Raw genomic sequence first — 57,671 nt, forward strand, 5'->3', positions numbered from 1 at the left:
CATCGGCGTCGTCTTCCCCGGCCGCATGTGAGGCAGAATCCCTGCCTGGAGCAAAGCGCGATTCGTTGAACCGCACTTTCTCTCTATCTTTTGCTTCGGCGCGTTTTCTTCGTCGAAAAGTCCATCGACTTTTCTGGAGACGCTTTATTCGACCATCGGCAGGGACATGTGCCGCGGCATCGCCGCCGCCGGATCGGCGATTGCAGCGACCGACGTAGGATGGGCCGAGCCTTTGGCATGGGGATCCGGTCCGACGAGCAGGCTCACGGCGATGATCATCGGAATCGAGGCGATGACGAGGATATCGAAAAGCGTCCCGCCCGCGCGGCGATAGGCGATGGCGGCAGGGCCGTCCAGTTTCTCATAGGCCGGATCTCCGACGAAAGGCACCTCATCGTCGACGACCTTCGATCGCGTGGAAAAATCTGCAAAGGATGTCACGGTCTTGCCTCCAGTTGCATGGCACGACCGTAAGCACCCTTTGTCGCGGGACTTCGCCGGCTGGGTCGAAATTTGTCGAAAAGCTTGTACCCGCGCGCCCTGTGACATTTGGATACCGTGGTTCGGCATTGTCCGCCCGGAGCTGTCGCAGCCGGCATTCGTTTGCAGGATCCGCGGAAAGCCGGAGTAGTTCTGCCTGCTCCGGCTTCGATGGAGACCTGCGACACTTTCTTACAAAACAACCCGCTTCCCGACAAACTTGTGAGGCAATTGCCGATTATTAACAAAACAACGGCAATAGAAACGTGTCACCCGATCGGTGTTGATCGATTATAGATCGGACTTGCAATTCCTTTAATGGAAACAGGAAATATCACGTTCGGCGTTGCCGAATTACTCTCTAACTCGCTTTTCTTCATTGCTAAAATCCATAATTTTGGAAGGAGCGAAAGCAAAATGGCGAGGCAAAATGAGCGACCAGATACTCACTGTTATACTTCCAGCCGCAAAATACATTTATATTGTTTCTGTAATATCCTTTCTCACGGTCCAGGCTTTAATCACCTATCGCTATTATAATGGTTGAATAAAGCATTATTCTCATCTTCTGGTATATTTGAGCGGAAGACGTTTCTCGGCCCGTATCAATGATGCGGGCCGAGCGCGTTTTTTTGCGCCTTCCATGGCAGGATCGTCTCTCCATCGCCGGCATGAGCGCTGCAAAGGCTTAGGCGGGCGCCCCTCGGAAATGGCGGATTGCCCCCTTGTCGACAATGAAGGATATAGCGCTGAGGCCGCGCAGATTACCATCTTCGTCGAAGGTCACCGAGCCATAGGGCGTGTTCCAGCTGCGCGCTCGCATGGCTTTCCCGAGCTCGGCTCCGTTCAGTTCAGGAAAAAGCGCGATTGCCTGCAGGGCGACCGTCAAGGCAATGACGGATGTCGGCAGATACCCCTGGACGGGCGCATCGCCATTCTCACTCAGCAGGGCCGAGAGGATCTGCGTCGAGATGCGGCATCCTTCGGCTGCTTCGACCGCCCGTTCGACGAAACTGGGTGTATAGCAATCGTCACCGACGGATATTGTGCAGTCGAGTCCCTGTTTTCGCACACCTCTCGCGACATCGGCGCAGAATTCATGAATTCCTGCGATATAGAGCGTGGAAACCGTGGACGGCAACGCTGCAAGACCGGTATCGTCGGCAATTTCGACCACGGCCGGAGCGTGACCCGCCGCTTCGAGGCGTTGCCGCAGCTCCGCTGCAAGCGCCTGGCTATAGGCCTGACGCTCAAAGCAGATCGCGGGGTGCTCTCCGGGGGGAGCGATGGTCACCATGGACCGCGCCGTCCGGCCATCCGTGCCGAAAGCCCGCAAGACCCCGGGCCAACCCCGTGGATTCAGATGGGGGTGGCTGGTGGCCGGAGCGATGAAAGCCATGTTGCGGGCGGCATAGACGGGGACGGCGGCAACGGCAGCCGCCGCGCTGAGATGTCCGACGACGATGGGAACGCCGCTGTCGGCCAGGCGTCGGGCCGCCTGAACCGCCGCCTTTGGGTCGCGTTCGTCGTTCTCCCAGACATAGGAGGCTTCGACGCCGAGCCAGGCCTTGGCCACCACGAAGGCCTCGAGCAGTTCCTGCGTGTGAGCGCCCCCGTCATTGGCAGCCAGGCCGATGCGCAGATGCTTGTTCAAGAATGAAGCCCTCCGAATGGCAGGAAGCCGGCCATCATGCAGCCTTGACGGGAGCGGCGGCCAAGAGGCGCGCCTGCGCCGCCATAGTTCATGCAGCACCTGCAAGCAGTTCGGTTCTGGACTCGCTCAAGGCCGTGCAGCGGGCGATGATCTCGATCCCTTCCTCCAGAAGGGCCTCGGGCGTTGTCAGGGGCGGCAGTAGTTTGAGCGTGTTGCCATGCGGCCCGCAGGTTTCGACGATGAGTCCTTGTTCGAAGCAGGCCCTGGACACCGCGTCGGCGCGGCCCTCGGTGGAAAAGCGCAGGCCCAGCATCATGCCCCGGCCCACGACGCTCACGCCGCGATGGCGCGAGGCGATTTCGTTGAGCCCCGAGCGCACGATGACGGCATTGGCGCGGACCTCGCCGATGAAATCGCCGGTGAGCCAGTAATGCCGGATGGCGGCGGTCGCGGTCACGAAGGAAAGGTTCGAGCCGCGGAACGTGCCATTGTGTTCGCCGGGCGCCCATTGGTCGTGCTCGCTGCGTATCAGCAACAGCGACATCGGCAGCCCAAAGCCGCTGATCGACTTGGAGACGCAGATGAGATCCGGCTTGATGCCGCTGGCCTCGAAGGCGAAGAAGTCACCGGTGCGCCCGCAGCCCGTCTGGATTTCATCGATGATCAGCAGCGATCCCAGCCGGCTCGCCAGGGCAGCCAGTCGCTGCAGCCAGCCAGGCGAGGCGGTTTCGAGGCCTCCCTCGCCCTGGACCACCTCGACCACGAAAGCCGCCGGCGCCTCCCAGCCCGAATTCGGGTCATCGAGAAACTTCTCGATGATGGCGATCGTGTCGACCTTCTGGCCGAAATAGCCTTCGAACGGCGCCCTGAGGACATTGTTGAGGGGCTGGCCCGCCGCCCGGCGTTTGCCGTTCTCGGCGCTGGCCGCGAGGGCGCCCAGTGATACACCGTGAAAGCCACGCGTGAAGGCGACGATCTGGTGTCGGCCGGTGACCTTGCGGGCGAGCTTGAAGGCCGCCTCGACGGCGTTGGTGCCCGTCGGGCCGACGAATTGAAGGCGGTAGTCGGCCAGGTTTCGCGGTGCCAGGATGTGATCGAAGAAGGCCTCCATGAAGTCGGCTTTGGCAGTGGTATAGAGGTCGAGCGACTGGCAGATGCCATTCTCGTTGAGATGGCCGATCAGGGCCTCGCGCAGATATGGATTGTTGTGTCCATAATTGAGCGAGCCGGCTCCCGCCAGAAAATCGAGATATCGTCGCCCCTGGGAATCGAAGACATGGCTTCCTTCCGCCCGCTTGAAGAGTGCGGGAAAATGGCGGCAATAGGTGCGAACCTGCGACTCGTGTCGTTCGATGACTTCAATGGACATCTCAATCTCCCTGAAGAACGATTTGCCGGGCGCTCTGGAACAAGCGCGTGCGCGGCTGGAGGCTTGTTTTCTCCAATTCTTTATTTCGACGTGTCCTTGCGGCTGGCGGTCGCCTCGAGCCGCAAGGCGCCTCAGGCGGCGCTCATCTGCTTTTTCTCGTCGCCGTGCTGGTCGACCGGATGCGGCAGGCTGGCCTGCAGGTGCGATCGAATGCCCTCGAAGATCTTCTCAGCCTTGTAGGCAATCAGACTGAAGGACTGGGTATCGGCAATGCCGTGTGTGTGCTCGCAATGGCCGTTCATCCAGATGGGAGCGCTCACCCGGCCGGACGTCTTGAGCCTGTAGTCCGGCGTGATGGCGAGGAGGCCGTCATATTCACGCTCCACCTCGCCCTCGATGCCCGAGAGCAGGCGATCGGGCGCGGTATCGCGATATCCGGTGGCGAGGATGACGAAATCCGCCTCGAGCGGGGCAGCAGGAGCCTCCGTCATGATGTCGCGAAGCCGAAGGCTGAGTTGCTCGCCGATCTGCTGAACGGCCTCGATCTCGTGGCGGTCTATGATCGTGGCGTTCGACAGGCCCATCAGGCGCCGTTCATAGAGGAAGTTCCATTCCTGTGCCGAGCATTCGGCGTCGACTCCGGAGAAGTTGGTCGCCCAGGATTTTTCGAAGATCCGGCGCCGGGCGGCCGGAGTTGCCGCCGAAAAACGAACGGCCTCGGGCGGCATGTAGATCTGGTTCGAGAACTGGGACATGTCATATTGCCGGAATGGCAGGCCCCGGTGAAGGGACGTGACATGGATGCGCTCCGGTTCATAGCGCGTCAAAAGATCGTGCATGATTTCCGCCGCACTGAGGCCTGAGCCGACAATGGCGACGTGGAGGGGCCTGCCGGCCGCGGCACGAACGCGCTCGTCCAATTCCTTGCGATAATAGAGATAGGTGCCGGCGTGACGGGCGAGGTGATTGGGAGCCGCCTCGAACTGGTCGGGCAGGAAGGGTTCCATGCCGCAGGCCAGCATCACTTGGCGGGCACGATAGCGCCCCTTGCCGGTCGTAACCGCCAGGGTGCGGCGCTCGCCGTCCGAAGCGGGGCCGATCGCCTCCACCGCCTCGCCATAGCGCACATACTGGCCGAGTTGCCGCGCAGCCCAGCCGACATAGTCGGACCACTCGATCCGGCTTACGGCTCCGCTCCAGGCGCCGTGTTCGAACAGCCTGCCTTGGGTCTTGAGATAGCGCGCGAACGTGAAGGCGCTGCCTGGATCTCTCGGCGTCGCCAGATCCCGGTAGTGGTTGTGATTGATGTTGGTCCCCGGCAGGAGAAGGCCGCCTTGCCAGGCGGTACTCGATTGCTTTTCCAGGAAAACGACCTTGTGGCGCATGTCGGGCGGCAGCGAACCGGCGCGGACATTGTCCTCGATAGCGGCTGCCACGGCAATTGCCGCCGGGCCGAAGCCGATGCAGACCAGTTCGTGCGTGTTGTCAATGGAACCTGTCATCTTGGCATTCTCCACACTGGACATGGTTGGCGGACCGCGATCCGAACCATCTCGAACAAGGGCAGGCTTGGTTGGCTGGAAAGCCCGGTCAGGCGCGCAAGGCCGTCGCCAGCTTCGGCGGAGGGCGTATCGGCGCCCGTCGATCGAGACGCTGGGCGACGGATGTCGCGATATCCCGTGCTCGGATCGAAAGAAGGGAGAAGGAACCCGCATCGCCAAAGCCGTGGGAACTCTCGCACAGGCCGTTGAGATAAACGGGCGGCGCATCCGGTCCCACCAGGCTATAGTCTCTCGCGACCGCAAGGCCTTGGACCGGGTGGAATTCGTATTCGTTGCACAACTCGGTGAGGAGCGGATGAAGCAGCTCGCGCTGGCCGCCACTTCCCAAATCCAGGAACCCGGTGGCGAGGACCACCGCATCCGCCGCCAGTTCGCGTATGGTCTGCGTGTAACGGTCCTGGATGGTGAGCCTGGTTTTCCCGCCAGCCGAGATGCAGCGCCGGATATCGGCGTTGTTGATGATGTCGAGATGGCCCGGCCGTCCCTCCAGACGCGATTCATAGCGTCGCAGATAGAGCTGATTGATCACGTCGGCATCGGCCGCCGAGTAGTTGGTCGATCTCAGCTCCCGGGAGAGCGCCATCCGCCCGTCCCAGGATGCAGCATGGAAGTAGTCGGTAAACTGCGGGAAGTAGATCTCACCGGTGAAGGGGCTGGTATCCTTGAGCCTGTAACCGTAGCCGCGCATGAGGCCATGGATCTCGGCCTGCGGAAAGCGGCCATCGAGATCAAGCATGATTTCGACGGCGCTCTGGCTGGCGCCGACGACGACGATCTTTTCGGGCTGGGACAACTGCGTGATCTTGGGCAGATAGTCCGAGAGGTGGAAAATCGTCTCGCCCAGGAGACCGGTGAAAGGCTCCGGGATATTGGCACTGCGCCCCGGTCCTATCACGGCAGCGCGGGCCAGATAGCGCGTGCCGTCGGCGCAGTCGACCTGGAGCAGGCGATCCGCGCCGGCACCGTGAACCACCTGTAGACCGGTCACGGTGTGGCCATAGGAGACCAGATGCGAGAAATGCTCGGACACCCATTCGACGTAATGCGCAAATTCACGGCGCAGCGGATAGGCGCTGCCGAGATTGAGATAGTCGAAGAAGCGGCCCGATTGATGCAAATAGTTCACGAAGCCGAAGCGGCTCCGGGGATTGACGGGGGTAATCAGATCCCGCAGCGGGTTGTGCTGGATGTCGCTGCCGCGAAGCAGCATGGTAGGCTGCCAGGCGAATGCCGGGCGTGCCTCGATGAAGTGGACGGAGCCTGAAAAGCCCGCTTCGTCCAGCGCCACGGCGAGGGCGAGATTGGCCGGGCCGAAGCCGATACCGATGAGGTCGATGATGGGAGGCTTCACGACGCTCTCCTCAGGGCTGGCTGCTGGTCGACCCAGGCGGCGAGTGCCTGGTCATAGGTCGCTGCCTCGATCTGGCACTCCTGGCCGGCCAGGCTGGCAGGCCAGGTGTCGGTGGCAGTCCTGGCGAAAGCCTCGCCAAGGCGGTCGCTGAAGGCCGGCATCAGGGGGCGGGTTACGAGCGGCAGAACCAGTTGGAAAAGGCCAGCCAGATAGCGGACCTCCTCGATCGCCTCGGCCCGGGCGAGACGGGGCGAAAGGGCGTGTCGGCTCCCGGCGGCAATGCGCACCAGCAACTGGCTCAGATGTTCGGCGATACGCTGGGGGCTGAAGGTCTCGATTTCGTGGAAACGGGCGAAGCGAGCCAGCACGCCGCCGAGGCGCGCCGCGGTCTGTTCGTCGATGCGCCAGCGCTGGCCCGACAATCCCAGCGCCGCGGCCGCTTCCAGGATGCCGCTCGCCGCCTCCCTGTAGGGTCGGGACAGGCGAACCTCGACCAGTTCGTCCATGGCGCTTTGGGTGAAATTCATCTTCTGATATTCGGGATTTGCCAGGGCCAGATAGAAGCGGACGGCATTGACGTCCCGTTCGCGCAGAAGGTCGCGCGCCCAGATCAGGTGCCCCTTCGATGTCGAGAATTTGAAGTTCTCGAGTTCGAAGAATTCGTTGGTCAGAATGGTGTCGACGATCCTGCAGTCGCCATGGGCCCAGGCCAGGGCCGGATGCACGAAGGTGAAGAAGAAGCTGTTGTCATAGCCGAGGAACTCGACGAGTTCGGCCTGCCGGCGCGGGCTCCAGAGGCCGGTCTCGCTGCCGTCGCCGGTGGCCTTTTCGCCCTCGGCAATCCGCGTAGAGTTCACCAGGCCCGGCAGCATTTCCGCCCAGACATTCACGACCTGACCCTCAAGGCCGGTGAAAGGGGCGGGAATGCCCCAGTCCGAAGGGTAGGTGAGAGGATAGTCCGGCAGCGGTCTGGACAGCATCTCGAAGGCAAATTCGACGACATGAGGCCGCCAGATGCCGCGCTTGCTTTCGTAGAAGGCCGTGAACTCGCTTCGGAACCGCTCCAGTTCCAGCACGGCGATCTCGACCTCGCGATAGTCGATGTCGCCGGCGGACCGGCTGGAGGAAACCAATTCGAGGGTGCGCGTGTCGTTGGGATGGCCGCAAGCCTCGCAGATCGCGCCCGCCGTCGGCGACCAGCAGACCGGGCAGTGGCCGGAGACGAAAGATTCGAACAAATAGCGATCCTCAGCCACCGAATAGGGGAAACGCCATGGCTTACGCACGGCGTGGCCATTGGCCTCCACCTTCGCCAGGAAGGACTGGACGAAGGCGACGTGCTCACCATCCACCATGTTGAAGGCGTCCATGCGGATGTCGGCCGCCTCGAGTGTCTGGCGCATCTCGCCATGGCAGGCGGTGGCCAGGCGATCCGGATTCTTGCCCAGGCGCTCGGCCGTGGTCACGACATAGCTCTGGTTGCGGTCGGCGGAACAGACATAGCGGACGCGGTTGCCGCACATGCGCTGGTAGCGCGCGAAGATGTCGGCGCCGAGATAGGGGCCCGAAAGATGCCCGACGTGAAAATCCCCGTTCGGCGTGGGGGGCGTGGCGGTGACGATAAAGGTGCGGGTCATCGGGTCAGGCTCCCTTCGCATCCGCTTCCGGGGCACCCCACCACACGCACAGGAATGCAAGCTCCTCTTCCTGGGAGGTGTTGTTGACGAAATGCCGGGAGAAACGGGGCAGATAGACGACGTCGCCGCCTGCTACGGGACTGGTTTCTCCGTCGACCGTTATCGTGCCGCTTCCCGAGATGAAGATGAACGTCTCCTCTTCGTCGTGATCATGCGGAATCGATTGCTGGCCCGGCATGACCTTCATGAAGGCACCACCCCATGGCGGCGCCGCCACGCCTTTCCAGGGATAAAGCCGGCGAAAGGCTCCGCCATATTCGTCAGTCCAACCGTCAGCTCGTTCCGTCCTGATATGCATGGTGCCCACCTCTGTTTGGGACGGTGGCTGATGCCACCAGTTAGGTGTGGAACACGGGCAGGAACATCCACAACGCTACGCCGATCAGGCAGATCGAGAAGAAGATATTGACACCTCGACCTGACGTTCCTCCGCTAAACAGGCGCGCGATAGCAGCTCCAGCCAACGTCCACACGGCAAAAGCAATCAAGTTGTTGACAGTAAATATTGTAGCTATGCTGAATACATGGCCGACCTTGTCTTCATAATTCCCCATGAATTGAGTAAATATGAGTCCAATGATCAGGTATGCCTTCGGATTGAGCAGGAGTATTATCGCTCCATCGACAAAGCTCGCACGCCCCTCGGTTGTTGAGCCCAGTTCGCTTTGTGGGCTGGCAAATGCCGCCTGGGCAAATTTGATGCCTAGCCACAACACGTAGAGCGCTCCGGCCACATTCAGGATCTTTGCCACATGGGGTTCCGATAAGAGCGTCAGACCCACCCCTAATCCGATCAGCAATGTCACGATGAATGTCGCCACGTGATAGCCCACAAGGGCTGGCACGGCTGCCCGGAAGCCACCGCTGGCTCCGAGCGTTGCGAAGAACGTGTTGCCCGGTCCCGGGCTGTAGGCGAGTGGAAAGAGGAAAATGACGAACGCGACCAGGGCCTCTCCGTTCATGGCAAATACCTCCGGATGACGGTCATAGACGATTTAGATACCTAAGGGGTGATATCCACTATTTCTGGGGGAGCGTCCATTTACATCATCGGGACAGGACAGAGATTAGGTGTGCTCTCGCAGATTTGTGGAGGACAAATTGACCTCATTTTCTGCCAAGACGTCGCCGAGATCTCCGAGAGAAGTCGTAATCCTGGTTACGGAGGACGCGATTACGCTAGATGCTGCAGGGCCGATCCAGGCATTTCATGAGGTTGGCTTGAGGTATAAAGATAGGGCGTACCAAATTACTGTTGCTTCACCATATGGTGGAGTAATCCCCCTCGATAGCGGCATAAGACTGGAGTCAAATTGTATATTTGACTTGAGTGCCGAAAAAATTGATACATTGTTGGTCGTTAGTTCATACAAATTCTTGAATTATACAGACGATTCTGCACTCATAGGATGGTTAAGAAAAATAAAGACAAGAATTAGACGTATTGGATCGCTGTCGATGGGAACGTTTTTGCTGGCAGAGGCGGGACTTTTGGATGGCGTGGATGTCGTGACCCATTGGAAGTGGCGCGCGCCGATGACTAAGCACTTTTCGTCCATGACGGTATTATCAAACTGTCTTTATCTGCGTAGCGGCAATATCTGGACGTCCGCTGGCATGACGTCCGGAATCGATATGGCTCTGGCAATGATCGAGGAGGATCACGGCAGGGCTCTTGCCCTCGACGTAGCCCGAACCTTGCTGGTCTTCATGCACAGGCCGGGCGGCCAAGCGCAAATCAGCATTCCGCTGGCTGCGCAGAGCAGGGACATCGATAGCCGCTTCGGCGCGCTTCACGACTGGATCATTACAAATCTGTCGCGCAGGCTCGATATCGAGGTGCTCTCCGACTGGATGGGAATGAGCCCGCGGACCTTCGCCCGCCAGTACAAGGAGGCCGTTGGAGACACGCCCGCCAAGGTGATCCGCCGCATGCGCATCGAGGTAGCGAGGAGCCTGCTGGAAAAGACGAGCAACAGCATTTCTTCCATCGCGATCCAGTGCGGTTTCTCGGATGTCGAGAACATGCGACGGGCCTTCTTGAAAGATGGTCAGCTCGGCCCTGCCGAATATAGGGAGCGGTTTGCCGGATCGATGCGGGCCGACTAGCGCCTCAAGGCGGTTACCCCGGGAGAACGGCTAGAGCCTCGCCGGGTTCGGCGAGAACGTCGACGTGACCGGAGGAAGGGCAAAAAGCGCATTGGAGACGCAGAACAGATCGCCTTCGGTGACGATGTAGTCGTTATAGGATGCGATGAAGCGATAGCCATGCGGCCGCAGGAGCGAGTCGATCGAGATCAGGTCTCCCCCCATGGCATTCTCCTTGGGCTGCAAGTCGTTGAACTCCACATAGATGAACCTGATGGCCCGCCGTTCGAGCATGCCCCGGCCGCCTTCGAGAACGATGCGGTCGAAACCCTCGGTGTCGAGCTTGAGAACGTCGACCGTCTCGAAGCCGTTGCGCTCGCAATAGGCGTCGAGCGTCGTCGACTGCACGCTGATGCGGTCGGCTTCCTGCGGGTAGCGCAGCGCATATTGCGCCCGGTCGCTGAGACTGTTGATCTTCGAAGAGGGGTATTCGAACATGTCGACGGTGCCGTCCTGCACGCCCAGCGCCGCATTGACGCCGGCAAACCGCCGCTCCCCGCCGAGCCGCCGCATCAGAAAGGCGAATGTCTCCGGGTGCGGTTCGAAGCTGACGATTCGCGCCACTGGGAATTTGTGCAGGGCGAGGGCCGCCGTCTCGCCATCATTGGCTCCGACATCGAAAACGGTCGCGATGGGATAGTGCCAGGCTTCGGCGAGACGGCGAATGTCCGCCCAGGGATCGTGGCCGAATTTGGCTCCGGCCCTGATCAGGAGCAGCCCGTGCCGGGCCAGCATCCCCTTTACCAGCCTGGAGATTTGCGCGCGGAGAACGCCCATCGCCGTGTTGCACTCCAAGCTCGCCCGCTTTGACCGCCGGGCGGGCATGATCGATGACGGCTTATTACGGCATTTTCCCGGGCATGGCAGCCCCGTGCGCGCCATGGCAAGGTCGGTTCGGGGCGAAAGGGCGGAAGGGCAAGGCAGGCCCGGCGACGGCGCGTGGTTTGCCGCCGGATTTGACGACTCCCGAAAAATCGATAGTTTTCTTGGTCATGACAGTCTTGAAACACAGCGTCACGCTCGCCGGAGCAACAGGAATGCGGCTGTGACCGGCGTCTTGGTGGCGGGTGGCGCTGGATTTCTCGGCTCGCATCTGTGCGAGCGCCTATTGAGAGACAATAAAGAAGTTCTTTGCGTTGACAATTTCTTTACCGGCTCACGGCGCAACGTGGACCAACTTATCGGAAACCCCGCTTTTAAGCTGCTGAACCACGATATTACGACGCCTTTGCGCGTCGAAGCCGGCGAGATCTACAATCTGGCCTGCCCGGCTTCGCCGAAACACTACCAGTTCGATCCGGTCCAGACGACCAAGACGAATGTGCTGGGTGCCATCAATGTGCTGGATCTGGCGCGGCTCCTGAAGGTGAAGGTCCTGCAGGCCTCCACCTCCGAGGTCTATGGCGACCCGCATACCCATCCCCAGGCGGAGGATTATTGGGGGAACGTCAATCCAATCGGGGCGCGCTCCTGCTATGACGAGGGCAAGCGCTGTGCCGAAACCTTGTTCTTCGACTATATCCGGCAATATGACGTCCCGGCCAAAGTCGTGCGGATTTTCAACACCTACGGCCCGCGCATGCAGCCAGACGATGGGCGGGTGGTGTCGAATTTCATCGTCCAGGCGCTGTGCAACCAGGACATCACGATCTATGGGGATGGCGGGCAGACGCGCTCCTTCTGCTATGTCGACGACCTGATCGAAGCCCTGGTTCGCATGATGGCGACGCCGGCCGACATTCACGGGCCGGTCAATATCGGCAATCCCGTGGAGATCACCGTTCGTCACCTTGCCGAGCTGATCATCGAGCTGACGGGTTCGTCGTCCCGGCTCGAATTCCGGCCCTTGCCGACGGATGATCCGCGCCAGCGCCAGCCCGATATCGCCAAGGCGCGCGCGCTTCTGGGGTGGGGCCCGTCCATCGGCCTTCGCGACGGCCTCGCCAGGACCATCGCCTATTTCGAGGATCTGCTGAGATCGGACGAATATGGGGCGCTGCGCAGTCTGAGCCCGGCCCAATGAGGTCTCGCGGCCGCCCCCCGGGGTCGGCCGCGCTCTCAATGCGATTGTTGATCGGCGGGGCTTGGTCTAACTTGCGAGGCTAACCTGACGGGACTGGCGCCGGGAGAGGGGCATGAAATTTCTGCTCAAGGCATGGGGGCCGTTGCTTCTGACATTCGCCCTTGCTGTTTCGCCAATTCTGCTCGCACAGGCCCGCGCCCAGATCATCACCAACGGCGGCTTCGAAACGACGACGGGGTGGACTTACAGCGGAGGGTCTACGCGGACCCAAGAAGGCACGATATTTCTCAACCCGCCGGCACATAGCGGGAGTTTTTATGGCACGATTGCCACAGGCGGCGGCACGATTTCACAATCCATCACTATTCCGACCGCTGGTACCTATCAACTGAGCTTTTATCTCGCTCCGCAGATTTCTCTTTCTATTGGATTTTTGAATTTTAGTGTGCAGATAGGTGGAGTCACCTATAATTTGACTTATGGAGTTACGATTGTTGGTTTGGGTGGATATAATCTTTACACCCTTACAGTAAATTTACCTGCTGGTGTAACAAATCTCGTCTTCACCAACTTGCCGGGCTTGCTGACAGCGCCCCTGCGTCTGGACGACGTATCCCTCGTGCAGATCCCGGGGCCCGTGCCGGGTACGAGTACGATTTCCTATTTGGCGGTGGCGTTGCTGATCCTGATAATGGGACGAAAGAAAATGAGGGACTGGCTGCGGTGGTTCAGGAGCCTGTCAGCGGCGGGCGGTTCGTAATTGTGGCTTGTTAGCCGCGCTCCATTTCCAGGTCACGCGTCAGGGCAACAATCGAAATGCCGTCTCCGTCCATCGAGGTTTCACTGATCATTTTCGTGATCCTGATGGCGATCGGTATCGCTGGCTTCTTTGCCTCGTCGCGCCCCTATAATATTTTTGCCGAAAGCTGGCGGCAGGCAGGCATGACGATCATACGCCAGCCGGTTCTCTTCCTTGCGGCCTGGCTGATTTTCGCCGTTCAGGAACTGGTGCCGCCCATGTCCTTCCTGGTGGCGTGGCCCTCGGGTCTGGTCCAGGTCGGCCTGCTCATCGCCTTCCATGCCATGACGACCTATCTCCTGGCGCGCATTGCGCTGCGCCTGCACCGCGGCCTCATCCATGACGAATGGCGCCCTGTATTTCCCACCGGCGGGCGGGCGCGGCGCATGGGTTTCTATGTGCTCGTGTGCTGGGCCGTCATAGGCCTGCTCAAGCATCCGCCCTTGCCGGGCGCGCCCGTCGCGCACGAACAGCTGGTGCGGGGGGCGATCCTGCTCTCCTATGCGCTCGGCTTCATGGCAACAGCGGGCTTGGCCTTGGTGGGGCCTGCCGCGTCCCTCGACGAGCGTCGGCCGATCCGGACCTCCCTGAGAACGGCGCTGCGCGAACCGATCACCCTGTTGGTCATCATCATCGGCATCAGCCTGCAGATCGGCCTCGTGATGGAGGCAGCCAATCTGGCCCTCAGCCGCTATCCGCAAATCGGCGGTTTTCGCCTGTTGGCTGCGCCGGTCGTCTGGGCGTTCATGGCGCTCGTCCTGTTCATGTCGGAATTCGCGCTGGTGATATTCCTTACGCGCGTGTGGGAGGATCGCTATGAAGAGGACACACGCAACGCGGCGCACAACTTCAACTGGACCTGAGCGCAGAATTCAGGATTCGCTGAGCAGGGATGACCAGTCGGGGCCGCCGCCCCGGCATTTACGGGGCGAGAAGATGGCGAGGCCGATGGAGTCCCAGGGGTTCGACCGGTAAAGGCCGAGCATGACGCCGAGCTTGCGTTGCAGCCAGGGCCAGGCGATGTCTCGAAGATGCAGGCTGGGCACGGCCGCACCGCCATAGACCGTGATCACTTCTTCATCGGTCCCCGCCATGCCGGCAAGGATCTGCATGGCATCGCGATGGATCGTTTCCGTCAACACCGCTCGCATCGGTATGGCGCAATCGGACCGCGTGAAGGAGAGCTCCGGGCCGAGCAGGGTCCGGCGCTGGGTCGCGAGCGAAAAGCCGGCTTTGGCAAAAACCGATACGATCTGGGCTTCCGGGGCAGGCTGGAGGGGAAGGCGAGCCTGCCGGATAGCCAAGGCAAGGGACCATACCACCAGCGCCGCAGCCAGGATGTGGAACAGGCGGATCACGCGGAGGGCTGCATCTGCCGGGGCCTGGCCCGGTAATAAGCGAGGACGAGGATCAGAACGGCATAGAACGCTGCCAGGATATTCGCGCCCGTGCCTTCATGCCAGGTGAGATATCCATCCTTCGAGGCGCAGATCAGCACCAGGCGCAGCCAATTCAAGGCAAGGGTGGCGCCGGTGACGAGCAGAAATGCCGTGGAGTCGGAACGACGGAGCGGCCCCCCGAGACCGACGGCGATGATGGCGTAGGCCGTGAGGTTCTGGACCAGGGTGGTCGAGCTGGCACAGCCCCACATCACGTCGAAGCCGATCGCGTCGGCGGGACGGAGGATGTAGGTGCCGTGGCCCGATACATCCTGTCCCGCCGTCTGCAGCGCGGTTCGCACGATCGCGGCATCGAGCAGGCCGACGACGTTGTGAAGGACGAGAAAGGGCCAGCCCAGAAGCACGAATTGGGCAGTGAAGGCCAGCAGTGCGACGGACGAGGCGCGGCAGGACGGGCGTTTACGCAGGCGCCACGCCGCAAGAAGGGCGAGCGCCAGCGCGGCGGCGAGCGGCACCTGGCGCAGTACGAGGACGCAGAAAGCCATCGCCGCGAGGGTCAGGGCGGCCTCGCTCGCCTGGAAGGGAGCGTCGCGCCGCTCGCGTCCGATCAGGCGAACGATCATTGCGATCTCGATCACTTCGAGGACGGAGATCACATGGGGCAGGTCGCCGATCTGGCGCAAGGGCTGCTGGCCCAGCCGATAATACAGCCACTCCAGGCAGGCGAGGACGAGGCACCAGCCATACACGGCATGGCAGGAGATCGCGCGCGAGGGCGCCGCGGCTTCAGGGGCCGGGGAGGGGGCCATCGGCGGCGTGCTGGCTGTCGGGCATGGCGGCCGGCCCGGTGGTCTGCCGGCGCTGGATCAGCACCTGCCCGAGCACGAGAATGTCCATGCGCGTGCGCAGGAAGCAGTCGAGCGCCTCGCGCGGCGTGCAGACGATCGGTTCGTTCTCGTTGAAGGAGGTGTTGAGCACCATGGGCACGCCGGTCGACGTGAAAAAGGCGGAAATTAGGGCATGATAGGCTGGGTTGGCCTGCCGCTGCACCGTCTGCGGTCGCCCGGAGCCGTCCACATGAGTGATGGCGGGCACGAGGGCACGCTTGTCGGGCCGGACCGGCAGGACCTCGGTCATGAATGGCACCGCATCGATATCCTCGAACCAGTCGGCGGCATGCTCGGCGAGAATGGATGGCGCGAACGGCCGGAATGACTCACGCCGCTTTATCTTGTGGTTGAGAAGCTGCTTGATGTCCGCCCTACGGGGATCGCACAGGATGGAGCGGCTGCCGAGCGCGCGCGGCCCCCATTCCATGCGCCCCTCGAACCAGCCGATCACCTTGCCGGCGGCGATGGCGGTTGCCGTCACCTGGCAAAGCTCGGCTTCATCCTCAAAATGCCGGATGTCGCAGTCCATGGCGGCGAGCTTGACAGTTTCGGCTGCCAGAAGCCGATTGATCTCATCGGGACCATAGGCCGGACCCCAATAGGCGTGGTCCATCGGGGTTGAGCGGTGGCCCCGGAACTGGTGCCAGACAGCCAGGGCGGCACCGAGCGATCCGCCGGCGTCGCCGGCCGCAGGCTGCACATAGAGGTGCCGGAAGGCCGAAGTTCGTCTGATCTTGCCATTGGCCACTGAATTGAGGGCGCAGCCGCCGGCAAAAGCGAGGTTTGGCAGGCGATATTTGTCCCAGACGGCCTGCAGGATATGGTCGAGGACTTCCTCAAAGAGGGCCTGGGCCGACGATGCGATATCGTGATGGCGTTCGGTCAGTGCCTCATTCGGCGCTCTCGCGGGGCCGAGCAGTCCCTCCAATGCATCCGAGTAGAGCGGGGCGAAGACCGGGGCTCCGCCCTGCCAGTCGAACGCGATCTTCTCGCGATGGTGCCGGAAATAGCTGAGGTCGAGCGCGAACGTTCCCCAAGCCTCGAGCCTTACGAGGCGCCGCAGCCTGTCGAGGAAGACCGGCTTGCCATAGGGCGCCAGGCCCATGACCTTGTATTCGTCGCCATAGTGCGGAAAGCCGAGATATTGGGTGAGCGCCTGATAGAACAGGCCGATGGAATGGGGAAACAGCACCCGTTTTTCGACGGTGACCGCGCCGGCGTGCCCGCTGCCCCACGCCGTGGAGGAAAAGTCGCCGAAGCCGTCGAGGGAGAGGACGGCCGCTTCCTGGAAGGGGGAGGCGAAGAAGGCCGATGCCAGATGGGCCAGGTGATGCTCGACCCGGTGCACCGTGCCCTTGAAACGCTGCCCGGCAAAGGCGGCGGCGAGTTCATCGGCAATGGAGAGGCGCTTGCGGCGGTTGCGGAAGCGGTCGAGGACAAGAGAAAGATCGGGCCGGTGACGCAACAAATGAGCCAGGCGCTCGAGGCGATGCACCCTGGGATCGCTGTTGACGGCGACATGGTCGACATCCCCGAGCCCGATACCTGCCTCCCGCAGGCAATAGGCGACGGCCTGGCTGGGAAAGCCCGCCCAGTGCTTGATACGGCGAAAGCGCTCCTCCTCCGCGGCCGCAACGATCTGCCCGTCCCTGAGAAGGCAGGCGGCGGCATCGGCGTGGTAGGCGTTGAGGCCGAGGATGATCAAGCCGGAACCCTTCCTGTCATTTCGCCAGGCGCCGATCGATCAGGGCCAGCGCGATCAGGCATTCGGCGATCACGCGCTGCAGGGTGTAGTACCAACCCGCCCAGCCATCGAGGACGGCGCCTTTCCGAAACAAGGTATAGAAGAACACCAGGAGCGGTGCCGGCCATGCCTGCAGCCTGAGGCGGTCGACCCGGCTCAAGTCCTCCTTCGGGCTGGCGAGCAGGTGGTCCGCCTCGATCTGCGCATAGCGCTTCTGTGAATCGACCCATCTGAGAAGGGGCTTGCGGTCGTCGTGATAGAGGGGGGCCGCCAGGGTGCCGACCTCGCCCGCCACGGTGACGCGATGGCCATGGCCCTCGTCGCGGTAGCGCGCGGCCTGCCGGCGATAGAGCACCGTGCGGGGCGGATAGAGGGTTCCGCGCAGGGGCCTGCCATGGATGCGGTAGATGAAGGCCGCCGAATAGCCCTGCGCCGTCCCCTCACGGAGGGACTGGATTTCGCGGGCAAGATCCTCGCTCAATTCATAATCGGCGTCGAGCGAGAGCACCCAGGGCGTATCGACGAGGCCGAGCCCGAAATTGCACTGGCCGGCGAAGCTGTCGAAGGGGCGATGCACCACCTCGACATTGGCGTATCGGCCGGCAATCTCGAGCGTCTCGTCCGTACTGCCGCTGTCCACCAGCAGGATACGCGGCGCCCAGCCGAGCCGATCGAGGCAGCGCGCCAGGTTGGGAGCCTCGTTGAAGCTCAGGACCAGGACCGTCGTCCGCGGTGCGATCAAGTCAGACATGCACGGCTCTTTCGGCGGGAGCAGCTTCTCCCGCCTGGGCGAGGATGGCCTCCTGGTAGACATCGATCATGGCAGCCGCAATGCCGGGCCAGGAGAATTGCTCGCGAGCCGTCTTCTCGCCGGCCTGTCCCAGCCGGGCGGCAAAGTCAGCGTCTGCCAGGAGGGAGGAGAGCGCCGCGCCAAGCGCCGCAGGGGAGCCTTCGACGACAAGGCCGCAGCCGGCGTCGGCGACCACATCGGCAAGCCCCACTTCGGGGGTGACGACGACAGGGCGGGCGCAGGCCATCGCCTCCAAGACGGCGTTGCCGAAGTTCTCCGAATGGGAGGCCAGTGCGAAGGCGGCACAGTTGCGCAGCAGGTACCATTTCTCCTCGCCATGAACGGGGCCGACGAAGCGGATGCGGGCGTTAACCCCCAATGCTGCGGCGCGTGCCCTCAGCCGGGCGGTTTCGCCCTCGTCGTCATTGCCGGCGATGACGAGATCGGCATCGGCGACGACCTGCATGGCGTCGATCAAGCGCTCGATGCCCTTCTTCCAGCTGATCCGCCCCAGAAAGAGGACATAGGGCCGGGCATGATCCCGCGAGAGGAGACCGGCATTGACGGGCGGCGTGTCGATGCCATTGGGCACCAGGGCGAAAGCCCGGGCCGGCAATGCCAGTTTCTCGATGTCGAGGCGTTCGGATCGGCTGGTCACGTGAATGGCGGCGGCCCCGCCGAGGTTGGCGCGGTCGAAGGCCCGGATCCAGGCCGATTTCAGCAAGCGGCTTTTGCGCCGGATCAGCGGGCCAACCAGCATTCCCCTGGGCGCCAGCAGATAGGGAATGCCGTTTCGCCGTGCGAATCGTGCCGCAGCGGTGGTCGGCCACAGGAAGACGGAATGGAGATGCACGATATCGAAGGAGGCGATGTTCTGCGCCAGCTCGCGGCCCATCGCCGGGGAGCGATAGAGGCGACGTCCGAGCCCGGCCGGAAAATAGTGGACGTTCACGCCGTCGAGTTGCACCGGCCGATCGGTCGGGACCGGCAGGACACCGTTACCGTCGACATTGGTGGTGTAGACCTGAACGTCGCAGCCGCGGCCTGCCAAGGCGCGGCACAGGCCGTGGACGGCGTGAATAGGCCCGCCATAGCGCAGCGCCGGCAGATAGGTCGGCACCACGTGGAGGCAGCGCAGCCTCAAGGCGTCAGACCTGCGGTGGTGCGGATCCGCATCTTGACCCGATGTGCCAGCGAATAGCCTTCGCGCCAGCCCAGCGCCTTCCAGGCGCGGCCGGCCATCGCCCGGCCGCCGGCCTCGTGAGGAAGCGCAACCAGCGTGACGAGCAGGCGATCGAGGAAGATCTCCGGTGCGAAATGCGCCGCGAAGACCTGGCGCGCGCGTTCGCCCATGGAAGCGGCCTTCCCGCGAGCCTCCTCCAGGATTTGCGGTATGCGCATGATGTCCTTTTCGGCCACGAAGAGGCTGAACTCCCGCCAGTCGATATCAGGGGGCGGCAGCCAGGCATCGGCGATGATCACCGGTGCACAGCCGAGGGCCATCGCTTCGAAAAGGCGGATGCTGGAGGCGCCGAAGCCGCGGGGGCAAAGGGCGAATTGCGAGCGGAGCAGCAACTCGCGATAGGTCCTGCGATAGTCGAAATCGGCGAAACGAGCCGGCGCTGCCACCAGATCGAGGCACGGCGTATCCGGGCTGTCGAGAGCCAGGAGGCGCTCTCGTATCGGATGGGTACTGGCCCGGCCGAGAAAGGAGAAGAGATGGGCCGGTTCCTTCCGCGGCAGGAAGGCAGCAGCGGCGGGGTGGTCGGGGTCGGGCAGGTAGCTCCAGCTCCGCGCCCAGGGAAGGGCCTTGGTGAGGGATGGATAGGCCCCCGGCAATATGGCGTAGGGCCAGTCGGATTCCGAGAACAGGAAGTGCCGGGCCGTCGGGTGCTTCGTGACCTGTCGCCGCAATTGCAGCAGGTCCGCAAGGCCGATATAGCCGCTGTCGAGATGCAACACGATGTCGGGGGCCTCGTCGTCGGCGGCGATCCGGAAGGCCGAGGGTGGATGCAGCGCCGCCAGTCTGCGGGCTTTCGCGAGAGCGGGGTTTTCCCGCAAGGCCGTCAGGAGAACGCAGGGGCGCATGGGGTTGCGTCGATCATCTTGTCAGCGCCCGACCGGCCGGGTTTCCAGCCAGGAGCGCAGGCGTGGCGCCGCCAGCCGAACGAACAGGGCGGTGAGGAGGACCGAAACCATCACGCCGCCGACCAGTTTGGCCAGGCTGACTTCCAACAGGGCGGCCTGGGCCAGGATGGCGCAGGCCGAGGTAAAGCCGAGCAGCGGTCCGGCTCGCGGAGAATGCACCAGCCAGCGGTAGATGCGGCCATAGAGCCAGCCGAACAGCAGGATGACGGCCATCATCGGTAGGGGACCGAAATCGATATAGAGTTCGGCCATATAACCCAGGCTGATCGAGGTGCCGCGATAGGTGCCCGACAGGCCGCCCGTGTAGTAATTGGTGCGGCGGGTGTCGTCGACCTGGCTCTTGTCGGCAAACAGGATGCGCGGCATGAAGGGCCGGCTCGTCGCATCCAGGAGGAGCGCGCCCTTCTCATGGGGAATGGTCTGCGGCACGCGGGCGAGAACCACGGCGAACAATTCGACATAGGAGACGCGGTGGAGCATCTTCCCGGTCGCCTCCGATATCGAGGCGCCGTCCAGCCTGCCGAGGAGCTGGGCTATGGTGCCCAGCCGGTCGCCGAGGTCGAGCGTGACGGCCTGTGAGGCCGAGCCGCCGGAGGCCGCGTTGCGATAATCTTCCTTGATGGCCGTCCACAGGATCCCGCTGACGACGATCAGGCAGACCAGGATCGCTCCGCCGATGACGTGAAGCCCGCGCAGGCGCGTTCCGGCCATGGCCGTTGCAAACAGCGTGAAGAACATCACCGTCTTGAAATCGGAGAAATACCCGCCCGTGCTCATGGCCAGTTCGGCAAGAAAGGCACAGGAAAACAAGGGGTTGCCCAGCTGGTTTCGCACGAAGGATGCATAGGCGAACATCATGAAGAACGCCCATTTCAACCCGGCCAGAGCGAGGAGCGGCTGCGCCAGCCCGGGACTGAGCGCGGCGGCCTGGAGGGCGCCGACAGCGACGATCGAAGCCACGAGATACAGGGAAAACCAGGTGGCAAGCGGCCGGGCCAGTACCGCTTCCCGCGCCTGCCGGCTCGCGGCCCTGTCGGGCGGGCCGCTGCCGAGCCGCATGCCCAACGCCAGGAAGAGCAGGCCGGCCAGGGTCAGCAGGATCGCCGACTTGTTGTCCCCGCCATAGATCGTATAGGCGCCGACGTCGATGCCGAGCCAATTGGCATGAAAGGCCGATATCGATGCCTGCAGCCATTGATAGGCGAAAATGAACAGCCCGATCGGCGGCTCGCCAGGCCGCCACAGCAGGGCGACGCCGGCGACGAGAACGACCAGGCTGAAGGTGGTGAGCAGGGCGTTCTCGGCCGGCAGGTTCAGAATGGCGAGCAGCACCGCGCCGACGATCACGACCCCTGGCAACGGGGCCGACGAGCGCGGAGAGGTGGCTGACATCGGCATCAGGTCAGCACCTCTGATGTCCGGCGATGGTCGGCGGTTCTCTTTGAGCAAGAAGCCAAGCCAGCCTCGATGCCGTCGGCGGCCGCACCGACGCCATAGCGGCAAGCGAGCGCGGCAAGGGCGCTCCTCGTGGCAGTGCCCGTCGGCAAATCGGCGAGGGCCGCGGCGAGCGCCCCGACATTGCCGGTTTCGAAGATGCGACCGGTGTCACGGTCCGCGGCGAGGTCGGGAGCGCAGCCGCACTGGTCCGATACGATGACGGGTCGCCCGCAGGCCTGTGCCTCATTGGCCACGAGGCCCCAGGTTTCCTGCCCCGAGGAGGGCAGCGCCAGGCCATCGCAGGCCGCATAGACGGCCGGCATTTCGCTCTGGTTGCGAAAGCCGAGGAAATGCAGCCGCACCCCGAGCTGCGCAGCACGTGCCTGCACCGCCTCGCGCAGCGGGCCGTCGCCGGCAATCACCACCTCGATCTCGCGCCCCCCGGCACCGCACAGGGCGGCGGCCTCGATGAGGTCGAGGGGGTGCTTGCGCTCGACGAGTTTGCCCGCGAACGCGATGGCCAGGCTTGCCTCGCCGATGGACAGGCTGGCACGCAGGGCCTGGCGCGCCTGCGTCGTCGCCCGTGCGGCAAACCAGTCCGTGTCGACGCAATGCGGTGAAAAATGCAGCCGCTCCGGCGGATAGCCATAGTGGCGGTAATAGGCTCGGGAGTTCTGCCCGACATAGAGCGCGGCATCGAAGAAGCGCAGCAGGCGGGGATAGACTGCCCGCTTGGTCCAGGCCTTCAGCCGCCGGCGCGGTGTCAGCAGGTGGCTGTCCCCCCTCACCAGGACGGGCATGGCGAGGCGCCGGGCGGCGGCAATGGCCTGCAGATAGGATTTGAGCGCCCAGCCGCAGACGAGCAGGGCATCGAAACCACCCTCCCGCAACGCCTGGGCGATGGCCGGCGTGTCGCAGCCGAAGAAATTGTCCACGCCCGGATTCCTGGCCTTGTTGGCGAGGAAGCGGTTGGGATAGCCGGCGAGGAGGTCGATATCCCAGTCGAATGCAACCCCGAAGCCGGCATCGGCCTGCTGCCGGGGTGTGGGGCGGTGTGCGAAGAAGACTTCGAGATCCATGCGCCTCGCAAGTTCCCGGAAGATCGGCGCCTGGTACTGGATGGGATGGGAGGTAAGGATCGCCAGGCGCATGGTCAGCGCAGCCCATCGAAAATCGCGGCGTAGCTGCCGGCGATCGCCCTGGCCGAGAAGGGTTCCAGGTGATCCTGCCGGGGCTGACCGAGGCTGGCGGGGTCGAGGGCCAGGCGCTCCAATCCGGCGGCGATGTCCTGCGGCAGTCCGGCCAGGCCGTTCGCGTCGGTGAAGGAGAAATGGATGCCGCCGCCGGCTGCCGCCAAAAGGGCATGGGCGCTGGACAGGCGGTGAAACAGCGAAAGATAGGGGCGCTTTGTGAGCAAGGCGGGATAGATCTTGGACGCGGTGTAGTGGGCTTCGTCCGAGCCGACCAGCAGCAGGCCGTGCGACCTGGCCATCAGCCCCAGCGCTTCGGCATAGGCCAGGCGCCGAGGGATCTCGGCGACGAGATCGGCGACCCCTTCCGCTTCGGCGAGCGGAAGAATGGAGAACGTTTCGCTGTCATTGGCCTGGTTGCTGGTGCCGATGAAATGCAGACGAAGGCGCGCGGCAAGACCCGGCTGGCGTGCCCTCATTTCGGCAAGACCTTTGAAAAGGACCCGGAAAAGCCCGTGGGATCGCGGCAAGGCCGTGCCGACATAGCTCAGATTGATCATCGCCGGATCGAGCCGGCTCCGGCGGATGTCCGGCATGGCCCGAAGGAGGTCGAGATCGCCGGGATCCCCGCCGATGGGCAGCGCCGCCATGCGCGAAGCGTCGAGCCAGGAATGGCGCGCGGCCAATTCCTCGTTCTGGCGTGTTGAGACCGATGTCACGAAGCGGGCCTTGCGCAAAGCCGGCCCCTCCAGGCGAAGCGCGAGCTGGTGGGATAGCCCGGCCTTGCTCAATGGTTTTTGGTCTGCGCCCCAGGCCGATACCCAGGGGTCCTGGAAATCGAGCACCACCGGCACGCCGAATTTCGGCTCGATCCAGCGCGACATCAGCATGGGGTAGAAGGGCGATCCCGTGATCAGCACGGCGTCGATCCGCCTGGCCGAGAGCAGGTCGGCCGCTCGGCTGGAAAGGGCCGACCAGGCCCGCAGGCTGAGATCCCCGATGCCGAAACGGCGCGTCATGCGGGCATGCAGGGCGGGAACCCTGACGATCTCCAGCTCCGGCGAGACCAGGCTGCCGAGCAGGGGATCGGGGTCCTGCTCGTAGAAGCGGTCGTCCACGCAGAGGATGATGGGCGTCCAGCCCGCGGCCGGCAGATGATTGGCCAGATGCCGGGCCCGATGCACGCAGGCCAGGTTGGACGGCGGGAAATAGGGGGAGACGATCAGAACGGTGCGCGGCACGGTCAAGCCCGCCTCCGCGACGAACCGTCCAGGGATTGACGCACCAGATCGACCACGATCGTGCTTTCCCGCTTCCAATTATAGGTTTGCTGCGCGAGATCGAAGGCATTCGCACGCGCCTGCGCCAAGCGTGCCGGATCCTGCAGCAGGCTGTCGAGGCTCGCAGCCAGGCTCACGGCGTCCTCGGCGGTGAAAAGCGCGGTGGCAAGCGGATGCGAACCGGCGAATGCCTTTTGAGCCGGCGTATCGGAGAGAACCGCAGGGATCCCGGCCATGAGATAGGTGAACAGCTTGTTGGAGAGGGCGAACGCATTGTTGGGCGTGTGCCCCGGTTCGGCGCATAGGCCGAGATCATGGCTGGCGGCCAGGCGGACGAGCTCGCCGGGGAGCGCGGAGGGCAGGAAATGCAGGCGTTCCGGCACGCCCTCCTGTTGCGCGAGGCTTCGCAATTGGCCGGCATATTGCTCGCTTACATGGCCGCGCAGATAGAGATGAGGTCTGGCTGCGGCCTTCGCTATAGCCTTGATCGCGCATTCCAGGCCGCGATCGGGGCCGGTCACCTGCGAGAACCAGTAGAGCGAGGGACCCGGGGCCGCCGTGCCCCTGACGGTCGCGGCCTCCGGGGCCTGCGACAGCGGAAAGCTGTTCAGCACGACGTACGGGCGGGGCATTCCATAGGCCTGCGCATAGGCGCAAGCAATCTCGGGAGACGCGGCGGTGATATAGCGGCACCCTGGCAGGGCGGCCGCCTCCATGGCGCGCAGATGCGAGCGGTTCGCCTCGGCTGCCGGGCCCTCGCGCCATTCGCCGAGATGGAAATCCTCGGCGTCATAGGCATAACCCGCGCCGAAGCGCTGGGCCGCGGCCCTGGCCGCCGGCAGGGCCGGCGGATAATGGGCGATGTAGAGATCCGCCGTGATGCGGCTGGCCGCGGCCATCAGGGGAGGCGTGAACACGCTGAACGCCCGGGAACCGAAAAGGCGCCTGCCGCTCGCGGCGTGCGCCGCCCCCGCGAGTTCCTGGCCGAGCCGGCGTAGGCGCCAGCCCGCCCGCGAGCGCAGGTCGAGGCGCTCGATCCGGAACGGTGCCTCGCGCAGGATGGATTGGTCGCGCGGCTCCACGCCCTCCAGCATGCGGGTGGCGACAACGGTGACGGTAAAGCCCGCCTCGTGCAGGGCATGGGCCTCCTTGACCACGCGGGGATTGGATCCGAGCTGGCCCGGCGTGAGGATGCAGATATGCGCCCCTGGGCGGCGGCCCGTCATGTCCGCTCCATCTGCGGTGCGGAGGCACCCTGACCGGGGCTGCCCAGGCGCTGCCCGAGCCCGCCGGCCAGGGCGGCGCGATAGGCCGGCCATTGATGAAGGCGGGCCGCCTCGAGCGCGGCGGTGCGCATGGCCTGCAGGCGCTCCCGATTGTCGAGGCACCAGGCAAGGGTCTGGGTCAAAGCTTCTGTATCGGCCGAGGGAATGACCAGCCCGTTCTCGGGCGTGACGAGATCGGCCGCCCCTGCCATATCCGTGACGATCACCGGCAGGCCATGGGCCATCGCCTCGGCGACGACCATGCCGAAGCCGTCGGCAAGGCTTGGAAACACCAGGATATCGGCCTGTTCGAAGGCCCGGAACAGTTCAGCGCGTGGCCGGGCTCCATGAAAGCGGATCGCGTCATCCGCCGGGGCGAGAAGGTCGGCAGGCAGCCCGATCCAGCCATAGATGTCCAGCCTGGCATGGGCGGCGGCCGGCAATCGGCGCCAGGCTTCGAGCAGATAGGGCACACCCTTGCCCAGGGTGACGTTGCCCGCATAGACCACCCTTAAAGGGCCCGTTGCCTTACCGTCCGGAGGCTGGGCGCGATCGAGCACGGGGGGAGCGCCGAGTGGCACGACCAGCATTTTCGCCGGATCCGCGCCCCCGGCGATATGCGAGCGGGCGGTGAGGGCGGAATTGGTGACGATGAGATCGGCGAGCCCGATCTCCGCATCGCGCCGCGCCTGCCGTCGGGCAAAACGATCCGAAAAATAGGCGGCGTTGGCGTCGTCGAGCTGCTTCCACCGCGCCAGTTCGCGCCGGCGGATGCTCTCGAAGTGCCGGCTGCTGAGCGAGGGCAGGTGCAGGATCCGCGCCGCCCCCTCCTGAGCGGCGCGCTGGAAGCTCGCCAGCGCCGTATATTCGAAGGCATGGATGGCGTCCGCGCCGGGCACATGGCGGCTGGCGACGGCGGCATCGAAGCGGTGGCTCGTCAAGTCCCAGAGGCGATCGACGATCAGCGGTCCGGCACCGCCCCTGGCCGCGATGCTGCGCAGGATCTCCCAGGCCGGATAGGCCTGCACGAGGCTGTGCGGAACCGTCTCGATCGAACGGCGCAGCAATTGCTCCCTCAGCGCCGCCGCCTGGCTTGATGGCAGGGCGCGCAGCAGACGATCGCCCCAACCTTGCGCAGAGTAATGGAAACCGGTCACGAAGGTCTTCAGGCAGCCCTGTTCATGCAACGCCAGGGCGATTTGCTGGGCGTGCGGCATGGTGCCGGGATAGCTCAGCACCGATTTCATGCAGGAGCCCTCGGAGCCCGCCCTGCGATCATGGCCTCGTAGATCTCAAGATAGCGGTCGGTGACCGCATCCTCACTATAGAGTGTCTCGACCCGCTGCCGGCACGCGGCTCGCTCGATCATATCGAGCTTGGCGATGGCCGCCGCCATCGCCTCGACGGTGTCGACGACATAGCCGGTGCGGCCATGCTCGACCACTTCGGGAACGGCGCCGCGCCCGAAGCCGATGACCGGCGTGCCGCATGCCATCGCCTCGGCCATCACGATGCCGAACGGCTCTTCCCACAGGATCGGCATCAGCAGTGCGGCCGCACCGCCGAGCAGCTCGTCCTTTTGCCGGTCGTCGACTGGCCCGACATAGTCGATATCGCCGTCGCGCAGATGCGGAGCGACATGGGTCTCGAACCAGGCCCGATGTTCCCCGGCCAGATTGCCGGCGATGACCAGCCGCCGGCCGGCCAACCGCGCCGCCGTGATGGCCAGATGCGGTCCCTTGATTTCCTCCACGCGCCCCAGGAACACCAGTGGCGCGTCGTCCGGGACCTGCCTGCGGAAACTGTAGGTCTCGCTCGGCACGCCATTGGGAACGATGTGCCAGGTGCCGATATGCCTGACATGGCGCAGCATATGCTCGCTGATGGCCGAGAATTGCAGCGTGCCCCGCGATAGGCGCTGCGCCAGCCCGGTGGTGCGCGGGCTGATCTCGCGCTGGTAGGTCATCAGCTTGGGGATCGTGCGCGGCAGGAGCGGTGCCAGATAGGCCAATCGGGAGAAGCTGTGGATGATGTCGAAACGCTGGCCGGCGATCGCCCTTGCCAGTTCGCCGGCATTCCTGAGCGTATCGAAACGCGAAAGACTGCTCGCGCCGGGCCAGGCCCGTTTTGGCACCGGGCATTGCGAGGAAGGATGCGCGAACAGGGTCAATTCATGGCCGCGTGCCACGAGGCGGCGCGCCAGCATGTCGACCACGCGTTCGATGCCGCCATAGAATTGCGGCGGCACCGGCAGCTCGGGATCGCAGGTCAGGGCTATCCTCATGGCGCGAGCCGTATGAGCCGGTCTTCCGGGGTGAGGGCGGGCGGCAGCGATCGGTAGAGGCGGATCATGTCGTCTGCAACATCGGCCTGGCTGCGCAGATGGTCCCGGAATTTCGGCAGGGGGGCTTGGGATTTGCGAGCGACGAGCCGCGCGATTGCCTTGGCCCAGTCCGGCACGGCGCCCGGCCGGAGCAATTCGCCGGCATTCGTCCCCGCCAGGAGTTCGGCGATGCCGCCGAGATCCGATCCCAGCACGTAGAGGCCGGCTGCCTGCGCTTCCAGCACGACCAGCGGACCGGTTTCCAGCCAGAGCGAAGGCACGACAAGAACATCGTGCGCGGCCAGGGTCTCGGCGATCTCCGCATGAGGCCGCGGCGGGTGGAACCGGATGCGCGGATCGCCCGCGGCCAGGGCCCGCACTTCGGCCTCATAGCCATCGTCCTCAGCGGTGCCGATGGCGTGGATGGCGAGTTCGACGGGTGTTTCCGTCGGCAGGCTGCGGAGTGCGGCGACCGCGACATGAATGCCCTTGGCCCGATCCCATCGTCCGAGATAGAGGAGCCGCAGCCCGGTACCCTCGGATCTCTTTCGAGCTGACACCTGCTGGACCTCCGCCAGATAGGAGGCGGCAAGGCCGTGGCGGCTGAGCGCGAGTTTGTCGGGTGGTGCGCCATTGCGCGCCAGCGTGTCGGCAAGCCACCGGCAGACGGCGACAAGCTGGTCACTCAGCTCGAAGGCTTCGTCCAGCTCCTGCCCCTTCCCGATGGCGAGCGCCCTTGCCGAAAGCGCTGTGGCAAGGCGCGTGCGACCCTGCCAGGCCCTGGCGGCAAGGGCGCGGGGCAGCCGGCCGACCGCCCAGGCAGCAACGCGAGGTGCGCCGCGGCTCTCGGCCCAGCAGGCGCCGCAGCGGATCTCCTCGACAAGGCCGTCGCAAGGCGCCTCTCCAAAGCGCAGCAAGGTACCGCGCAGGCACACGGTTCCGGCGACGTGAAAGGTCAGGACGGTTCTCAGCCCCTGTGCGCGGGCGGCGCGCAGGTGGTCGAGACCGCATCCGGTCGTCCAGGAATGCTGGTGATAGATGGCGCGCGGGTTCTGCCTCAGCAGGGCTTCGAAACGATCGAACTGGCCATGTCTGCGCATCACCCCCGCCGGCTGTCTCGTCTCGGGCAGCTCGACCGGATAGGTCCACACCGTCGTGCCCAGGTGCTCGTAGCAGTCCGGTGCGCCCGGCGCCCGCGGCACGAGCACGGCGCATTTCAGGCCCCTGCGCGAGAGTTCCTGCACCAGCCCTTCCAGATAGACTTCCGTGCCGCCGAGATTGTAGGGAGGATACCAGCCGGTCGCCATGACGATATCGGCTGCCGTCTCGTTCATGGCCGTCCCATCATCGACAGCAGGCCATGCGCGGCGCGCAGCCCCAGCAGGCGGGCAAGCGGCGTCGCAATACGCGCATGCCGCGATTGGCGCAGACCGAGCATGCGGCCTGCGGCGCTCGCTTCGAAAAAGCCCTGGTCCCGGCAGCGCAGCAGCCCCCGCCCGGCATTGTCGTAGAGGTCGCACAACGTGGCGATGCGATCCGGAGTCAGGGTGCCGCGCTCGCGCCACAGCGCCTCGATCTGCCGCCCATTGCGGAGCACGTCGCGCCAGAACCGCACCGGCTCGCGCCGCGACAGGCTCTGTGCCGTGATCCGATAGCGGGCGCCAATATGGGGGCTGGGCACGAAACGTGCTCCGTGAAAGGCCGCATCGAACATGAAGCGAGCGTCCTGGATCACCGGCAGATCGGGGCGAAAGCCGCCGATCGCCTCGACCAGTCGGCGGCGATAGAGCAGGGCGCCGGTGGTGACCCAGACGTGGCTGGCGATCGCTCTTTCCGCGTCCTGGCGCAGCGCCGGCCAGTCGATGCCGCGGGCCTGCGAGGGCATGGCAGCGCCGTGCTCGTCCGTGCCGAATTCCTGATAGTCGCAGGCGACCACATCGGCTTCCCCGGCGACGGCAAGACGCCGAGCGATCGTGCCGGGTGTGAGCAGATCATCCGCATCCAGGAACAGCAGCCATTCCGAGAAGGTTTCGGCGATGCCGCGATTGCGCGCCGCCGAGACGCCGCGATTGGGACCCTCGATGACGCGATCGGCAGGCAGATAGCGCCGGGCGATCCCGGCCGAGCTGTCGCTCGAGCCGTCGTCGACGACGACGAGTTCGGCGAGGCCGGGCTGGCCGATGGCGCTTTCGAGCGTCTGCGCCAAGGTGCGGCCGGCATTGTAGCAGGGGATGACGACGGCGACGCCTGGCGGGGGCGGCATGTCAGCCCGCTCTTCCGCTGGAGGATGGCGCATGAGCGAGGAGAGGGGAGCGCGCTGCGTAGATCAGCGCCGCAGGAAGCGACACGCCCAGGGCCGCGGCCCTCGTCAGGTTCGTGCCGCCGCGCAGATAACCGGGCCGGCGCGTCTCGCTGACGATCACGCGCAACAAGGCGAGAAGCACATCCGGCCAGCCGCGCCCGGTCTTGCGGCGGAAATACGCCGTCTGCCGCATCAGGCGCGCGGCCGCTTCCATCAGCGAACGGGAATACCAGGTGCCGTTTTCCTGCCGGTCGTGGTGTTGAGCCTGCAGATCAGGATGACGGACGAGGCGCAGCCCCTGTTGCTTGAGGCGATGGGAGAATTCGGCGTCCTCGAAGTTACGGTCGAGCCGCTCGTCGAACCCGCCTGCCGCCAGGAAATCCCGCCTGTGCATGGCCAGTGCGCAGGTGGGCAGGAAAATCAAAGGGTCATCACCACGCCCGGCCAACGGCCCGCCATCCGCCCGGCCTATCACGCCCTGACCGGGCCAAACCGCGCCAAATACATCCAGGGGCATCTCGCGCATCAGCGAGAGCACACGCGGAATGTAGGATCTTTCAAGTTCCATGTCGTCATCGAGGAACAGCAGGATGTCGCAGGACGCTGCTTTTGCGCCGATATTCCGAGCCCTGGAGACATTGGCCTGAGCGAGGCTGATGAACCGCAGGCAAGCGAAATGCTCCGAAAAGCCCTGCAGCGTCGAAAGGTCGGCTCCCGGCGTCTGGTCGATGATGATTACATCGAGATCGCAGGCCTGGTCGATCACCGACAGTCTTGCGAGCAGGGTGGGCAGCCGCTCGACACGGCGGAAGGTCGGCACCACCACGGAGACGAGCGCCGGCCAGGACATCCGCTTCAAGCCGATATCCGCCGCGCCCAAAGGTTCTCCTCCGGCACGTCCTGCTCGGGCGTGTAGGCAATACCGTCGATCGTCAGCAGTTCGTAGCCGAAATCAGAAAAATACGCTGTGAGGTGGCTGGCCGCGATCGCATAGTCAAAGCGGGAAGGAAGGTACTCGAACAGGATATGCCGCGGCCGAAGGACGGAATTGCGGAACATGTCGTCGATGATGGCAAGATCATAGCCCTCGATATCGATCTTCATCACGGCGGCGGTCGCGATATCCAAGCGGTCGGCGAGTTCAGCGATCGTGACAGCCATGGTGAGGAGGCGCCGCGTTTCATCCGGTCTTCTCGGCCTCATGGTGCCAAGCGCTCCTGCTTCCGGAAGGCCGAACTCGATGAAGCCGGTCGCATCGGCGAGCGGGGAGGTTACCGGCAAGACCCGATCCTCGACCTTGCTCAGCCGGATATTGTCGAGAAGCCGGAAGCAAACCCCGGGGTGGGGCTCGATGGCGATCACACGTCCGGCCGGTCCCACCATGCGTGCGGCGGCAATACTGTATTGGCCCACATTGGCGCCGAGGTCGATCACCGTTTCCCCGCTCCCGATGAGGGATTGAAACAGAGCCAGGCTTTTGGGTTCGTAGGAGCCGTGCAGGAACATGGCATGCTGCACATAGTCGACGAGATCCAGCTTGAACGTTCCGAAGGCAAAGCGGGCGACGACATGGCGAAAGGGCCGGCTGGCGCGCAGCCAGTCGTAAAGCCGAAGCTTCATCGGATGGTCCGGCATGTGCCAGTAGCGGCGCAGAAGCCGGGCGTGCAGCGGTAGGGATGATGCCGCGGTCATTCCTGCCTTTCAAAGGTGATCGGGACGGCGACGCATCCGCGTTCATAGGATTGCTGAAAATCGAAGCCCGCCCCGCCTGGATCGGATTGCACGACATCGAAGCATAGGGGCACGGACAGGCGATGAAATTCTTCGACCCAGGGCTTGGACAGCCACAGGTGAAGCTCATAGCTTCCCCGCGCCAACGGCAAGGCCCCAATCCCCAGCATCAAGCGATTGGTGCCGGGATAGATGTCGAATTCCTGGCCGTGCATAGGGGCCGTCGATGAATAGATCAGCTTGCGCCCCAGTCCGTCGTGGATTTCGACCTCGATCGCGGCGCGCCGTCGATCCGGGGACTGGATCATGCAGGTCACGGCAAGCTTCTCGCCGAACAGGATCTGGTTGGTGGCCAAGGTTGCGCTGGCAATATGCGGTCCCGAGGGAGGCTTGTCTTCGACCACCACACCATCGTCGCCCCGGAAAAGACCGGAATAATGCGCGATGGTGTCCGCGGCGGCGCCGTGGTGGAGAATGCGTCCGCCGTCCAGCAGGATGGCATTCTGGCACAAGGCGCCGATCGCGCTGAGATTGTGGCTGACCAGCAAGACGGTTCGGCCCTGGCCGGCGATCTCGTTCATCTTGCCCAGGCACTTCTTCTGGAATTCCGCATCGCCGACGGCAAGGACCTCGTCCACGATCAGGATTTCCGGCTCGAGATGGGCCGCGACGGCGAAGGCCAGGCGCGTATACATCCCGCTGGAATAGTGTTTGATCGGCGTATCGATGAATTTCTCTACCTCCGAAAAGGCGACGATTCGATCGAATTTGCGGGCCACCTCGCTGCTCGTCATGCCGATGATGGCCCCGTTCAGCCGGATGTTCTCCCGCCCCGTCAACTCAGGATGAAAGCCGGTGCCAACCTCCAGGAGGCTGGCAATCCGGCCTCTCACTTCGATACGGCCCGCCGTCGGCGCCGTGATGCGCGAGAGAATCTTGAGGAGCGTGGATTTTCCGGCCCCGTTCCGTCCGATGATCCCCATCACTTCGCCGGGATGGACGTCGAACGAGACGTCGGAGAGCGCGAGGAAGCGATCGTCCCTGGGGGCGGGCCTTGCCGAGGGGCGAAAACGCCCGGTGACGGCGCCGGCCAGTGCCTCGCGAAAGGTACGCAGGGACGGATTGTGGCCGCCTCTGACATATTCCTTGCTGACCCCGAGGGCCCGGATGCTCGGCGCGCTCACCGCGGGCGGACTCCCCGTTCGTCCTCAGAGGATATCCGCAAAGCGCCTCTCCACCCGTTCAAAATACCACACGCCGAGGACAAACAGCCCGGCCGACAGGAGCAGCGAAAGGCTGATCGACAGCCAATCGAAGGGGTGCCCGAGAAACGCCGAGCGAAAACCTTCCACCAGCCCGGCCATGGGGTTGAGGAACAAGAGCCAGCGCCAGGGTTCGGGCACCAGGCTGGCCGGATAGACAACCGGGGTAGCGAACATCCAGAACTGCAGCAGGAAGGGCACGACAAAGCGGAAATCGCGATAGGTTGCCGTGAGGGCTGAAAGCCCGATGCCGACGCCGAGCGCGCAAAGGATGGTCCCGGCCATCAGCAGAGGGGCCGCGAGAAGATTGATGCTCCAGCCCACGCCATAGACCAGCATCATCACCAGCAATATGGCGGTCGTGACCAGGAAGTCGACCAGGCCTGCTCCCGTGGACGCGAGCGGGATGATCAGGCGCGGGAAATAGACCTTGCTGATGAGGTTGACGGAACCGATCAGCGATCCGGCTGCCGCGGCGAGGGCATTGGAGAAGAAGACCCAGGGCAGAAGGCCGGCATAGACGAAAATCGGATAGGGCGAGCCATCGGTAGGGATATTGGCGAGATGGCCGAACAGCACCGAGAAGATCAGCATCAGCAAAACGGGCTGGATGATCGCCCAGGCGAAGCCCAGCACGGTCTGCTTGTAGCGGACCTTGATATCGCGCTCCGTCAGCACCCACGCGAGGTCACGATAGCGCCAGATCTCGTAAAGGTCGGCAAAGCCCCACAGCCGGTCCGGGCCGATGATCGTGACCGCCGGCGGCGGCTCCGGCCGGGGCCGGTCGGCTCCGACTGGATCAGAATCGGCTCGAAACAAGATGGTCGACCTGTGCGGCGAAATGGGAGAAGGCAAAGCGGCTGGCGCGCTCCGGCGTGGGCCTGCCTCGATCGAGGCTGGCGATGATCGCTTCGGCGAGGGCATGGGGTGCGTCGGGGTCGATGAGGGTGCCCAGTTTTCCGTCCGCCAGGGCATCGGTGCTGCCGTCCCCTCTGGCCGCGACGACCGGCAGTCCCGTGGCGGCCGCCTCCAGAAAGACGATACCGAACCCCTCTCCGGTGCTGGGCATGGCGAAGACATCGGCCAGGCGATAGATATCCGGCAGTTGGGCCTGTGAAACCGGCCCGGTGAAGCGGATGAGGTCCGATACCCCCAGCCGCTGCCCGACCCGGGCGAGGCGGTCGCGGTCATCACCGTCGCCGGCGATGAGGTAGAGTATCTCCGGATAACGGCTTCTGATCCGAGGCAGGGCCTCGATGACGCGGTCATGGCCCTTGTAGCGTTCCTGCGAGGACAGGCGGCCCACGGTGAGGATCACCCTGCGCCCCTGTGTACCCAGGCGATCGGCAAGTGCGGCAGGCGGCGTGCCGGGCGAGAAGCGCTCGTCGACGGTGTTCGGCAGGACCCGCACGCACTCGGCTTCGCAGTCGAGCCAGGCCAAGGCGCGGCTTCGGGTCGCCCGGCTGACGGCGGTGATCAGACGGGCCCGCCGCGCAGCCTGCCGGATGGCGAGGTTCGGCCGGGCCCAGCTCTCAATGCCGTGCAGCTGCAGCCAGAGCGGCATGCGAGCCAGCCTGGAAAGCGCGGCCGCAAGCGGCGCCATGAAGAGGTGGCCGCAGAAGATCAGATCGTAGCGACGTGAAAGCGCCTGCTTGCAGGCAGCTACGCTGTAGCTGCCTCGGTCGGGGTGCGGCGCCAGCTGAACGAGACGGGCGGGCAGTCCTGCGGCGGCGTCATTGGCCCACCGGGGCAGCACCACGACATCCCCGACCGTGACGCTTCCGGCCAGAGCGGTGAGAAAATCCTGATTGTAGCGGGCAATGCCGCCGGCCATGCCCCAGCCGTCGGTCAACAGGACCAATATCCTCAGAGGCCGCGAAGCCATGTCAGGCGAACTGGCGGTGGACAAGGCGGCTCCAGTCTCGGGCCCAGCCGTGCCGGTGGGGCTTGCGCGGGGCGGGCGCTGAACCAAAGGAGGGCACCGGCATCCACTCGGCGATCGGCAGGGCGAAACCGGTCTTGGGACGGTCGAGAACGGCCTGCGGCAGGGGCTGTGCCGGCGACCGGGCGAGAGCCGTTTTGCCGGCGATGCCCCGCAGATCGAGCCGGGCCGAACGCTCGAGCACTTCGCTGTCGACCAGGGGCGTCCTGATCTCGACCGAATGCGCCATGCCGGCCCAATCGGCGTCGCGGAGCAATTGGTTGCGCAGATAGAGGCTCGACTCCAGTGTGGCGATACGGGCGAAGGGCTCCCTCGGGCGTCCGTGCAGCTGGGCCTTGATCAGCTTCAAGGGCTGGAGGCGGCGCAGGCCCGCCTCGATGGTGTCGCGGTCGAGGACCTCGCCGAGCTCCCAGGGCAAATAAAGCCCGCGCTTGAGGAGATAGGCACCCGCATAGGATCCGCCATATTCGGGCAGGCCGGCGAGCTTGGGATGAAGGCGCAACCGCTCGGAGAGGGGTTTGCCGAGCCGGCGCAGGCCTTTGCCGAGCAGCGGGATGCGCGAAGGCAGCTGCAAGGTTCTCACCCAGCGGGGAATGTCCCGGAAGGACGGGTAGCCGCCGAGAAGCTCGTCGCCGCCCAGTCCCGACAACACCGCCTTCAGGCCGAGCTCACGGGCCGTCTTGGCGGCAAACCAGGTATTGAGGCCATCGATGCTGGGCTGGTCCATGGCCTCGAAGAAATGCGGCAGATCGGCCTCGAATTCGCTTCTGGTGATCATGCGCGTGACGTGGCGCGTACCATAGAAGCGGGCGATCTGCGCGGCCGCAGACGTTTCGTCCGCCGGCGTGTCGGCGAATTCCTCGAATCCGATGGTGATCGTTTTGATCTGCCGGGCACCGGCATCGCGCATGAGGCCGACAAGGGCAGCGGAATCGACACCGGCCGACAGGAAGGCGCCGACCTCGACATCCCCGGCCAGATGGTGCCGCACCGAGTCCAGGGCAATATCGGCAAAGGCTGCGGGACCGTCGCGCCTCTTGCGCGGATCGCGCGCCGCCGTGTCATAGACGGACGCCACCCGATGATAGCCGCGCGGCACCCGTGCGCCGGCACGATCGACCAGCATTGTCGAGCCCGCCGGCAGGGCCCGAACCTCGCGGAAGCAGGTAAAGGGTTCGGGCACGCTGCCGAACAAATAGAAGCCGACATCGCCGGCCGGATCCCGGTCGCGGGAGACTCCGCCTCCAGAAATCAGGGTCTTGACCTGGCTGGCGAAGCGGAACACCCAGCCGTCATCGCTGTAATAGAGCGGCTTGATGCCGTAGGGATCGCGCGCCAGAAACAAGGTATGGGCGAGCGTATCGTAGATGGCGAAGGCGAACATGCCGCGCAGCCGTGTGACCATCGCCCCGCCGCAGCGGGCGTAGAGCTGCAGCAGCACTTCGGTGTCGGACCGGGTCCTAAATTCGGCGCCTTCTTTCAGCAGGGCTTCGCGCAAGGCGAGGTGATTGTAGATCTCCCCGTTGAAGACGATGACGTGGCGGCCATCGGCGCTCGCCATCGGCTGCAAGGCGCGATCCGCGAGGTCGATGATCGCCAGGCGGCGATGGGCCAGACCCAGGCGCTCCGAGGGATCGAACCATTCGCCGCTGGCGTCGGGTCCGCGCCGTGCCATGTGACGGCTCATCGCGCTCAGCTCAGGGCGGCTGATGGCGTTGGCCGCATAATGATAGGCGAAGATGCCTGCCACGCCGCACATCAGGCAGGCAACCATGGGCTGGTGTGGGCGGCAGCGTTCATCATGGAGCCGACCCCTCGGGCTGGGCCGGGCCGGCCGGGCCAAGACCGAGATCGTCGAGCCTTGCCTGGTCCATGCCGTCTGCCTGGCGCAGCAGCGGTGCGAGTTCGCTGCGCATGGCGGGGGCTGTCGACAGCGTCAGGCGCATGACCAGCTTGTCCGAAGTCTCCAGGCGCTCCCAGCCGCCGGCGATGTCCTGCGCTGTGCGACGGCGAAGGTCGCCGGGAAGCGCGGTCCACAGCGGCAGAGCGAAGAGGGCGCGGCTCGCCATCAGGACAGATTCATTCGGTCCCGTCAGGGCCGACATGCGCAGGGCCTTGACGACCTCTACCATGCCTTCTCCGGCGGCGAGCCGGGCAGCGGCCAGGTCGAGCCAGGCGCTGCTCGACAAGGGCCGGCGCGTCAGCAGCCGGATATCGGCCTTGATCGTGTCCGAGGATTGGCCCTGCGCGATGGCGGATTGCAGGCTTGCCTCCGCCAGGGCGCCCGTTTCCAGTATCGCGGCAAAGGGTCTGAGAGGAGTTATGTCGCCACTTTCTCCAGCCTCGCGCTCGGCGAGCGCAAAGCCGAGCACCGGCACCGAGCGCCAGACGGCAAAGCCGGCCACGGCCATGCAGAGGACAGCCGTGCCGATCCGCGCAAGCCGAGCGCTCATTTTTCGTAATATTTCCGGTAGTAGCGGCTGCCATAATAGTAGCCATAGGCAAAGCGGCCATATTTCTTGGCCTTGTCGTCCATGATGTGATTGAAAACGATGCCGGCCACCTTCTTCTGGCCGGCAATCTGGCGTAGCGATTGCTGCACCATTTCGCGGGCCGTCGCGGCCCAGCGCACGATATAGATCACCTTGTCGACGAGGTTGGACACGATCACCGGGTCGATCACCGGTCCCATCGGCGGCGTATCCACGATTACCACGTCAAACCGGCTGCGCACCTTTGCCATCAGCGCCTTCATGCGCTCGGAGGCCAGGAGATCGGGCTGGTTCTTGCTCTCACCGCCCGCACATAGCGCCCAGATCCGGAACTTCTCGCTGTAGAAGAGCGCCTGTTCGAGTTCGATCTCGCCCAGCAGGCATTCGATCAGACCGGGCCCCCGCTCGGTTCTCAGCTGCGCGGAGGCCGAGGGGTGGCGCAGGTCGCAATCGATGAAGAGCACATTCTGACCGGACTGGGCCGCAGAGGTCGCCATCATCAGGGCGATCGTGGTCTTGCCTTCGCCCGGCAGGGTCGACGTTACCTGCACCACCTTGGGCGGGCTGTCGACGTCGCTCATCTGCACGGCGCTGCGCAGGGAACGGATGGCCTCCGAGCTGCGCGCCAGAGGCATTCGCAGGGGATATTCGGGCAGGCTGAGGAGGCGGCCGTTTTCGTCCTTGGTGCGCGGCGAGAAGCGGGAGATCGAGGCGAGCAGCGGCATTTCAAGCAATGTCTCGATCTCGCGCGGCGTGGTGAAGCCGGCATTCAGCGCCTCCTTCAGATAGGCCGCGCCGATGCCGACGATCAGCCCGAGAATGAGCGAGGTCAGGATGATCTGCGTGCGCTTCGGGGAAGAGGGAACGCCGGGCGCCACGGCGGGCGTGATGATCCGCGCATCGCGTGCCTCGAAGGTCGACTGCTCCTGTGTGAGGCGTGCGCGCTGCAGGAAATCCTCGAACAGGCTCTTGTTGACGGCGGCGGTGCGCTCGAGCTCGCGCAGGCTGATCGTCTTGGAGGCGTCGAGGTCGGATTGGCCGGAGGCCTCCTTCAAGGCCTGCTCGGCCGCCTCCTGGCGGGCCAGGGCCAGATTGTAGTTGTTCCTGACATCGCTGGCGATCTGGCGCAGGGTGTTGGCGATGCTGCGGCGGACATCCGACAATTGCGCCCTGACATTGACGACCTGGGGATGGGCCCCGGTGTAGCGGGCCAGGAGATCCGCCTCCTGGCGGGACAGGTCGTTTTCCTGCCGCCGAAGATCCGCCAGCACGCCGGAACTGGCCGCCTCGGGCAAGGCGTCGAGCTTGCCGCGTTCGGCCTGGATCTTGTTCAGGAGATCCAGATGCGACTTTCTCTCGGCCGTATCGGCGCGTGCCGCCACCAGCCGGCCGTTCAATTGCGTGAGCTGCTCCTGGTTGAGCGTCGCGCCGGGCACGGCCTGCGCGAGGTTGTTGTCGGCCCGGAACTTGGTCACCGCTTCCTCGGAAAGGCGCAATTGCTGGCGTAGCTCCACCAGCCGGTCGTTCAGCCAGTTCGAAGCGCGCTTGGCCGCCTCGAAGCGGGCGTCGAGTTTGTCGACGACATAGGCATCGGCAATCGCATTGGCCAGTTGCATGGCCTTGGCCGGGCTATCGGAGGTGTAGGAAACGTTGATTACATAGGCCTGGCCGGCCCGCGAAATCGTCACCGCATTCTTGAGGTCTTCCACCGCGGCGACCATGGCCGGCGACATGGCGTCGTCGGCATCCCCGGCAGGAGCCGGTGATGGCAATGGCGGGGAGCCGGCACTGTCCCGGGACGATCGGGCGGCCTCGCCGCTGCCATTGAGCAGGCCCTCCTTGAGTACCACGCGCTTGAGCAGGACCGTGGAGCGCATCACGGCGATCTCGCTCTCGACCACGGAGAGATCGAGGGCGGTGTCTGTATAGATGGAATCCGGACCGGCGGCCTTTTCCTTGCGGGGATCGAGCAGCAACTGGGTGGTGGCTGTGTAGAGGGGCGTCTGCCTGGCGATGTAGATCGCCCCCAGCAGCGCAGCCAGGATGGTCCAGGCCAGGATGAAGGCCCATTGGCGCCAGACGAAGTTGACGGTGTCGCGGATATCGAAACCGCCGCCCTGGGCTTCGCCGTCGTCCAATCCGCGCAACCTCGTGTCGAGACGGTTCAACATCTGGCGCAGCTCCGATCGTGATCAGGGATCCATCTGCAGGTCATGGCAGCGCTAATCCGACAGGTTCACGCCGGAACTGGCCCATTGGGACACGCCGGCTCCGAGCAAGGCCATGAAGGTCAGGGAGATCGCCTGGATCTGCAGGCTGAAATCGACGAGCGCATGCACGCCCAGCAATATGCCGGCACCGATGGCGCAGACCAGCGGAGCCCTATGCCGGCGCCTGCGCAAAGTGCCGGTCACGCACAGTCCGAGCAGCCATGCCACCAAGGCTATCAACATGGTTCCGAATGCCAAGCCAAGCCCTTGTAAAGCCTCGAGATAAGTATTGTGGGCCTTGTCCCATGCACCGGTCGTCGATATGGATTGATCGCGATAGACCGGAAAAATGTCGGTGAAGGTGCCGTAACCGAAACCCGTCAGGGGAGCATCCCATAGGGAACGGACCATGATGCCGTTGACGGCCGCTCGGCTCGTATCGGTCAGGCCGGAAGCCGCGATGCGCCCGAAAACGATGTCGCCCATGAAGGCGACCGCGGCCCCAAGAGCCAGCAGGGGCAGGAGGAGCATAGAAATCCGCTGGAGGACGGATCCGTCAAATCGCGCGAACGACAGGGCCAGCACGCAGGCAAGACCGGCCGCCGTGGCGATGACACCGCCGCGCGAACCGCTCGCCATGAGCGCGCCGAGCGCAAGCAATCCCGCGCCGATCTCCGCCCAATGGAACCGGGCGGGCAGGCCGAGGAAACGGTCCGGCCGGTGAGCGCCGGGCGTGGACGCAGCCCCGGCCCTCAGCGCCCTCAGCCACAGGGTCACTGCGATGATGACGCCGATGCCGGCATAGGCTGCCAGGCTGTTGCGGTTGATGAAGGTCGATCGCACCAGGCCGGGCGCGGGACCGTCGAGATAGGGAATTCTCGAAGCCTCGAAACCCGCAAGGTAGAGCCCCAACCCTGCATAGGCTGCGATGATGGCCATGATCGCATAGAGCAGCAGATGCGCTCGGGGAGCGGAGCGGCAAAGCTGGAGCGCCAGCCAGAACACGCTGGCATCCGTGATCAGGCGCAGGAGCCCGAGCGCGCTCGCACCGGGAACGACGCTGATCGTGCCGGGAACGGGTTCGCCCAACGCCTGCGACGCCAAAGGCCAGATGGGATGAACCAATATTGGCGGCATCCAGGGGGAAATCTGCAGCAGGATCCAGCCGGCAACACATGTGAAGAGACCTATGGGCACGAGGAGGTGGCGTGCGGCGATTTGATGCGGCCGGTTCAGGACGATCCGGCTGAGTTCGTAAGCGATGACCAGCCCGGGGAACAGGATGCCGTTTACCCCCCAGGCCAGCATCCGGTTACTGCCGAGCCAGGCCGGAACCCAGGCAAGGCCGAGGATGAGAGCCGCCAGGAGAAGTCGCTCGATCAAGCCTGCCGCCGTTCTCGCGCCGGCAGGAGAGGTCGGGCGTTCATCTGCAAGCGTGCCGCTCGCCAATTCCGCCTGCCCCGATCTCGACATTGTCCGTTCTTGCCATGCTACCGCCGTTAGGGTGAAACGGCGTCTCACCCTTTTTCCGACATCTGATGGCCGGCATGAGCCGGCCAGCGTCAAACCGCCTCCAGCGCTCGCCTGGGCAGAGTGATCTCTACGGCCCGGCCCATGATCTCCAGCAGCACGCGGGCACGTTCATTGGGATCGAGGCGCATCAACGGGCCGATGCTTTCGGTAAACGGACCCAGCGTCACGCGAACGGTCTGCCCTTGGGCAAGATCGCGATCGAGCCGCGCAATGCCCTCGGCATCGACATAGGTCAGGATGGATTCGACCACGCCATCGGGTACCGGGAGCGGCAGGCTGGAGCCCATCACCACCTGCACCACGCCGATGGTGCCGTTGATCGAGCGCCAGCGTTCGCGTTCCAGATCGAGACGCACGAACAGATAGCCGGGAAAGAGAGCGTTCATCGCGGTCCGGCGCCTGCGCGCATGCAGGACGGTGCGAAGCGTGCGAGGCAGGAAGACCTCGAATCCCTGGGCTTCCAGATTGAAGCGCGCGGTTTCCTCCGAGCGGGCGCGTGTCTGCACGACATACCAGCGCTGCCCGTTTGCATTGACCCGGCGCAAGCAGGACTGGGACCGCCTCACCATGGCGTTCGGCTCAGGAGAGTGTTCGGAACCGGGGCCGCGATCGGGGCGCCGGGAATAGCAAGCGCGTCGGTGACGAGCGCATGGTTGTTGGACAACATGACCTCAAGCTCGCGGAAAAGAAGGGGGCTGGCAACCATCAATTTCGACTTATCGGCAGGTTGGAGGGGGCGGAAAGGGTCCAGCCCGCAGCGTTGTGAGGGCTTTGATAGACGGGCGCAAAACAGCCTCTGGGACGGCCCGAGGGCGTGGCAAGTGTTGCGAATTGCTGGCGGGCAAGCGCCGTCAGGAGGGAGGTGAGCGCGAGGTCGGCGCATTGCATCGCCGCCCTGACCGGCATGCCGCAGCTCGGTGAATATGGTTTGAGCCCGACCTTCTCCGGCGTGCAATCCTTGCGCACGGCATGAGGGGTCGTTGAATGCAGGCCGCGCAGCATCATGATCTTCTGCAGCCTGTCCATGCATCCCGCCCGGCACTGCGGACTGGAGTCCGCCAGTTCGTCGAAGGCGCGCAGCAAGCCGCGGGCGATCGCCGCCATTTGCTCGGGATTGGAGCGGTTGGCTAGGGCGACCAGTGCGAAAGCCTGCTCAGGCTGGTTGACGGCCGTTCGATAGGCGGATTCCTCCAGGGTCTGTCCGCCATGCGGATAGGCCGAAAGCAGCCTGAGCATCTCCGGCGACAGGTTTTCCCGGGCCTGCTCGCAGCCAAGCGGGTCGGCTTCGGGCGCACAGGGCGACACCCGGGTCGATTGCGCCTGGGCAGCCGCGACAAGCCACAGGCAGGTAAGAATTGGCAGCGTGAGCCTCGCCAGCATGGTTGAGGGCTCCCTAGTAATGATAAGTCAATCCGGCTGAGACGACGTTCTGGCTGAACGCACTGGTGGAATTGGGACGGACCGCCTGCCTGTATTTTGAGGTCGAATGGTTGAACTGATATTCCAGGGTCAAGGCCATATTGCGCCATAGATCATAGCGAATTCCGGCGCCGGCGGACCAGACCTGTGTTTGGGTGAGATTGGATGCGGCGCTGTAGCGCGTGTGGCCATAGCCGCCCTGGACATAGGCGGACCAGAGCTGGGACAGCGCGTAGTCGACCTGGATGCGGGACTGGAATGTCCGGCCCGAGGCCGATTGCGTGGCCGACGAGACGTTGCCGTTGCCCGTGGGCAGCAGAACGGGGGTCTGCGAGAAGGAGAGCGACTGATCGACCGAAGCGGCAATGGTGATGTATTGGGTCGGATAGTATGAAATTCGGCCGCCGAACGCCGGCTGGTTCGTCGAACCGGAAATGCGGCGAGATCCGCTGCGGGCCTGATAACCCACATAGATTTCGCCGCGCACGAGCCGGATGAGCTCCGAGCCGAGGCCTGTCGTCACGTGGTAGACGGAGTCGCCCTTGACGTTCCGGTCATATCGATGGAAATCGGCGCCGCCCTCGACGAAGGCGTAGATCTGCGGGGTCAGCATGGTGGTGGCGCGAAGCGCCATATAGTAATCCGTGCCGTTGAACGGCATGGGGAAGCCGCTCTTTGCCGCGGCCTTGTCATCGGGGCGATCGAAGCTGGCATAGATGACGCCGCCGGACAGGCGGATGGAGGTTTGATCGGTTATTCTCTTTTCGACCGCGACACCGGCCTCATAGGTGTTGGTGAAAATCGAGGAATCGGTAAGTACGGCGCCCGGCCGCTGCCAGGTCTGGTAGGGCGATGACCAGAAGCCCGGGCTGAACATGCCGTTGGCGCGGGTGAAATCGCCGTGAAGCCTGATGGTAAGATCCGGCAGGGGCGAATAGGTCCATGCCCCCCCGGCCTTGGCGGTGATGCGGCTGCTGTCCTGATGCGACGGGTAAAGCTGGAAATCACCATTGGCATAGACCGCGAGGCGATGAATTGCGTCTTCCCATGCCGCGTCCAGGCGGGGCTGGATCTGCAACCCCAGAGATGATCGGCGTTGTCGGTCCTGGCCGTCGATATTGTCGTTGTAGACCGCGCCGAGGAACAGGGAGGGGTAGACCAGCCAGCCGCCGAAGGGCAGTCCTTCGACGAAACTTGGGCTGGCGCTGATGCCCAGGGTTTCGGCCGTAGCCTGGCTGGGGGTGGCGTCGAGCGCCGATGCAGGCTGCAGGCCGAAGCCCGGGATGAGCGTCGTCACCGATGCCAGGAAAATCAGTGACGATATGCGCAGCATGAACACCCCGGGCTCTCAGGTTCGAGCGGCTAGAAGTAGCGCATGGGGACGCGAATAAGATCGCCCGGCAGAACGGGAATATTGGATGAAATCGGGTATTTCTTGAAGCCGCTTTCGCCGACATGCTGAATATCGATATTGGAGGTGCTGGCCCTGTAGGTCGTACCGCCGGCCACGGCCAGAGCACTCACGATATTCAGGCCGCTCTTATAATCGTATTCCCCGGGCTTGTTGACCTCTCCCAGAATATAGAAGGGCCTGAAACTGGCGAGGTCCACGGTGACCTTCGGGTCGCGCAGATACTCGCCGCTGAATTTGACAGCGAGGGTCTTTTCCATCTGCTGTTTGCTCAGTCCCGCCGCCTTCACCGTGCCGGCGAGCGGCAGGGAAACGAAGCCGGCCGGATCGACCTGATATTCTCCGGTGAGACGGTCTTCTCCGAAGACCGTGACCCTGATCTTGTCCCCGGCCTGGATATTCGGAGCTGCGACCGCTGCTTTCTGGATAAGGGCTTCCTGGTCGGCTTTCGAGGCGACGCCGACCGTGTCGTTTGCACACGATGCCAGTAGCAGACAGGAGACCAGAACGAGTGCCGAAAAAGGTCTCGACTGAATACCCATACGCGACACTCGCAACCCCTCGCGCCTGAGATCGAACACGTAGACGCCGTAAAGATAGGCGCAAGCGTATTTTTTTGTCCAATAATTTCTCTCACTAGCCATATACTTTAGTTAGTTTCTTTAATTAACAAATTCGATCGAATTAACAAATTCGCGCTATCGATAAAGAATGGTGTTGATAGTTCAAGCATCCAACAAAATTGTTTACACCTTTTGCTTATATCTCGTGTTGGTTATAGTTCACGGCGTCGACGAGGGTGCTGGCGAGGAAGAAGGCGTGCCGGAAATGTCGCCTGGAATGAGAATTTACGCCGTCGGCGACATTCATGGGCGGCGGGATCTGCTGTTGCGCATGGAGCGGCGGATTTTGGCCGATCTCGATCAGGAGACCGCCGAACCTCTCGTGATTTTCCTGGGAGATTATGTCGACCGAGGCCCTGACTCGGCTGGCGTGATCGAGCATTTGTCCTCGAGCCGGTTCGGCCCCCCCTTCAAGGCCCTGCGTGGCAATCACGAGGATCTGCTTCTGTCCTTTCTCGACGACCCCTCGGTTCTCGATCGCTGGCGCGGGTTGGGCGGCTTGGAAACGCTTCACTCCTACGGGGTCGACGTCAGCGAAGCCTTGCGCGGGCGCGGCTATCGTCAGGCCCGCGAGCAATTCGCCGAAAAACTGCCTGCCTCTCACCGGCGGTTCGTGGAAGACACGGTCCTCAGCCATACATGCGGCGATTATTTCTTCTGCCATGCCGGGGTGAAGCCGCATGTCGGTCTCGATCGCCAGGCAAGGGAAGACCTGCTGTGGATCCGGGACGAGTTCCTGGAATTCGAGGGTAGCTTCGGCAAAGTCGTGGTGCACGGCCATTCGCCGGTATCCGTGCCGGAAATGCGCGCCAATCGGATCAATGTCGATACCGGCGCCTTTGCAACCTCGCATCTCACCGCCGTCGTGTTGGAAAGGGCGGGCCGCCGCTTCCTGAGTGTCACGCCATGAGGAATGGCGGGACTAAACACCCCGGTTCATGTTTGCAGGGCCGCAAACCAGGGACACCGGGCGGAGGCAGCGATGTTTCATCGGAATTGCCTCAGAACTGCCTGTCGTATTTGTGGGGTGGCGGCATGGCTTCGTTGCGGTCATATCTATTGCCGGTCTGCAAGGAACGTTGAATGCGATCTCGTATCCCTACGTCATACAGTCCACGTAAGTTACGCCTATCGTTTTTTGACGTGATGTGGGTGATCGCTGCGCCGATATTGACGCTGGCATTGCGGGATATTGACCTTCTCGCCTGGCCGAACATGCCCTTCGATCTGCCGGGCCCGTATCTGTTCGTTTTCGTTACGATCGCATTCGCAGTCCCGGCCCTGCTCATCTGCCGTGCCGCGGACGCCATCCAGAACACTTTTTCGGTTCCCGATCTCTACGCGATCGGCGCGGTGATAGCGTTGACGATCGGCGCCAGCGGCCTGGTGCTCTTCGTGCTCACGCGGCTCGATGGCATACCGCGCTCGACGCCGATCATCTACTCGCTTGTCCTGGGAGCGGGCCTGGTGGGAGGGCGGGCCTTCTCGAGGCTGGTGTCCCACGAGCGCGCCAGGGTCAGTGCCAAACGCAACATCACCGATCTTCGCAAGGTCATCCTCATCGGCACGGACCAGTTCGCCTTGCTGGTGATCAAGCTGATCGAAAGTCAATCACCGGTCACCACGCAGATCATGTCGGTCCTCGACGAGGGGCCGGCCGCGACAGGGCGGTCGCTCAATGGTGTCCGCGTGGCCGGGCGCGTGGGCGATCTCGGGCGGATCATCGACGAATACGCTCTGCACGGCGTGACCATCGATGCGGTGTGGCTGTCCATGGAGCCCGGCCAGCTGGAGTGCGCCAGCCTCCGGTTCGTCACGGAAGAATGTCATCGCCGAGGCATTGCGCTCAAGAGCGTCGCGCAGGCGCTCGAACTCCTGCCCAAGGGTCTGCCAGGGGCACAGGCCCTGCCGATGGGTGCAGCCCGGGATGAGCAGGCGCAACCCGCGGCCGCGTTGCGACGCTATTTCGGCGTGAAGCGCTGCATCGACATCCTCGCCTCGATCGTTCTCATGGTGCTGCTGGCGCCCGTCTGGCTGCTGGTGGCACTTCTCGTGCTCTTCGACGTGGGGCGCCCCCTGCATTTCTGGCAGCAGCGGATGGGACGGGGCGGCCGGCATTTCTTCATCTACAAGTTCCGGACCTATCACGCGCCCTACGACGCCAACGGGCACGTCGTTCCCGGGCCCGAGCGTCTGTCGCCGATCGGGCGGTTCATCCGCAAGATGAGGCTCGACGAGATCCCGCAATTGCTGAATGTCCTGACGGGCGAGATGTCCTTGATCGGTCCGCGTCCGCTCCTGCCGGCAGACCAGCCGGCCAATCCCGGGCTCCGCCTGGCCGTGCGGCCCGGCATCAGCGGCTGGGCCCAGGTCAATGGCGGCAATCTCGTGACCCGCGAGGAGAAGGATGCTCTCGACGAATATTACATCGACAACGCATCCCTTGCCCTGGACATCAAGATCACCGTCATGACCGTGATGTTCGTGTTTGGCGGCGAGCGCAGAGGAAGCGCCGCGCTCCGCCGCGCCATGGCCGCGCGCAGGGGCAGAAAGGCTCTGGCGCGGAGCTTGGCGGAGCAACACACTCCCCCGAATTACCGACGTTGATCGGAACGGCAGCGCTCCCGCATGGCTTCGAAACAGCGCCGCGTCCTCCTGGTCAATCGCTATTTCCACCCCGATACGTCCGCGACCAGCCAGATCGCGTCGGATCTGGCCGCCTTCCTGGCCGGGCAGGGCTGGGAGGTCGTCGCCATCACCGGTGCTGGCCGGTATGACGAACCCACCCGCAGGCTGGACTCCGAGGCGGTCCTGCCCGGCGTTTCGATCCACCGCGTCGGTCCCCTGACGGAGGCCGGCCCGTCGCTGCTGCGGCGCGCTGCGGCTGCGCTCGCCGTGCATGCGGCCCTGGCCTTCGAGGTCTGGCGGCGCTCGCGGGCCGGCGATCTCGTCGTGGTCAAGACCGATCCGCCGCTGCTGAGCGTTTCCCTGCTGCCGGTCGTCCTGGCGAGGCGTCTCAGGCAGGTCAACTGGCTGCAGGACATCTATCCGGAGGTTGCGGCAGAGCTTGGCGTAAAGGCGGGCAGGGGCCTGCTCGGGGGCGTTCTGCGCAGCCTGCGGAACGCCAGTCTCCGCCATGCCGTCATGAATGTGGCGGTCGGCGACGGGATGAAGACGAAGGTCGCGGGGTTCGGCGTGCCGGCCTCCAGGATCGCCACGATCTGCAACTGGTGCGATGACCGGCGCATCCAACCGGCCGACGCCGAACCCAACCGCCTGCGCCGTGACTGGGGGCTGCAGGACAAGTTCGTGATCGGCTATTCGGGCAATCTGGGCCGGGCGCATGAGATCGACACGCTCATCGGCGCCGCCCGCCTGCTCCGGGACGAGCCCGGCATCGCGTTCCTGTTCATCGGGAACGGTTATCTGATTCCCTGTCTCAAGCGGGCCGTCGCCGACCAGGGGCTGGAGACGATGTTCCGGTTCCGACCCTATCAGGACGCCGGCACATTGCCGCAGTCCCTGACGGTGCCGGATATTCACTGGCTCTCGCTCAATCCCCGCCTGGAAGGCCTGATCGTGCCGAGCAAGTTCTACGGTATCGCCGCGGCCGGCAAGCCGATGATTGCGGTCATGGCGCGGGACGGTGAGATATCGAGCCTGATCCGCCGGTCCGATTGCGGGGCTGTCGTCGCCCCCGGAGACAGCGTGGGCTTTGCCACGATCGTCCGTGAATGGCGCAGCCGGCCCGACCTCTTGGCGGAGAAGGGCCGCAACGCGCGTGCCCTGATCGATAGTGGGCTCGACCGACTTTCCAGCCTGCACGGCTGGCAGGAGCTGTTGCTGTCCGTTGAAGGCCCGGCGAAAAGCCGAGCGCCACGGCCATAGATGAGCGGCGCGGTGCGATTGCCCCGCACCTTCGAGTTGGGAGCTGCCGTACCCAATTGTCAATGTGACTTAACAATACCCGCGCCGCGGGCTGTTGCCTCGCCCGCTCGGGCCATGCTAGTCCTTCGTAGGGGGATACGACATCTTTCACCAGACTGGATAGCGCAATGCACCAGAGTCGTAGCCTTTTTCTTACCATTACTTGGATTGTCTTTGCGATAATCGGTCTGGCCCTCGGCGGTGGAGGAATCTGGCTGCTGCTGCTGGGCGGCTCCCCCTACTATGTCGTCGCCGGACTTTTGATGCTGGTGACGGCCTTTCTGCTCGCCCGGCGACATTCTTCCGCGCTGGTCGTCTATGCCGTGCTTCTGCTCGGCACGCTCATCTGGGCGGTATGGGAATCCGGCTTCGATTTCTGGCTGCTGGCGCCGAGGGGCGACATCCTCGCCCCGCTCGGCCTGTGGCTGCTTCTGCCCTTCGTCACCCGCCCCCTGCGCTCGCCGGCGACCGGCGAGCTGAGCCTGGCGGCTCGCATGCCGCTCATCGTCGCGCTGCTCGCCTGCGCCGGTGTCCTCGGCTATTCGCTCACGCAGGATCCCCAGAGCCTTGCCGGCAATCTGCCGCCGGCCGCTTCACCCGCCCCGGTCGCAGCCGACGCCGCCAACCTGCCCGAGGGCGACTGGCCGGCCTATGGCCGCACTCAGTTCGGCAATCGCTATTCACCGCTGGCCCAGATCACGCCGCAAAACGTCTCGCAGCTGAAAGTGGCCTGGACCTTTCGCACCGGCGATCTCAAGGGGCCGAACGATCCCGTCGAGCTGACCAATCAGGTCACGCCGATCAAGGTCAAGGACACGCTCTATCTGTGCTCGCCCCATCAGATCCTGTTCGCGCTCGACGCGGCCACCGGCAAGCAGAAATGGAAGTTCGATCCCAAGATCGCCTATGACAAGACCTACCAGCACATGACCTGCCGCGGGGTCTCCTATTTCGAGACCAGGGCCGATGCCCGCACCTCCGACGGCAATCCCCCGCCGGCGGAATGTCCGACGCGCATCTTCCTGCCGACCAATGACGGAAGGCTTTTGGCGGTCGACGCCCAGACGGGCACGCCCTGCGCACAATTCGGCAAGAACGGTTCGATCGACCTGATGGAAGGCATGGGCGTCACCCAGCGTGGTTTCTACTATGTGACCTCGCCGCCCGTGGTGACCGACAAGATCGTGATGGTCACGGGTTCGGTGATCGACAATTACTCCGCCACCGTGCCATCAGGCGTGTTCCGCGGCTTCGACGTGCATACCGGCAAGCTGGTCTGGGCCTTCGATGCCGGCAATGACGATCCAAACCAGATGCCGTCGGCGACGCATAAATTCGTCGACGCCTCGCCCAATTCCTGGATCGTGTCGTCCTACGATCCCAAGCTGAACCTGGTCTATATCCCGACCGGCGTGCAGACGCCGGATATCTGGGGCGGCAATCGGACACCGGCGAGCGAGCGCTACGCCTCCTCCATCGTCGCGCTCAACGCCGATACCGGCAAGCTCGCCTGGTCCTACCAGACGGTCCACCACGATCTGTGGGACATGGACGTGCCGGCCCAGCCGAGCCTCGTCGACCTCGCCAGGCCCGATGGCAGCACGGTGCCCGCCCTCTACGCGCCGACCAAGACCGGCAATATCTTCGTGCTCGACAGGCGGGACGGCAAGCCGATCGTCCCGGCCCCTGAAAAGCCGGTACCGCAGGGTGCCGCCCCGGGCGACTGGGTCTCGCCGACGCAACCCTTCTCCGAGCTCACCTTCCGTCCCGAAAAGAAGCTGACCGATGCGGACATGTGGGGCGCGACCATGTTCGACCAGCTCGCCTGCCGGATCATCTTCAAGCGGCTGCGCTATGAAGGGACCTTCACGCCGCCTTCGCTGCAGGGCACGCTGGTCTTTCCCGGCAATCTGGGCACCTTCGAATGGGGCGGCATCGCCGTCGATCCGGTACGCCAGGTCGCGATCGCCAACCCGATCTACCTGCCTTTCGTGTCCAAGCTGATCCCGCGGGGACCGAACAACCCGGCGGCGCCGGATGCCAGCCTGCCCTCGGGAACGGAGCAGGGCGTGCAGCCGCAGTTCGGGGTGCCCTTCGGCGTGACGATCAATCCCTTGCTGTCGCCCATCGGCTTTCCCTGCAAGCAGCCGTCCTGGGGCTTCATCGCCGGTATCGACCTGAAGACCAACAAGATCACGTGGATGCACCGCAACGGCACCATCCGCGACGTCTCGCCGATTCCGCTGCCCCTGAAGATCGGCATGCCGGGGCTCGGCGGCCCCATCGTCACGGGCGGCGGCGTGGCCTTCATGACCTATACGATGGACAATTATATCCGCGCCTATGACGTCACCACCGGCAGCCAGCTCTGGGAGGACCGCCTGCCGGCCGGCGGGCAGTCCACGCCGATGAGCTATGAGATCGGCGGCAAGCAATATGTCGTCACCATGGCCGGCGGCCACGGCTCGTTCGGCACCACGATGGGAGACTATCTGATCGCCTACAGCCTGCCATGATGCCGGTGGAACCCTGAACCCGTCAGGGCGGTGATCCCGCTGTCCTGCGCCATAGCCGTGAAAGGGTGCGCGGTGCCACCGCCCCGCGCTTCCAAATTACGGGCTGGCGGGAGCCCCGGAAAGGGCGGCCCACGTCAGCCTTCGCGATAGTAGTAGCTGTAGCCGTTCAAGGCAGGCGCACCGCCGAGATGGGCATAGAGCACGCGCGAGCCTTCGGGGAAGAAGCCCTTGCGCGTCAGGTCGATCAGTCCCTGCATCGACTTGCCCTCATAGACCGGGTCGGTGATCATCGCCTCGGTGCGGGCGGCGAGGCGGATTGCCTCGTTGGTTTCGTCCGACGGCACGCCATAGGCCGGATAGGCATAGTCCGGGTTGATGACGATCTCGTGCTCGCCGATCTTGCGGCCGAGGCCGACCAGTTCCGCGGTATTGTCGACGATGGAGCGCACCTGTGCCCGCGTTTGCTCGAGAGTGCCCGAAGCATCGATGCCGATCACCCGATCCGCGCGCCCCTGCGCGGCAAAGCCGACGATCATGCCGCCCTGGGTCGAGCCGGTGACGACGCAGACCACGACATAGTCGAAGCTGAATCCCAGCTCCGCCTCCTGCTTGGCGACCTCCTCGGCAAAGCCGACATAGCCCAAGGCGCCGAACTTGTGCACCGACGCGCCGGCCGGAATCGGATAGGGCTTGCCGCCGGCCGCCTCGACCGACTGGATCGCATCCTGCCAGCTCTTGCGGATGCCGATGTCGAAGCCATCGTCGACGAGCCGGGAATCCGCGCCCATCAGCCGGGTCATCAGGATGTTGCCGACGCGGTCATAGACGGCGTCGTAATGCGGCACCCATTTTTCCTGGATGACGACGCATTTCATGCCGATCTTGGCCGCTGTCGCGGCCACCATGCGGGTGTGGTTGGACTGAACGCCGCCGATCGACACCAGCGTATCGGCACCCGAGGCGATGGCGTCCGGCACGATATATTCGAGCTTCCTGAGCTTGTTGCCGCCCATGGCAAGGCCGGAGTTGCAGTCATCGCGCTTGGCATAGATCTGGACCTTGCCGCCAAGGGCCTGGGTGAGACGCGGCAGGTGCTCGATCGGGGTTGGACCGAAGGTGAGCGGATAGCGCTCGAATTTTTCGAGAAGGGACATTGAACGGGCTCCATGAGACGGAACGGAGCCTAGTCGAAAAGCCCTGGAGGGGGCTTTCGAATTTGGCCTTCATCTTTTACGAAAGATCGAACCGAGCTCCTGTTCGGATGCCATTTGCTCCATCGAGAAGGGATAAAATGAAAGAACCTTCCATCTCCGATCTCGATCGCATCGATATCAACATCTTGCGGGCACTCCATGCCGATGGCCGGCTGAGCAATGCCGAACTCGCCGCGCGGGTGAATGTCAGCCCGGCCACCTGCCACAGGCGCACGCAACGCCTGTTCGACGAAGGTTTCATCACCGGTGTTCGTGCGGAGGTCGCTCCCACCTCCGTGGCTCTCGGCGCTCTCGTAATGGTCGGCGTGGTGCTCGACCGTTCGACGCCCGAGAGCTTTGCGGCCTTCGAGGGCGCGGTTCTCAAGCTCAAGGAGGTTCTGGACTGCAACCTGGTTGCAGGCGATTTCGATTATCTGTTGAAAATTCGTGTCCGCGACATGGCGGATTTCAACAAGCTGCACGGGCAAAAACTGATCGCATTGCCGGGCGTCAGGCAGACACGCACCTTCTTCGTCATGAAGCAGGTCAAGGACAATGCACGCCTGCCGTTCTGACGGCAGGGCTTCGACGCATCAAGTACCGGCCTCCGCTGGCGGCCTGGTTCGTCGGTGACCGGTTCAGGCGTCAGGCCTGGACGAGCCGCATAATGGTATCGACGTTGAAACGGATCCGCTCTTCGAGGGCTTCCGGGGTCATCAGGTCGCGCTGAAAGACAATCGAACCGGTATAGCGGTTGGTGAAATAATAATATCCGATCGCCGCAATCGTTATGTTCAGTTGAACGGGATCGATGCCCGATCGGAATTCGCCGGTCGCGACGCCACGATCGAGCAACTTGCCGACCATGTCGACGAAGCGCGTGCTGACCTGCCGGACGACCTCGGATTTCTTGATGTGCTTGGCCTTGTGCAGATTGGCGCTGTTGACCAGCGTCAGGAATTCGGGGTTCTTGAGGTAATAATTCCAGGTAAATCGCACCAGGCGTTCGAGCGCCTCCCTGGGAGGAAGTTGTTCCAGGTCGAGTTTTTGCTCCGCCGTCCGTATGTCGGAATAGGCATGTTCCAGGACACGCTGGAACAAATCTTCCTTGCTCTGGAAGTAATGATAGATCATGCGCTTATTGGCCTTGGCGCGTTCGGCGATGATGTCGACCCTTGCGCCGCCAAGTCCGTTCTTCGAAAATTCCTTTTTCGCGGCAGCCAGGATTCTCGCCTGGGTGGCTTCGGCGTCTCTGATCCGAGGGCGCTTGGGGGGCTTGGTGAGCATTCCTACCTCATTGGGCGTGGTCTGACGCGCCGCCATCCGTAATCCTATTCGGGGTAGCGCGCCTCTTTCCAGTTGCATTTTGTCGGCTGCTCGCCGGATTCGCTCCAGAATTTTGGTAACTTACTGGTTACTTTGGCGCGGCGCCAGTGCCGCATGCACTTTCCCACTCTCCCTTGCTGCAAGGACTTCAGGCTGGCTTCCCGCGTCAGGCGGCGTTGACACGTCATCGATAACGAAGTAACTAGATAGTGCAATATCGGGAACGCGGCGGCGTCCAGTGACGCTCAGAAGCGCGGCGCGATGCGCAGGTCCGCAGGGAGGAAGACATGTCGTTCATCAAGAAATTCATCGAGCAGGAGACGGTCAATCGCCGCAATCTGCTGCTGGCATCGGCCTATGGCCTGGGAGGCTTGGCGGCACTCGGCGCGCTGGGGCCGAATGCCGTGCGGGCGGCGACCGCCAATCCGACGATAGCCTGGAGCTATCGCGACAGGACCAATCCCTACTGGAACTACATCGTCTCGGGCGGTGAGGCCTTCGTCGAAAGCCTGGGGCTGCCCAAGACCGCCTTGGTCAATCTCATCAACGAGGGCTCCAGCGAAAAGTCGCTGGCGGACGTCAAGGCGCTGCTCGGCAAGAACGGCAGCAAGGTCGCGCTGGCGATCGATGCCAACGATGCGCCGAACTGCCGCCCCGTAGTGGAGGCCGTTGCCGCTGCAGGCGCCTATGTCTCGACCATCTGGAACAAGACCGACGACCTGCATCCCTGGGATTTCGGCGACCACTACGTCTCCCACATGACCTGGTCCGACGAAGGGCCGGCCGAGCAGACGGCCCGCATCCTCATGGACGCCATGGGCAAGAAGGGCGGCGTGGTTCACCTGGGCGGGATCGCCTCCAACAATCCCGCCATCGAGCGCCTCAACGGGCTCAAGAAAGCACTCAAGGATTATCCCGACGTCCAGTTGCTCGACGCGCAGCCGGCCGACTGGGATACCCAGAAGGCAAACCAGGTCATGGCCGGCTTCATCACGCGCTATGGCGACGAGATCAAGGGCGTTCACTGCGCCAATGACACGATCGCCTATGGCGTGCTCGAGGCGCTGCGCGCCGAAGGCATCGAAGGGATGCCCGTCGTTTCCTATGACGGCAACCAGCAGGCCGTGGAACTCGTTGCCAAGGGCCAGATCCTGGCGACGGTCTTCACCAATCCCTATTGGGGCGGCGGCATCAGTGCGGCGCTCGCCTATTATGCCGCGACGGGGGCGTTCAAGCCCTCGAACGAACCCAAGGAGCACCGTGAATTCTACGGGCCGACGATCCTGGTCACGCCCAAGGACGCCCTGGAATTCAAGGCCAAATATCTCGACACCAATCCCAAATATGACTGGAAGGACTTCTGGGGCCCGAGCAAGGGACAGATTCAGTACAAGTCCTGATCCTTTCCCTCCGCATCGGCCGCACGCCGCCCTCCAGAGCAAAGCGCGTTCAAGCATGAGCGCTTGTTTGCTCTGGTTCCCTGTTTCGACGCGTCTTTGCGTTTCTTGGTGATCCCGCCAAACCGCAAAACGCCATGGGGAGGGCGTGCGCCTGCGTCCCATTCCCTCTGATGCAAGAGCGCGACATGGATAGCCTGCTCACCAAGGACAATATTCAGAAATGGGCGCCGGTCCTGGTGCTCCTGGCGCTGGTGTTGTTCTTCTCCCTCGTCAATCCCAACTTCCTCTCGGTGCGCAATTTCGCCCGCATCGCGATTTCGTCGACGCCGGCGCTGATGGTTGCGGTGGGGGTAACGTTCGTCATCCTGATGGGCTCGATCGATCTGTCGATGGAAGGCTCGGTTGCCGTATGCGCGGTTCTGTTCGCCACGCTGTTCGGCGCGTTGGGCGGCTCCCTCGCGGGCTGGGGCTGGCTGGCGATTCCGGGCGCCATGGCGGTCGGGGCGATCTTCGGCGCCGTGACCGGCCTCATCCATGTCCGCCTGAAGATTCCCTCCTTCATGGCCAGCCTGTCCATGGGGTTCGTCGGCATCGGCCTTTCGCTGCTGATCACAGGGGGTGACCGCATCCTGGTCGAGGATCCTCTTTTCCGTTCGCTGCTCACCTATCGGCTCGGGGGTTTTCCGCTGATGGCCTATGTGGCGCTCGCGGCCTTGGTCGCCGGCTGGTTCATCCAGACGCAGACCACCATCGGGCGAAACTTCTATGCCGTCGGCGGCGGCGAGGACCTTGCCCACGCATCGGGGCTCAACGTCTCCAGGGTGCGGGTCATCTGCTTCATGATCGCCGGCGTCTTCTATGCCCTCGGCGCAATTCTCGCCGTCGCCCAGATCGGCATCGCCGAAACCGTGACCGGCCGCAACTTCATGTTCGTCTCGATCACGTCGGTCGTCGTCGGCGGTACGGCGCTGTGGGGCGGCGCCGGCGGCGTCTGGAACACGCTGGTCGGCGTGCTGATCGTCAACGTCATCGGCAATGGCATGGTGGTGATCGGCCTGCCGAGCTACGTCCAGGACGGCGTCCTCGGCCTCCTGGTCATCACCGCAGTCTATCTGTCCACCGATCGTCGATCGCTGGCCTTCGTGAAATAGGCGCGCCATGTTCGAACTTCGAAACGTCGAAAAACGCTTCCCCGGCGTCCATGCGCTGAAGGGCATCAATTTCCAGATCGACCGCGGCGAGATCGTCGGGCTCGTCGGGGAGAACGGTGCCGGCAAGTCCACGCTGATGAAGGTGATCTACGGTGCCGTCCAGCATGACGGCGGCGAGGTTCTCGTCGACGGCAAGGCGGTCCGTTTCCAGAACCCGCGCGAGGCCATGGATCGCGGTGTCGGCATGGTTTTCCAGGAGCAGTCGCTCATTCCCAACCTGACCGTGATGGAGAACATCTTCCTCGGCTTCGAGAAGCAGTTCGCCCGTTTCGGCAAGATCGACTGGAAGCGCATGGCGAAGGCGGCGGGCGAGCAGCTGAGGAAGGTCAAGCTGCAGATCGACCCCCGGACGGTCACTTCGAAGCTCTCCTTCGCCCAGCGCCAGCTCGTCGAACTGGCGAAGGTGCTGACGCTCGAGGAACGCGTGCATAGCCATTTGGTGATCCTCCTCGACGAGCCGACCTCGGTGCTTTCGAAGGAGGAGATCGGGCTTCTGTTCAGCCTGGTGCGGGACCTGCGCAAGCGGGCCTCCTTCATCTTCGTCTCGCATCGCCTCGACGAGGTCATCGAACTGTCCGATCGCATCTATGTCTTGAAGGACGGCGCGGTGGTCGATGTCGTCAAGGGCGCCGAGGCCATGGCCGAGAGCATCCAGCAGCGCATGGTCGGCCGCGACATCAACCAGGAATATTACCGGGAAGAAAAGCAGCGCCCCTACGATGTCCAGAGGCTGCTCCTGCAGGCGGACCGGATCAGCCTGCCCGGCCATTACAAGGATATTTCCGTCAAACTGCATGCCGGCGAGGTCCTGGCGCTCGTCGGGGTCGAAGGGTGCGGAAGTGAGGCGATCCTGCGCACGATCTTCGGGCTCGAGAGGATGCAATCGGGCACCCTGTCGCTCCATGGCGGCCTGGTGCACGATTTCGGTCCTTCCCAAGGCGTCGCCCGCGGCATCGGCTATGTTCCCAGGGAGCGCAAGATCGAAGGCATCGTCGGCGGCATGAACGTCTTCGAGAACATGACGCTCTCGCAGCTCGGCAATTATGCCAGGGCCGGCGTTCTGGACATCGGCTCCGAGCGCAAGCTCGCCCGCGACTGGATCAAGCGTCTGTCGATCAAGGCCTCCTCGGAGAATGCCGATTGCGGAAACCTCTCTGGCGGCAATCAGCAGAAGGTCGTGCTCGCAAAATGGCGCAGCGGCGGCTCGACCATCATCCTCCTCGACCATCCCACGCGCGGCCTCGACATCGGCGCCAAGGAGGACGTCTACGAAATGATCCGGGAGATGTCGGCCGACGGGGTGGGCATCGTGCTCATCGCCGATACGCTCGAAGAGGCCATCGGCCTCAGTCACACCATAGCCGTTGTCAAGGATGGCGAGATCCAAAAATGGTTCAACTGTCAGCCAGGCGAAAAGCCCTCCCTCTACGACCTGCTTCATCACATGACGTGAGTGCCAGGGTGATGAGCCTCCACCAGCTGAAACGCCATTTCCCGTGGATCACGCTCGTCGTGCTGATCCTGCTCGTCGGTGCCATGGACCCCACCTTCCTCAGGCCGCAGAACCTGATGGAGCTCGGCGCCGACATCGCGCCCCTGTTCATCATGGCGCTCGGCATGACG

At 63.8% G+C, this 57,671-nt stretch carries 51 protein-coding genes (1 of these 51 running past the window's edge); 13 read left to right on the forward strand and 38 right to left on the reverse strand.

Going from position 1 to position 57,671, the window contains the following annotated elements:
• Nucleotides 1-144 precede the first annotated feature (144 nt).
• The 8 genes from C5L14_RS01075 to C5L14_RS01110 form a co-directional block, all read right to left on the reverse strand.
• Nucleotides 145-441, reverse strand: coding sequence for a hypothetical protein (locus C5L14_RS01075; protein ID WP_105860182.1), 297 nt, complete (start codon nucleotides 439-441; stop codon nucleotides 145-147).
• Nucleotides 442-1,168: 727 nt separating this feature from the next.
• Nucleotides 1,169-2,134, reverse strand: a complete 966-nt coding sequence (locus C5L14_RS01080; RefSeq protein WP_181160955.1) for an ABC transporter substrate-binding protein — start codon at nucleotides 2,132-2,134, stop codon at nucleotides 1,169-1,171.
• Between the two features lie 88 nt (nucleotides 2,135-2,222).
• Nucleotides 2,223-3,503: a diaminobutyrate--2-oxoglutarate transaminase gene (gene ectB, locus C5L14_RS01085; protein ID WP_105860184.1), complete on the reverse strand. Its 1,281-nt coding sequence runs from the start codon at nucleotides 3,501-3,503 to the stop codon at nucleotides 2,223-2,225.
• Between the two features lie 131 nt (nucleotides 3,504-3,634).
• Complete coding sequence (locus tag C5L14_RS01090) at nucleotides 3,635-5,005, reverse strand: SidA/IucD/PvdA family monooxygenase (RefSeq protein ID WP_181160956.1); 1,371 nt, start codon at nucleotides 5,003-5,005, stop codon at nucleotides 3,635-3,637.
• Nucleotides 5,006-5,093: 88 nt separating this feature from the next.
• The gene (locus tag C5L14_RS01095) at nucleotides 5,094-6,416 is read right to left on the reverse strand and encodes a lysine N(6)-hydroxylase/L-ornithine N(5)-oxygenase family protein (protein WP_210203191.1); all 1,323 of its coding nucleotides are present in this window, start codon (nucleotides 6,414-6,416) and stop codon (nucleotides 5,094-5,096) included.
• Complete coding sequence (locus C5L14_RS01100) at nucleotides 6,413-8,053, reverse strand: class I tRNA ligase family protein (protein ID WP_181160957.1); 1,641 nt, start codon at nucleotides 8,051-8,053, stop codon at nucleotides 6,413-6,415. Before C5L14_RS01100 ends, C5L14_RS01095 begins: the two co-directional genes overlap by 4 nt.
• Before the next feature lie 4 nt (nucleotides 8,054-8,057).
• A complete protein-coding gene (locus C5L14_RS01105; protein ID WP_146126803.1) occupies nucleotides 8,058-8,411 on the reverse strand; it encodes a cupin domain-containing protein in 354 nt (117 codons plus the stop codon).
• Between the two features lie 40 nt (nucleotides 8,412-8,451).
• On the reverse strand, nucleotides 8,452-9,075 hold the full coding sequence (locus C5L14_RS01110; RefSeq protein WP_105860189.1) for a LysE family translocator: 624 nt from the start codon (nucleotides 9,073-9,075) through the stop codon (nucleotides 8,452-8,454).
• A 127-nt stretch (nucleotides 9,076-9,202) separates the two neighbouring features.
• Here C5L14_RS01110 and C5L14_RS01115 point away from each other — a divergent pair, with 127 nt between their 5' ends.
• A complete protein-coding gene (locus C5L14_RS01115; RefSeq protein WP_245443153.1) occupies nucleotides 9,203-10,222 on the forward strand; it encodes a GlxA family transcriptional regulator in 1,020 nt (339 codons plus the stop codon).
• A 30-nt stretch (nucleotides 10,223-10,252) separates the two neighbouring features.
• On the opposite strand, the gene C5L14_RS01120 is transcribed toward C5L14_RS01115, so the two are convergent.
• A complete protein-coding gene (locus C5L14_RS01120) occupies nucleotides 10,253-11,038 on the reverse strand; it encodes an FkbM family methyltransferase (RefSeq protein ID WP_181160959.1) in 786 nt (261 codons plus the stop codon).
• A gap of 268 nt (nucleotides 11,039-11,306) precedes the next feature.
• Between C5L14_RS01120 and C5L14_RS01125 the strand changes: the two genes are divergently transcribed.
• The 3 genes from C5L14_RS01125 to C5L14_RS01135 all read left to right on the forward strand — a co-directional run bounded on the left by C5L14_RS01125 (nucleotide 11,307) and on the right by C5L14_RS01135 (nucleotide 13,946).
• Nucleotides 11,307-12,284, forward strand: a complete 978-nt coding sequence (locus tag C5L14_RS01125; RefSeq protein WP_245443155.1) for a UDP-glucuronic acid decarboxylase family protein — start codon at nucleotides 11,307-11,309, stop codon at nucleotides 12,282-12,284.
• Between the two features lie 112 nt (nucleotides 12,285-12,396).
• Nucleotides 12,397-13,044: a hypothetical protein gene (locus tag C5L14_RS01130; protein WP_105860193.1), complete on the forward strand. Its 648-nt coding sequence runs from the start codon at nucleotides 12,397-12,399 to the stop codon at nucleotides 13,042-13,044.
• A gap of 56 nt (nucleotides 13,045-13,100) precedes the next feature.
• Complete coding sequence (locus C5L14_RS01135) at nucleotides 13,101-13,946, forward strand: hypothetical protein (protein ID WP_105860194.1); 846 nt, start codon at nucleotides 13,101-13,103, stop codon at nucleotides 13,944-13,946.
• 9 nt (nucleotides 13,947-13,955) lie between these two features.
• Here the strand turns inward: C5L14_RS01135 and C5L14_RS01140 are convergent, their stop codons facing one another.
• The 27 genes from C5L14_RS01140 to C5L14_RS01270 form a co-directional block, all read right to left on the reverse strand.
• On the reverse strand, nucleotides 13,956-14,441 hold the full coding sequence (locus C5L14_RS01140; RefSeq protein ID WP_105860195.1) for a hypothetical protein: 486 nt from the start codon (nucleotides 14,439-14,441) through the stop codon (nucleotides 13,956-13,958).
• Nucleotides 14,438-15,292, reverse strand: a complete 855-nt coding sequence (locus C5L14_RS01145; RefSeq protein ID WP_105860196.1) for a hypothetical protein — start codon at nucleotides 15,290-15,292, stop codon at nucleotides 14,438-14,440. The genes C5L14_RS01140 and C5L14_RS01145 overlap by 4 nt, the downstream gene beginning before the upstream one ends.
• Nucleotides 15,270-17,078 carry a carbamoyltransferase family protein gene (locus tag C5L14_RS01150; RefSeq protein ID WP_105860197.1) on the reverse strand — a complete coding sequence of 603 codons (1,809 nt, stop codon included), beginning with the start codon at nucleotides 17,076-17,078 and terminating at the stop codon, nucleotides 15,270-15,272. The genes C5L14_RS01145 and C5L14_RS01150 overlap by 23 nt, the downstream gene beginning before the upstream one ends.
• 16 nt (nucleotides 17,079-17,094) lie before the next feature.
• Nucleotides 17,095-17,868: a glycosyltransferase family 2 protein gene (locus tag C5L14_RS01155; RefSeq protein ID WP_105860198.1), complete on the reverse strand. Its 774-nt coding sequence runs from the start codon at nucleotides 17,866-17,868 to the stop codon at nucleotides 17,095-17,097.
• Nucleotides 17,861-19,051: a glycosyltransferase gene (locus C5L14_RS01160; RefSeq protein ID WP_105860199.1), complete on the reverse strand. Its 1,191-nt coding sequence runs from the start codon at nucleotides 19,049-19,051 to the stop codon at nucleotides 17,861-17,863. Before C5L14_RS01160 ends, C5L14_RS01155 begins: the two co-directional genes overlap by 8 nt.
• Nucleotides 19,048-19,995, reverse strand: a complete 948-nt coding sequence (locus C5L14_RS01165) for an exostosin domain-containing protein (RefSeq protein ID WP_105860200.1) — start codon at nucleotides 19,993-19,995, stop codon at nucleotides 19,048-19,050. The genes C5L14_RS01160 and C5L14_RS01165 overlap by 4 nt, the downstream gene beginning before the upstream one ends.
• A gap of 21 nt (nucleotides 19,996-20,016) precedes the next feature.
• Nucleotides 20,017-21,453: a hypothetical protein gene (locus C5L14_RS01170; protein WP_105860201.1), complete on the reverse strand. Its 1,437-nt coding sequence runs from the start codon at nucleotides 21,451-21,453 to the stop codon at nucleotides 20,017-20,019.
• A complete protein-coding gene (locus C5L14_RS01175) occupies nucleotides 21,453-22,643 on the reverse strand; it encodes a glycosyltransferase family 4 protein (RefSeq protein ID WP_105860202.1) in 1,191 nt (396 codons plus the stop codon). The genes C5L14_RS01170 and C5L14_RS01175 overlap by 1 nt, the downstream gene beginning before the upstream one ends.
• Before the next feature lie 2 nt (nucleotides 22,644-22,645).
• Nucleotides 22,646-23,923, reverse strand: a complete 1,278-nt coding sequence (locus tag C5L14_RS01180) for a glycosyltransferase (protein WP_245443223.1) — start codon at nucleotides 23,921-23,923, stop codon at nucleotides 22,646-22,648.
• 2 nt (nucleotides 23,924-23,925) lie between these two features.
• Nucleotides 23,926-25,188, reverse strand: a complete 1,263-nt coding sequence (locus C5L14_RS01185; protein WP_105860204.1) for a glycosyltransferase — start codon at nucleotides 25,186-25,188, stop codon at nucleotides 23,926-23,928.
• The gene (locus tag C5L14_RS01190) at nucleotides 25,185-26,474 is read right to left on the reverse strand and encodes a glycosyltransferase family 4 protein (protein WP_105860205.1); all 1,290 of its coding nucleotides are present in this window, start codon (nucleotides 26,472-26,474) and stop codon (nucleotides 25,185-25,187) included. The genes C5L14_RS01185 and C5L14_RS01190 overlap by 4 nt, the downstream gene beginning before the upstream one ends.
• Nucleotides 26,471-27,511, reverse strand: a complete 1,041-nt coding sequence (locus C5L14_RS01195; RefSeq protein WP_105860206.1) for a glycosyltransferase family 4 protein — start codon at nucleotides 27,509-27,511, stop codon at nucleotides 26,471-26,473. Before C5L14_RS01195 ends, C5L14_RS01190 begins: the two co-directional genes overlap by 4 nt.
• A complete protein-coding gene (locus C5L14_RS01200) occupies nucleotides 27,508-28,884 on the reverse strand; it encodes a glycosyltransferase (RefSeq protein ID WP_105860207.1) in 1,377 nt (458 codons plus the stop codon). Before C5L14_RS01200 ends, C5L14_RS01195 begins: the two co-directional genes overlap by 4 nt.
• Nucleotides 28,881-29,813 (reverse strand): glycosyltransferase family 2 protein, encoded by a 933-nt coding sequence (locus C5L14_RS01205; RefSeq protein WP_181160961.1) that lies wholly within the window; start codon nucleotides 29,811-29,813, stop codon nucleotides 28,881-28,883. Before C5L14_RS01205 ends, C5L14_RS01200 begins: the two co-directional genes overlap by 4 nt.
• Nucleotide 29,814: 1 nt before the next feature.
• Nucleotides 29,815-30,702: a glycosyltransferase family 2 protein gene (locus C5L14_RS01210; protein WP_245443225.1), complete on the reverse strand. Its 888-nt coding sequence runs from the start codon at nucleotides 30,700-30,702 to the stop codon at nucleotides 29,815-29,817.
• A 5-nt stretch (nucleotides 30,703-30,707) separates the two neighbouring features.
• A complete protein-coding gene (locus tag C5L14_RS01215) occupies nucleotides 30,708-31,544 on the reverse strand; it encodes an FkbM family methyltransferase (RefSeq protein ID WP_105860210.1) in 837 nt (278 codons plus the stop codon).
• On the reverse strand, nucleotides 31,541-32,767 hold the full coding sequence (locus tag C5L14_RS01220; RefSeq protein ID WP_105860211.1) for an ABC transporter ATP-binding protein: 1,227 nt from the start codon (nucleotides 32,765-32,767) through the stop codon (nucleotides 31,541-31,543). The genes C5L14_RS01215 and C5L14_RS01220 overlap by 4 nt, the downstream gene beginning before the upstream one ends.
• A 24-nt stretch (nucleotides 32,768-32,791) precedes the next feature.
• A complete protein-coding gene (locus C5L14_RS01225; protein ID WP_181161011.1) occupies nucleotides 32,792-33,664 on the reverse strand; it encodes an ABC transporter permease in 873 nt (290 codons plus the stop codon).
• Nucleotides 33,645-34,697, reverse strand: coding sequence for a glycosyltransferase family 4 protein (locus C5L14_RS01230; RefSeq protein WP_181160962.1), 1,053 nt, complete (start codon nucleotides 34,695-34,697; stop codon nucleotides 33,645-33,647). Before C5L14_RS01230 ends, C5L14_RS01225 begins: the two co-directional genes overlap by 20 nt.
• A gap of 34 nt (nucleotides 34,698-34,731) precedes the next feature.
• Nucleotides 34,732-36,546, reverse strand: coding sequence for an asparagine synthase (glutamine-hydrolyzing) (asnB, locus tag C5L14_RS01235; RefSeq protein WP_105860632.1), 1,815 nt, complete (start codon nucleotides 36,544-36,546; stop codon nucleotides 34,732-34,734).
• A 40-nt stretch (nucleotides 36,547-36,586) separates the two neighbouring features.
• Nucleotides 36,587-37,240, reverse strand: coding sequence for a hypothetical protein (locus C5L14_RS01240; protein ID WP_105860214.1), 654 nt, complete (start codon nucleotides 37,238-37,240; stop codon nucleotides 36,587-36,589).
• Nucleotides 37,237-39,450: a GumC family protein gene (locus tag C5L14_RS01245; RefSeq protein ID WP_105860215.1), complete on the reverse strand. Its 2,214-nt coding sequence runs from the start codon at nucleotides 39,448-39,450 to the stop codon at nucleotides 37,237-37,239. Before C5L14_RS01245 ends, C5L14_RS01240 begins: the two co-directional genes overlap by 4 nt.
• Before the next feature lie 51 nt (nucleotides 39,451-39,501).
• A complete protein-coding gene (locus tag C5L14_RS01250; RefSeq protein ID WP_105860216.1) occupies nucleotides 39,502-40,962 on the reverse strand; it encodes an O-antigen ligase family protein in 1,461 nt (486 codons plus the stop codon).
• Nucleotides 40,963-41,051: 89 nt separating this feature from the next.
• Nucleotides 41,052-41,591 (reverse strand): transcription termination/antitermination protein NusG, encoded by a 540-nt coding sequence (nusG, locus tag C5L14_RS01255; protein WP_105860217.1) that lies wholly within the window; start codon nucleotides 41,589-41,591, stop codon nucleotides 41,052-41,054.
• Between the two features lie 136 nt (nucleotides 41,592-41,727).
• Nucleotides 41,728-42,402 (reverse strand): hypothetical protein, encoded by a 675-nt coding sequence (locus C5L14_RS01260; RefSeq protein WP_105860218.1) that lies wholly within the window; start codon nucleotides 42,400-42,402, stop codon nucleotides 41,728-41,730.
• Nucleotides 42,403-42,415: 13 nt separating this feature from the next.
• Nucleotides 42,416-43,774, reverse strand: a complete 1,359-nt coding sequence (locus tag C5L14_RS01265; RefSeq protein ID WP_146126806.1) for an outer membrane beta-barrel protein — start codon at nucleotides 43,772-43,774, stop codon at nucleotides 42,416-42,418.
• Between the two features lie 29 nt (nucleotides 43,775-43,803).
• The gene (locus C5L14_RS01270) at nucleotides 43,804-44,496 is read right to left on the reverse strand and encodes a polysaccharide biosynthesis/export family protein (protein WP_245443157.1); all 693 of its coding nucleotides are present in this window, start codon (nucleotides 44,494-44,496) and stop codon (nucleotides 43,804-43,806) included.
• A 67-nt stretch (nucleotides 44,497-44,563) separates the two neighbouring features.
• Between C5L14_RS01270 and C5L14_RS01275 the strand changes: the two genes are divergently transcribed.
• The 4 genes from C5L14_RS01275 (at nucleotide 44,564) to C5L14_RS01290 (ending at nucleotide 50,918) form a co-directional block, all read left to right on the forward strand.
• Nucleotides 44,564-45,385, forward strand: coding sequence for a metallophosphoesterase family protein (locus C5L14_RS01275; protein ID WP_245443159.1), 822 nt, complete (start codon nucleotides 44,564-44,566; stop codon nucleotides 45,383-45,385).
• Between the two features lie 272 nt (nucleotides 45,386-45,657).
• A complete protein-coding gene (locus C5L14_RS01280; RefSeq protein WP_181160963.1) occupies nucleotides 45,658-47,082 on the forward strand; it encodes a sugar transferase in 1,425 nt (474 codons plus the stop codon).
• 21 nt (nucleotides 47,083-47,103) lie between these two features.
• Nucleotides 47,104-48,363, forward strand: a complete 1,260-nt coding sequence (locus C5L14_RS01285; RefSeq protein WP_105860223.1) for a glycosyltransferase family 4 protein — start codon at nucleotides 47,104-47,106, stop codon at nucleotides 48,361-48,363.
• A gap of 167 nt (nucleotides 48,364-48,530) precedes the next feature.
• Complete coding sequence (locus tag C5L14_RS01290) at nucleotides 48,531-50,918, forward strand: glucose/quinate/shikimate family membrane-bound PQQ-dependent dehydrogenase (RefSeq protein ID WP_105860224.1); 2,388 nt, start codon at nucleotides 48,531-48,533, stop codon at nucleotides 50,916-50,918.
• Nucleotides 50,919-51,052: 134 nt separating this feature from the next.
• Here C5L14_RS01290 and C5L14_RS01295 read toward each other — a convergent pair whose 3' ends face one another.
• Nucleotides 51,053-52,072: a 1-aminocyclopropane-1-carboxylate deaminase gene (locus C5L14_RS01295; protein WP_105860225.1), complete on the reverse strand. Its 1,020-nt coding sequence runs from the start codon at nucleotides 52,070-52,072 to the stop codon at nucleotides 51,053-51,055.
• Between the two features lie 137 nt (nucleotides 52,073-52,209).
• Between C5L14_RS01295 and C5L14_RS01300 the strand changes: the two genes are divergently transcribed.
• The gene (locus tag C5L14_RS01300; RefSeq protein WP_105860226.1) at nucleotides 52,210-52,686 is read left to right on the forward strand and encodes an Lrp/AsnC ligand binding domain-containing protein; all 477 of its coding nucleotides are present in this window, start codon (nucleotides 52,210-52,212) and stop codon (nucleotides 52,684-52,686) included.
• A 70-nt stretch (nucleotides 52,687-52,756) separates the two neighbouring features.
• Here C5L14_RS01300 and C5L14_RS01305 read toward each other — a convergent pair whose 3' ends face one another.
• Nucleotides 52,757-53,476, reverse strand: a complete 720-nt coding sequence (locus C5L14_RS01305) for a TetR/AcrR family transcriptional regulator (protein WP_245443162.1) — start codon at nucleotides 53,474-53,476, stop codon at nucleotides 52,757-52,759.
• A gap of 248 nt (nucleotides 53,477-53,724) precedes the next feature.
• Here C5L14_RS01305 and C5L14_RS01310 point away from each other — a divergent pair, with 248 nt between their 5' ends.
• From C5L14_RS01310 to C5L14_RS01325, 4 genes are all read left to right on the forward strand, one after another.
• Nucleotides 53,725-54,837, forward strand: coding sequence for a sugar ABC transporter substrate-binding protein (locus C5L14_RS01310; RefSeq protein WP_105860228.1), 1,113 nt, complete (start codon nucleotides 53,725-53,727; stop codon nucleotides 54,835-54,837).
• A gap of 185 nt (nucleotides 54,838-55,022) precedes the next feature.
• Nucleotides 55,023-55,988: an ABC transporter permease gene (locus C5L14_RS01315; RefSeq protein WP_105860633.1), complete on the forward strand. Its 966-nt coding sequence runs from the start codon at nucleotides 55,023-55,025 to the stop codon at nucleotides 55,986-55,988.
• Nucleotides 55,989-55,995: 7 nt separating this feature from the next.
• Nucleotides 55,996-57,501: a sugar ABC transporter ATP-binding protein gene (locus tag C5L14_RS01320; protein WP_105860229.1), complete on the forward strand. Its 1,506-nt coding sequence runs from the start codon at nucleotides 55,996-55,998 to the stop codon at nucleotides 57,499-57,501.
• 11 nt (nucleotides 57,502-57,512) lie between these two features.
• Nucleotides 57,513-57,671 carry the 5' portion of an ABC transporter permease gene (locus C5L14_RS01325; protein WP_105860230.1) on the forward strand. 783 nt of this gene lie beyond the right edge of the window, so the window shows 159 of its 942 coding nt (coding positions 1-159); its start codon is at nucleotides 57,513-57,515; its stop codon lies beyond the right edge, outside the window.

The sequence above is a fragment of the Labrys okinawensis genome, assembly GCF_002982075.1.
Taxonomy (GTDB): Bacteria; Pseudomonadota; Alphaproteobacteria; order Rhizobiales; family Labraceae; genus Labrys; species Labrys okinawensis_A.

Coding starts and splice junctions, on each gene's coding strand:
- C5L14_RS01185 (WP_105860204.1), bottom strand. CDS start 25,188: ATGACGGGCCGCCGCCCAGGGGCGCATATCTGCATCCTCACGCCGGGC.
- C5L14_RS01170 (WP_105860201.1), bottom strand. CDS start 21,453: ATGCCGATGTCAGCCACCTCTCCGCGCTCGTCGGCCCCGTTGCCAGGG.
- C5L14_RS01265 (WP_146126806.1), bottom strand. CDS start 43,774: ATGCTGCGCATATCGTCACTGATTTTCCTGGCATCGGTGACGACGCTC.
- C5L14_RS01130 (WP_105860193.1), top strand. CDS start 12,397: ATGAAATTTCTGCTCAAGGCATGGGGGCCGTTGCTTCTGACATTCGCC.
- C5L14_RS01120 (WP_181160959.1), bottom strand. CDS start 11,038: ATGGGCGTTCTCCGCGCGCAAATCTCCAGGCTGGTAAAGGGGATGCTG.
- C5L14_RS01200 (WP_105860207.1), bottom strand. CDS start 28,884: ATGAACGAGACGGCAGCCGATATCGTCATGGCGACCGGCTGGTATCCT.
- C5L14_RS01245 (WP_105860215.1), bottom strand. CDS start 39,450: ATGTTGAACCGTCTCGACACGAGGTTGCGCGGATTGGACGACGGCGAA.
- C5L14_RS01090 (WP_181160956.1), bottom strand. CDS start 5,005: ATGACAGGTTCCATTGACAACACGCACGAACTGGTCTGCATCGGCTTC.
- C5L14_RS01270 (WP_245443157.1), bottom strand. CDS start 44,496: ATGGCTAGTGAGAGAAATTATTGGACAAAAAAATACGCTTGCGCCTAT.
- nusG (WP_105860217.1), bottom strand. CDS start 41,591: ATGGTGAGGCGGTCCCAGTCCTGCTTGCGCCGGGTCAATGCAAACGGG.
- C5L14_RS01155 (WP_105860198.1), bottom strand. CDS start 17,868: ATGTCTGACTTGATCGCACCGCGGACGACGGTCCTGGTCCTGAGCTTC.
- C5L14_RS01110 (WP_105860189.1), bottom strand. CDS start 9,075: ATGAACGGAGAGGCCCTGGTCGCGTTCGTCATTTTCCTCTTTCCACTC.
- C5L14_RS01240 (WP_105860214.1), bottom strand. CDS start 37,240: ATGAGCGCTCGGCTTGCGCGGATCGGCACGGCTGTCCTCTGCATGGCC.
- C5L14_RS01300 (WP_105860226.1), top strand. CDS start 52,210: ATGAAAGAACCTTCCATCTCCGATCTCGATCGCATCGATATCAACATC.
- C5L14_RS01215 (WP_105860210.1), bottom strand. CDS start 31,544: ATGACCGCGGCATCATCCCTACCGCTGCACGCCCGGCTTCTGCGCCGC.
- ectB (WP_105860184.1), bottom strand. CDS start 3,503: ATGTCCATTGAAGTCATCGAACGACACGAGTCGCAGGTTCGCACCTAT.
- C5L14_RS01250 (WP_105860216.1), bottom strand. CDS start 40,962: ATGTCGAGATCGGGGCAGGCGGAATTGGCGAGCGGCACGCTTGCAGAT.
- C5L14_RS01295 (WP_105860225.1), bottom strand. CDS start 52,072: ATGTCCCTTCTCGAAAAATTCGAGCGCTATCCGCTCACCTTCGGTCCA.
- C5L14_RS01275 (WP_245443159.1), top strand. CDS start 44,564: ATGGTGTTGATAGTTCAAGCATCCAACAAAATTGTTTACACCTTTTGC.
- C5L14_RS01320 (WP_105860229.1), top strand. CDS start 55,996: ATGTTCGAACTTCGAAACGTCGAAAAACGCTTCCCCGGCGTCCATGCG.
- C5L14_RS01165 (WP_105860200.1), bottom strand. CDS start 19,995: ATGCGCCCCTGCGTTCTCCTGACGGCCTTGCGGGAAAACCCCGCTCTC.
- C5L14_RS01210 (WP_245443225.1), bottom strand. CDS start 30,702: ATGTCCTGGCCGGCGCTCGTCTCCGTGGTGGTGCCGACCTTCCGCCGT.
- C5L14_RS01135 (WP_105860194.1), top strand. CDS start 13,101: ATGCCGTCTCCGTCCATCGAGGTTTCACTGATCATTTTCGTGATCCTG.
- C5L14_RS01290 (WP_105860224.1), top strand. CDS start 48,531: ATGCACCAGAGTCGTAGCCTTTTTCTTACCATTACTTGGATTGTCTTT.
- C5L14_RS01310 (WP_105860228.1), top strand. CDS start 53,725: ATGTCGTTCATCAAGAAATTCATCGAGCAGGAGACGGTCAATCGCCGC.
- C5L14_RS01145 (WP_105860196.1), bottom strand. CDS start 15,292: ATGGCCCCCTCCCCGGCCCCTGAAGCCGCGGCGCCCTCGCGCGCGATC.
- C5L14_RS01100 (WP_181160957.1), bottom strand. CDS start 8,053: ATGACCCGCACCTTTATCGTCACCGCCACGCCCCCCACGCCGAACGGG.
- C5L14_RS01315 (WP_105860633.1), top strand. CDS start 55,023: ATGGATAGCCTGCTCACCAAGGACAATATTCAGAAATGGGCGCCGGTC.
- C5L14_RS01285 (WP_105860223.1), top strand. CDS start 47,104: ATGGCTTCGAAACAGCGCCGCGTCCTCCTGGTCAATCGCTATTTCCAC.
- C5L14_RS01260 (WP_105860218.1), bottom strand. CDS start 42,402: ATGCTGGCGAGGCTCACGCTGCCAATTCTTACCTGCCTGTGGCTTGTC.
- C5L14_RS01195 (WP_105860206.1), bottom strand. CDS start 27,511: ATGAGGATAGCCCTGACCTGCGATCCCGAGCTGCCGGTGCCGCCGCAA.
- C5L14_RS01305 (WP_245443162.1), bottom strand. CDS start 53,476: ATGCAACTGGAAAGAGGCGCGCTACCCCGAATAGGATTACGGATGGCG.
- C5L14_RS01205 (WP_181160961.1), bottom strand. CDS start 29,813: ATGCCGCCCCCGCCAGGCGTCGCCGTCGTCATCCCCTGCTACAATGCC.
- C5L14_RS01175 (WP_105860202.1), bottom strand. CDS start 22,643: ATGCGCCTGGCGATCCTTACCTCCCATCCCATCCAGTACCAGGCGCCG.
- C5L14_RS01105 (WP_146126803.1), bottom strand. CDS start 8,411: ATGCATATCAGGACGGAACGAGCTGACGGTTGGACTGACGAATATGGC.
- C5L14_RS01190 (WP_105860205.1), bottom strand. CDS start 26,474: ATGAAATCGGTGCTGAGCTATCCCGGCACCATGCCGCACGCCCAGCAA.
- asnB (WP_105860632.1), bottom strand. CDS start 36,546: ATGTGCGGCGTGGCAGGCATCTTCGCCTATCATTATGCGGCCAACGCC.